We start from the raw sequence: 57,671 nt of genomic DNA on the forward strand, positions 1-57,671 counted from the left end.
ACATTGCAATCGCTGCCGATGAGGCCCCGCGTCGGCCAGCGGGAGACGCAGTGGCAGTTTATGAAACATCCAGGCTAAATGGCCGGATCAGGAGTTCAGCGTGAACTCGGTGAAGTTCGCGCCTTCTTCATCCTTTTTGTCGTTTGCTACATCCTGCGCATTGTTCGCGGAGTCGGGCCCGTTATTGAGCAGCCACAGCAAATTGGTGGCTGAATCGGCATTGGCCAGCGCTTCTTCCTGGGTCACCAAGCCGCTCTTGACCAGCTGGAACAAGGCCGACTCGAACGATTGCGACCCTGGCGACAGACTTTTTTCCATCGCTTCCTTGATCTGGCCAATTTCGCCTTTTTCAATCAAGTCCGACACGTAGCGCGTGTTGACCATGATCTCGACCGCCGCCTGGCGCGTGCCGCCGGCCGCCGAGCGCACCAGGCGCTGCGAGACAATCGCCTTGACCGCCGACGACAAATCCTGCAGCAGCGCGGCGCGGTTTTCGATCGGATAAAAACTGATGATCCGGTTCAGCGCGTTGTAGCTGTTGTTGGCGTGCAGCGTGGCCAGCACCAGGTGGCCCGACTGCGCATACGCCAGCGCGGCCGCCATGGTTTCCTTGTCGCGAATCTCGCCAATCAAAATGCAGTCCGGAGCCTGGCGCATGGAATTGCGCAGCGCGACGTAAAAACTGGCGGTGTCGCTGCCGATCTCGCGCTGGTTGACGATCGATTTCTTATTCTTGAACAGGTACTCGATCGGGTCTTCCAGCGTCAGGATATGCCCTGCGCGCAATTCATTGCGATGGTCGAGCATGGAGGCGATCGTGGTCGACTTGCCCGAACCGGTGGCGCCGACCAGCAACAGCAAACCGCGTTTCTCCATGATCAGTTCGGACAGAATCGGCGGCAAGCCAAGGTCGTCAAGCTGGGGAATCACGGCCGGGACAAAACGGAACACCGCCGAAATGGTGCCGCGCTGGCGAAAAGCCGACAAGCGGAACCGGCCGAGATTGGGCACCGAAATACCCATGTTCAGCTCGTTGTCGCGCATCAGCTCGGCCATCTGCTCTTTCGAGGCAATCTCCCCCAGCAGCGCTTCGATATTTTCCGGGTCCAGCTTTTGCTGATTAATGGGAATCAAATTCCCGTTAATCTTGATCTGCACTGGCGAATTAACAGCGAAGAACATATCCGACGCGTGTTTCTCTTTCATCAGATGAAACAAGCGGTCCATTGCCATGATGATCTCCTCCGTGGATACTCTGTAGTTAGATGCCGCGCAGCAACTCGTTGATGCCCGTCTTGGCGCGCGTTTTGGCATCGACACGCTTGACGATCACTGCGCAATACAAGCTGTACTTGCCATCTTCGGACGGCAGGTTGCCCGACACCACGACCGAACCGCTCGGAACGCGACCGTAAGTGACTTCACCGGTAGCGCGGTCGTAGATCTTGGTCGATTGGCCGATGTACACGCCCATGGAAATGACTGAATTCTCTTCGACAATAACACCTTCCACGATTTCGGAGCGGGCGCCAATGAAACAGTTGTCTTCAATAATGGTCGGGTTCGCCTGCATCGGTTCGAGCACGCCGCCAATGCCGACGCCGCCGGACAGGTGGACGTTCTTGCCGATCTGCGCGCACGAACCGACGGTGGCCCAGGTGTCGACCATGGCACCTTCATCGACGTAGGCGCCGATGTTGACGTAGGACGGCATCAAGACCACGTTCTTGGCGATGAAGCTGCCGCGGCGGGCAACGGCCGGCGGCACCACGCGGAAACCCCCGCGCGCGAAATCTTCGGCTGTATAGCTGGCAAACTTGGTAGGGACCTTGTCGTAAAACTGCATCGTGCCGTCGGACGTCATGACGCTGTTGTTTTCCAACCGGAACGAGAGCAGCACGGCTTTCTTGATCCACTGGTTGACCACCCAGTCGGCGCCGGTCTTTTGCGCCACGCGCAAGGTGCCGTCGTCAAGTCCGGCAATCACGTGGGAAACCGCGTCGCGCAATTCAGCGGCGCCGTTCGATGGGGTGATCTCGGCGCGCTGTTCCCAGGCGGTATCGATGATGTTCTGGAGTTGTTGGGTCATGTAGGCTCTTGGTGGTGTTTCAGGTTTTTTTCAAGGCTGTGCAAAACTGGACGATACGCTGCGCCGCTTCCACGCCTTCATCGACTTCGGCGACCAGCGCCATGCGAATGCGGTTCTGCCCGGGATTGACCCCGTGCGCTTCACGTGCAAGGTAGCTCCCAGGCAACACAGTGACATTATAATCAAGGTACAGGCGGCGGGCGAATTCCGTGTCGGTCAAGCCCGTCCTGCGCACGTCCGCCCACAGGTAAAAGCCGGCGTCGGGCAATTCAACGTCCATGACTTGCTTGAGCATGGGCGTGACTAAGGTGAATTTCTCGCGGTATTTCGCGCGGTTTTCCTGGACGTGGGCTTCGTCGCCCCAGGCCGCGATCGAGGCCGCCTGCACCGGCGGCGACATGGCGCCGCCGCAATAGGTGCGGTACAGCAGGAATTTTTTGATGATCGCCGGGTCGCCCGCGACAAAGCCCGAGCGCATGCCCGGCACGTTCGAGCGTTTCGACAGGCTGGAGAACACGATCAAGTTCGCGTACGGCGACTCGCCCCCGCTGCGGCCCAACTGGTGCGCCGCTTCCAGCGCGCCCAGCGGCGCAAAGCTGCCATGGTAGATCTCGGAATAGCATTCGTCGGCGGCGATCACGAAGCCGTGCTCGTCGGCCAGCGCAAACAGGCGCTCCCAGTCTTCGAGCGCGAGCGTGGCGCCGGTCGGGTTGCCCGGTGAGCACAGATACAGCAGTTGCACGCGCGGCCAGACGTCAGCCAGCACGCTGCTGTAGTCGCACGCAAAATTGCGACCCGGTTCGGAATTGACGAAATACGGTTCGGCGCCAGCCAGATAGGCGGCGCCTTCATAGATTTGATAAAACGGATTCGGGCACATCACCAGCGGTGCTTGTTTGGCGCTGTCGACAACGCAATGGGCGATGCCGAACAGTGCTTCGCGCGAGCCATTGACCGGCAAGACCTGGGTCGCCGCATTCAGTTCGGGAATGCCATAGCGGTGCTGCAGCCAGTTGGCAATCGCGCCGCGCAGCGCATCGCTGCCGATCGTTGTAGGGTAATTGGCCAGTCCCTGCACGCCATGGGCCAGCGCTTTCTGGATGAAAGGTGGCGTGGGATGCTTCGGCTCGCCGATGCCAAGGCTGATGGGGGCGTACTGGGGATTCGGGGTGAGGCCGGCAAACAGTTGGCGCAGCTTTTCGAAAGGGTAGGGGTGCAGCTTGTCGAGATGTGGGTTCACGGCGATACCAGGGCTGATCGAGTCCTCATTATTATAGGCGACATTGGGCGCCTTCGCGCCAGGCGCCGGGATTCACGCCGGCCCACTCCTTGAAGGCGTGCGTGAACGCGCTTTGCTCCTGGTAGCCCAGCAAAAACGCGATGTCCACCAGCGAGAGCGTGTCCTGGCGCAGGTAGTCCGTGGCCAGCGCAAAGCGGGCCTGATCGAGCACTTGCTGGAAGCTGGCGCCCGCTTCATTGAGCTTGCGCTGCAGCGTGCGCGGCGACAGATTGAGTTCGTCGGCGATCGACGACAGGCGCACCCGGTCGTGCGCCAGGTTCTTGATGATGGCCGCATGCACCTGCGCGGCAATGCCCTGGTCGCTGCGGGCGCGCTCCTTGAGCAGCGTTTCAGCGTGCTGCTGCAGCACCGGGTACAGGCCGACGTCGGCATTGGGCACCGGCCAGGCCAGCAACTGGGCGTCGAAGTGGGCCGCGTTGACCGGTTCGTCAAACAGCGGCAGCGCGCCGAAAATACGCTCGTACTCGGCCGCGCCGCCCACCATCGCGTGGGTGAACTGCATCTTGGACGAGGGCAGCGCCATGCCCGCCAGCCAGGTGCTGAACACGCGAATGCCGGCAAATACGCTCTCAACTAAATGACGGCTGGCCGACGGGTAGTTGCTGATCCATTGGTACTGCGCCTGCGCGCCGTCCAGCGCCAGCTTGGATCCGCCCAGGTCATGCGCCAGCTGTTCGTAGCGCATGGTTTGCTGAAAAACCTGGCCGAAGTCCTTGCACGACAACAGGATCAGCCCATACACACTGTAGGTGCCCAGTTTGACGCGCTCGCCCACATGCAGGCCAAAATGGGGATCGTCCGCCAGTTGCGCGCCCACCGCCAGCAGGCGCACGTAATCGTCGGCGGCCAGCGAGTCGGGCAGAGGGCCGAGCGCGTCGGCCGGCATGTTGGCCGCGAGCGCGAGCTGGCGCGCGCTCACGCCACGCGCCTGCGCCGCCTCCAGCAGCGGCTGGAGATAGGAACCCGTGACGCGGCGCGTGTCAGTGCGAACCGCTGGCATGTTTGAACAAGAGTGTTGTCATAAAAGCGCAATACAAAATGGCGGCCCGGCGTTACTCTGCCAGCCATGGAAACTGGCCTAGACAAGTATAACGGGAAAATTCGATGAAACGGTGGAACGGATGGGGCGACGACGCCATTGATTTTGCGCTGGGCGGGGACGCGCTGGCATTTTTACATGAGCGGCTGGGACCGGGTGGCAAGATGACCGATGCCACGCTGCGCCAGGCCTGCGACCAGCTGGCGCCGACGCGCTTGCCGTGGCACCCGCTGGTCGACATTTCGCCGCCGGTGCGCGTGGCGCACGCACTTGGGCAAAGCCTGCCGGACTGGCTGCGCATGCGCCATGGGCGCATCGACACCGCGCCCGACGGCGTGGCTTTTCCGGAGAGCGGCGACCAGGTGCGCGAGCTGCTCGACTTTGCCGCCGCCAACGGCGCCATGGTGATTGCCTGCGGCGGCGCCACCAGCGTGGCCGGCCATATCACGGTACCGGGCGGCGCCATGCCGGTCCTGACCATCAGCATGACGCGCATGCGCGCCATGCTCAATCTCGACATCGAAGCGCAGCTGGCCACGTTCGAGGCGGGCGTGTTCGGTCCGGACCTCGAAGCGCAGCTGCGCGCGCATGGTTTTACGCTCGGCCACTTTCCGCAGTCGTTCGAGTATTCGACGCTGGGCGGCTGGGTTGTCACGCGTTCGTCCGGCCAGCAGTCGCTGCGTTATGGCCGCATCGAGCAGCTGTTTGCGGGCGGGCGCGTCGAGTCGCCGGCCGGGCGGCTGGACCTGCCGACCTTTCCCGCGTCCGCCGCCGGCACCGACCTGCGCGAGATGGTGCTCGGCTCCGAAGGGCGCCTGGGCATCCTGACCGAAGCGGCTGTGCGCATCACCAGGTTGCCCGAGCATGAAGCTTTTCATGCGGTGTTCTTCCCCAGCTGGGAAGCGGCGGCCCTGGCCACGCGCACGATCGCGCAAGCCAGACTGCCACTGTCGATGCTGCGCCTGTCGAACGGCGCGGAGACGACGACCATGCTGACCTTGGCCGGGCACAAGCGCCTGATCGGCGCGCTCGAAACTTACCTGGGTTGGCGCGGCTGCGGCGAAGGCAAGTGCATGCTGATGATCGGCGCCAGCGGCGGCAAAGCTGCGGCCAAGGCGGCACTCAAGGGCGCGCTGGCGCTGGCGCGCAAGCAGGGCGGCGTGCACGTGGGGCGCAAGATGGGCGAGAAGTGGAAGCAGAACCGCTTTCGCAATGTCTACCTGCGCAATACGGCATGGCAGCACGGCTACGCGATCGACACCGTGGAAACCGCCGTCGACTGGCCGGGCGTCACGCCCATGATGCACGCCATCGAAGAGGCGGCGACCGAAGCACTGGCCACGCGCGGGGAACGGGTGCACGCCTACACGCACCTGTCCCACGTATACGCGCAGGGTGCCAGCGTCTACAGCACCTTTGTGTATCGCCTCTCCGGCACGTACGAGGGCGACCTGGCGCGCTGGCGCGCGCTCAAGAGCGCCGTGTCCGAAGCGATCGTTGTTAATGGCGGCACCATCAGCCACCAGCACGGCGTCGGTACCGACCATGCGCCCTATCTGATTGCCGAAAAAGGCGCGCTCGGCATCGGCGCCATGCAGGCGCTGTTTCGCCACTTTGACCCGGAGTGCCGGATGAATCCCGGCAAACTGGTGGCAGCATGAACGCGCCGTGGCAGGCCGGCTGGCGCAGCTCCCTGCCGGCGCTGGCGCTGGCCGAACGCGAGTGGGATTTGCTGATCATCGGCGGTGGCATCACTGGCGCCGGCATCCTGCTCGAAGCGTCGCGCCGCGGCCTGAAGGCGCTGCTGGTCGAGCAGCGCGACTTTGCCTGGGGCACGTCGAGCCGCTCGTCGAAACTGGTGCACGGCGGCCTGCGCTACCTGAAGGAAGGGCGCCTGGGCCTGACGCGCGAATCGGTGCGCGAGCGCGACGCCTTGCTGCGCGAAGCGGGCGGGCTGGTGGAAAGCCAGAGCTTCGCTTTTGGTGACTATGTGGGCGGCAAACCGGGCCGCAAGATGTTCTTGCTGGGCCTGGCCATTTATGACCTGCTGTCGGGCAAGCGCGAGCGCCATTATGTCGACAGCACCGAATTTTTGATGATGGTGCCGAACGTGGGCCGCATCGACCTTGCGGGCGGCATGTGCTACACCGACGCCAAGACCGACGACGCGCGTTTGGTGCTGCGCGTGCTGCAGGAGGCGCAAAGCCACGGCGGCGTGGCCGTCAATTACCTGGCCGCGCAGTCGCTGCTGCGCAGTGCAGGCAAAGTCACCGGTGCCCGCCTGCATGACGCCGTGGGCGGCGGCGAGTGCGATGTCAGCGCGCGCCTGGTGATCAACGCCACCGGCGCCTGGGCCGATGGTCTGCGCGGGCAAACCGGCGCCACACCAAAGATACGCCCGCTGCGCGGCAGCCACCTGGTGCTGCCGGCCTGGCGCTTGCCGCTGGCGCAGGCGGTCAGCCTGATGCATCCGGCCGACGCGCGCCCGGTATTCGCGTTTCCGTGGGAAGGCGTAACGCTGGTGGGCACCACCGATGTCGATCACGCCGCGTCGCTCAATACGGAAGCGGCGATCACGCGCGCCGAAGTCGACTACCTGATGCTGGCGCTGGAGACGCAGTTTCCGCAGCAGGGCTTGAACGAGGCCGATATTCTCGCCACCTACGCCGGCGTACGCCCCGTGATCGACAGCGGCCAGGCCGATCCGTCCAAGGAAGGGCGCGACCATGCTGTTTGGGTCGACGCGGGCCTGCTGACCGTCACCGGCGGCAAGCTGACCACGTTTCGCGTGATCGCCCTCGACGCATTAAAGCATGCAAAGCCGCTGCTGCCAGGCTGGCACGACCAGCTCAAGCCGCTGCCGATTTTTGCAGATCGCGTCCGGCTTGGCATGCGCCTGCGCGGCGCGCAGCGCCAGCGCATTGAAGGACGCTACGGCGCCACCGCCCCTGCGCTGCTGGCGGCGGCAGCGCCCGGCGAACTGGAATTGATCCCCGGCACCCAGACCCTGTGGGCCGAGTTGCGCTGGGCGGCGCGCTGCGAAGCGGTGCTGCGGCTTGAAGACCTGCTGCTGCGCCGCACCCGCCTTGGCCTGCAGCTGCGCGGCGGCGGCGTGGAGCATCTGGCGCGCATTCGCGCAATCTGCCAGCCGGAGCTGGCGTGGACCGACGCGCAATGGGAGACAAGCCAGGCCGCGTATCTGGCATTATGGAACGCTAACTACAGCTTGCCGACATGACCGTTAAAACCATCCTCGCCATCGACAACGGCACGCAGAGCGTGCGCGCGCTGTTGTTCGACCTGAACGGCAATATTGTGGCCAAGTCGCAGGTGCACCTTGAACCGTATTTTTCGCAGCAGCCCGGCTGGGCCGAGCATGACGTCGACGGCTACTGGCAGGCCGTGTGCGAAGCCTGCCAGGGCCTCTGGGCACAGGACGGCGCAGACAAGACCAGCGTGCAGGGCGTGGCCGTGACGGCGCAGCGCGGCACCATGGTCAACCTGGACAAAGACGGCAAGCCGCTGCGCCCGGCCATCACCTGGCTTGACCAGCGCCGCACCGACAGTGTGCCGCCGATCGGCGCATGGTGGGACGCAGCGTTCCGGCTGGCGCGCGTCAAGGCCACGGTGGATTTTTTTCGCGGCGAGGCCGAGATTAACTGGATCAAGGCGCACCAGCCGGACATCTGGGCGCGCACCGACAAGTTCCTGCTGCTGTCGGGCTACCTCAATTACAAGTTGTGCGGGCGCTTTGCCGATTCGATCGGCTCGCAAGTGGCCTATCTGCCGTTCGACTACAAGAAGCAGCGCTGGGCCGCAAAGCGCGACTGGAAGTGGCAGGCGCTGGCCATCACGCCGCAGATGCTGCCCGAGCTGGTGACGCCGGGCACGGTGATTGGCAAGATCGACGCGGCGGCCGCTGCGGCGTGCGGCATTCTGGAGGGCACGCCGCTGCTGGCGGCGGCGGCCGACAAGGCTTGCGAAGTGATTGGCGCCGGCTGCCAGGAGCCGCACATCGGGTGCCTGAGCTACGGCACCACGGCCACCATCAACACCACCACCACGCGCTACGTGGAAGTGACGCCCTTCATTCCGCCGTATCCGGCCGCCATTGCGCACGCGTACAGCACCGAGGTGCAGATTTTTCGCGGCTACTGGATGGTCAACTGGTTCAAGGAGCAGTTCGGGCACCTGGAACGGGCGCGCGCGCTGGAACAAGATATCGCGCCCGAAGCACTGTTCGATGAACTGGTCAATGCGGTGCCGGCCGGGTCGATGGGGCTGATGCTGCAGCCATACTGGACGCCGGGAATCAGGGTGCCGGGACCGGAGGCGAAGGGGGCGATCATCGGCTTTGGCGACGTGCACACGCGCGCGCACGTGTACCGCGCGATCCTGGAAGGGCTGGCGTATGCGCTACGCGAAGGCAAGGAGCGCATTGAAAAGCGCAGCGGCGTGAAAATCACCGAGCTGCGCGTGTCGGGCGGCGGATCGCAGAGCGACGCGGCGATGCAGCTGACCGCCGATATTTTTGGGTTGCCGACGGCCAGGCCGCATTTGTACGAGACGTCCGGACTGGGCGCGGCGATCGATGCGGCGGTGGGACTAGGCTTGTATCCGGACTTTGCCAGTGCGATCAAGGCGATGACCAGGGTGGGGAAGGTGTTCCATCCGATCCCGGAAAACCAGCGGATGTACGACCAGCTGTATCATCGCGTGTACCGCAAGATGTACGCGCGGCTGCAGCCGATGTATGCGCAGATTGCGCAGATTACGGGGTATCCGAAGCAGGTGTAGGGGGAGGGGGCTGTAAAACCGTCCACTGCCGCCCGTCGTCAAAGGCAGCGCTGTTGATCTAACCAGTAACGCATCAACATCGTTCTCGCGAAAGCGGGGACCCATAGTACGGGCGCCAACAGTTTGATTACGAATCAACGCGTTATAGTAATCGGTTCGATTCAAGGTAAACATGACTCGTCGGTTCTATGGGTCCCCGCGTGTGCGAGGACGATGTAGTGCTGCGGCACCGTCGTCCCTTCTGCAACAGCCGCGTGCGCGAGGACGATGTGGTTGCTGTGCTATAGCTGCCGGTCCTGGCGGTCATGCCAACCTTCGCCCTACATCCAATACGACCCCTGCAACGACAAAGCCCGCGGCGCCATCGGCAGATCGTGCGGCAATTGCAGTCCCGGGGCCGGACTCGGCTCACGTACGTCGGCGTTCAGGGCATTGCGAAGCGCCGCCGTAACATCCCATTTCCCCCGTCCACGCTCGCTGTGCAAGGTCAAGTCAAGCGTGGCATAGTCGGCCACCGGCTTGCGCACATCCCCCGGCGCACGCGCTCGTCCTCGCACCACATTGAGCTGCGCGCTGACCAGGTATGCGCGCGCAAACTGCCAGTCGGCGCGCCCGTATGCATGATGGCGCGGCGCATAGCCCGCGTTTTGGCCGGTGGCCTTGTCAATCGAGCGCTGCCAGCTGTAATTGCCCGTCACGCGCAGGTCCTTGCCGACCTTGATCTGCGATTCGAGTTCCATGCCGTTGCCGTCCTGGTCGCCCGTGTTGCGGTACGTGGCGCCCGTGTTGGGCGTTGCGTTGGGCACCGTGCGGATGATATTGCTCATCGCGTAGCGGTAAATGGTCAGGTTCAGCTGGGTGTCGGCGCGCACCTGCCAGGAAATCGCCGCTTCGAGCGTGTGGTTCGTTTCCGGCTTCAGGTTCGGATTGCCGCGAATGACAGGGTTGGCCACGCCGTAGCTTTCAATGAAGGCCGGCGCCCTGAAAGCGCGCCCGTACATCAGCTTGACGGTCAGGTTGTACGACGCGTCCCACACCAGCGCCCCGCGCGGATTGGTGGTGCCGCCAAAGTCGGAGTAGTGATCATGGCGCACGCCGGCGGTAACGGTCCAGTCGGGCGCGAACGTCCATTCATCCTGCACGTAAGCGTAATCGACCTGCCGGCGCTGGGGAAACAGAAAGGGATTGGTGCTGGAAAAGTCGATTGTTTGCGACAGCGGGACCGGCACCCCGCCCGCCGTGTAGTTGAAATTGCGCGTTTCATGCGTGTCGTACAGGTTCAGGTCGTCATGGCCGATGCCACCGCGCACGTTATGCCCGCGCCAGCCGGCGTACGCGGCAAAGGCCGAGGCGCGCAACTGCCTTTCGGAAAAATCCGGGCCGCCCAGCATGCCGTTCGGAAACAATCCGGTGGGAAAGCGCAGGCCGGGCGGGAAAAGCTGGTAGTCGACCGGCGTGGTCTGCTTGTAAGTCATGCCGGCGAGCATGGCGCCTGCGCTCCATCCTTCGCCCAGGTTCGCGTCAGTCCAGGACAGGTCGCCCGTGACGCGTTCGCTTTTCGACTTGCCCACCGGGTCCAGCGCGTTGGCGATGCCGGCGCCGGTGCCGACATTGTCGCGGCCCTTGTAGCCGGCCCGAAAACGCCACTTGTCGACGCTGATGTCAAGGTTGCCGTCGATGGCGTCGTTGCCGACATTGACCGGCCCACCGGCCAGCGAAGCGCGGGTGCCGAAGATGGCGTCGTTGCGGCTCTGGGCGTCGGCGTCGATGATGCTGCGAAAACCGTGGGTGCGCCCGGCGCGCAGGTACACGGCCACGCTCGCAGGGCCGAGCTTGCCGCCGTGCTGGACCCAGGCGTCGCGCGTGGCAAAGCTGCCCACGCGCATGCCCACTTCGGTGCCGCGGGTGTCGGCCGGGCCCTTGGTGATGATATTGATGACGCCGGCAAAGGCGTCCGAGCCGTACAGCGCCGAGCCGGGCCCGCGCAGCACTTCAATGCGCGCGATGTGTTCCACCGGATAGCCGCCCCAGACGTTGCCCTTGTTGTTCAGGTAGGCGGACGTGACGGGAATGCCATTTTGCAGCACCAATACTTGCGACAGGTAGGCGCTGTAGATGCCGCGCACCATATACAGGGGGGAATATTGGTTGGGCGAGCGGCTGATATGGATGCCGGCGATCGTCTCCAGGATATGGTCCAGGTCGGTCGCGCCCATGGCGGCGATGTCTTGCGCGGTGACGACCGAGGCCACGGCCGGCGCGCGCCGCAGCGATTGCTCACTGCCGGTGGCGATGGTGACGTTGCTGGTGTCGCCGTAGACGAGGGCGAGCTCTTCTTCGTCGGTGGCTTGCGCGCTGGCGCTGAAGGCTTGCAGGATCAGCAGCATGGCAAGGCATGGCTGCAACGCGCGGTTCAATCTCACATCGGCTCCTGTTGGTATTGTTTTTGGCAACACTTGAAGTGTGTTGCGCTTTATCAATACAACAGTACTATAACTTGCCGGAAAGTGACAATTATTTCAGTTGCATAATTGCACCTCGATGCACCTCAATCCATCTCGACCGACATCGCCCTCGCGTGCGAGGACGATGTCGGCCCTCCCTTACAGTTGCGCGGCGATCAGCTTGCCCAGCACGGCCACGCCTTCACGGATCCGCTCCGGCGGCACCGTCACGAACGACAGGCGCAGCGTGTTCGTTTCCGGTTCGTTGGCGTAGAAAGGCGCGCCCGGCACGAAGGCCACCTTGGCCGCGATCGCCTGGTCCAGCAGCTTCATGGCGTCGATGTGCTTTGGCAGCGTTACCCAGATGAACATGCCGCCTTCCGGCTTGGTCCAGGTGACGCTGGACGGGAAGCACTCGGTCAGCGCGTCGAGCATGGCCTGGCACTGGTTCGCGTACAGCGTGCGAATTTTTGGAATGTGCTGGTCGAGGAAGCCATCCTTGATCACTTCATACACCACCATCTGGGTCAGCTGCGCGGTGTGCAGGTCGGCGGCCTGCTTGGCCAGCTCCAGACGGCGTACCAGCGGCAGCGGCGCGACCACGTAACCCAGGCGGATGCCCGGCGTGAGCACCTTCGAGAACGAACCCATGTAGATGACGCCGTCCGGATTCATGTTCAGCATCTTGGGGAAAGGCTCGCCCTTGTAGCTTAGCGCGCCGTACGGATCGTCTTCGATCAGCGGAATGCCCAGGCGGGCGCACGTTTCGACCAGCTCCACGCGGCGCTCGATCGACAGGCTGCGCCCGGTCGGGTTCTGGAAGTTCGGCAGCGCGTACAGCATGCGCGCGCCGTCGGCGACCGGGTCGATCGACGACGGCACCAGGCCGTGGTCGTCGGTGGCCACCGATTTGAATTCGGGACGGTAGACCGAAAACGCTTGCAGCGCGCCCAGGTAGCTCGGCGTTTCAACCAGCACGCGGCTGCCTTCGTCGATCAGCACCTTGCCCAGCAGGTCGAGCGCCTGCTGCGAGCCGGACGTCATCAATACCTGTTCCGGCTTGATCTTGCAGCTGTCCGTGGACAGGGAATTGGCAATCCATTCGCGCAGCAGCGGATAACCGTCGGTCGGGCCGTATTGCAGGGCCACTTTGCCGTTTTCGGTCAAGACCTTGTCGAAGGCGGCCTTCATCTGCTCGACCGGGAAGGTGGCAGGCGACGGCAGGCCGCCGGCAAACGAGATGATCTCGGGGCGCTGGGTGATCTTCAGGATTTCGCGGATGAACGAGCTTTGCAGCTGGCTTGCGCGCTCCGAAAAACGCCAGTCGATCGGATTTGGATTTTCAATTTTCATGCTGGTCTCACAGAAGAAAGGGGCCGCGTCGCATACACATATCAGGCCATTATAGAGCACGCTTTGTAAGCGCACGGGAAGGGACTGGCCTGGGTAAGGCCGTCCGGATTCGGAGAAAAAACTACGCTATTTCTACAACCATGTCGATCTCGGCGCAGGCGCCCAGGGGAATTTGCGCCACGCCGAAGGCGGCGCGCGCATGCTTGCCGGCCTCGCCAAAAACCTCGCCAAACAGCGCCGAGGCGCCATTGGTGACCAGGTGATGGTCGGTAAACGCCGACGTCGAATTGACCAGGCTGGTCAGCTTGACGATGCGGGTGACCCGGTTCAGGTCGCCGCCGCAGGCTTCCTGCAAGGTGCCGATCAAGTCGATGGCGATCTGGCGCGTTGCCTGCTGGCCTTGCTCGACGCTGACGTCCTTGCCCAGCTGGCCAACGATGACGGCGCCGTCGGCGGTGCGCGCCAGGTGCCCCGACAAAAACACCAGGTTGCCGGTTTGTACATGCATCACGTAGGCGGCCACCGGTGCCGCAGGCGCTTTCAGGGTGATGTTGAGTGCTTTGAGCTTTTCGTAGACAGACATGGGTTTCTCATCTTGGTGGGTAGGCAAGCCGGTATTGTACGTCGCTCTGCGGGGCATTCCCATCGCAATTGCGACATCAACTATCGTTTAATCAGCGTTTTACCTGCATTTTCCTGCCGGCGGCCACCACCGTGATGACGGCGGCGGCGAACAGGAAATTGGACGGCGCCAGCGGTTCGTCCAAAATCAGCCAGGCGCCGGCCAGCGTGATGAAGGGCTGCACCAGCTGCACCTGGCCGACGCGCGCAATGCCGCCGCGCGCCATGCCGCCATACCAGAAAAAGAAGCCGATATACATTGAAAACGCGGCCACGTAGGCAAATCCCAGCCACGCCTTGGGCCCGGCCTGCGCGATGATGGCGGCATGCGGCCAGCACAGCGCCACCAGCAGCGGGGCGATCAAGGGCGCTGACAACACCAGCGCCCAACTGATCACTTGCGCTCCGCCCATGCTCTGCGACAGGCGCGCGCCTTCGGTGTAACCGATGGCAGCCAGGATCACGGCTGCGAACATCAACAGGTCGGCCCGGTGGAACGTGCCGCCGCTCTGGTGCAGGGCAAAGCCGATGACGAGCGCGGAACCCGCCAGCGCCATTGCCCAGAACCCGGGCGACGGTCGCTCATTGCCGCGCAGGGCCGAGAAAGCGGCCGTTGCCAGCGGCAGGATGCCGACCAGTACCGCGCCGTGCGACGCCGGCAGGGTTTGCAGGGCGATCGAGGTCAGCCACGGAAAGCCGATGATGCAGCCGCCCGCCACGCCGGCCAGCGGCAGCAGCGCGCAGCGCGGCGGGAAGGGCAGGCGCTTGCATAGCAGCCAGATGAGCGCCAGCACGGCCGCAGCGACGGCGCGGCCCAGCGCCACGAATTCCGGCGGCAGTTCGGCCACGGCGAGCCGGGTCGCAGGAAAGGTCAGGCCGAACATGGCCACGCCAACCAGGCCAAGCAGCATGCCGGCCGTTTCATCGGACAGGCCGCCGGTGACGGCGCCAGATAAGCTGCCAGGAGCCGCGCGCATCACGGCCCCTGCAATATCTGGCGGAACAAGTCAGCGTCAACATTGCCGCCCGTGAGCGGCAAGCCCACCTTGCGCCCTTTGATGAGCGCGCTATCCTTGTGCTGCAGGGCCGCTGCCAGCGCTGCGGCGCCCGCGCCTTCGGCCAGGTTGTGGGTGGCGCGGTAGTACAGGCGCATGGCGTGCGCGACTTCATCGTCCGTCACGGCCAGGACGTCGTCGACGTACTCGAAGATGGCGGCAAGTGAGCCTTCGTCAGGCTGACGGCAGGCCAGGCCGTCGGCCACCTTGGTCGTCACGGGCGCGGGAACGGCGCGCCCGGCGCGAAACGACAACTGGTAGGTGGGCGCATGGCTGGAGACGACGCCGACGATGCGCGTCTTGACGCCGAGCGCATTGCGCGCGGCGATTGCTGCGCAGATGCCCGAACCTTGGCCGATGGGAACCAGCAGCACATCGAGGTCGCTCTGGGCCCGGAACAATTCCAGATAGCCGCTGGCAACGCCAGCCACCAGGTCCGGGTGCCAGGATGGCACCATGTGCAGGCCTTCGGTTTCGGCTACGCGCGCAGCGTGTTCGCGGCACGCCTGGAAGTCGTCGCCTACTTCCGTCAACTGCGCGCCGAGCGCGCGCATGGCGGCGTTTTTCTCGACGCTGTTGCCGAACGGGACAAAAATCTTTGCCTGCAAGCCGTGGCGCTGCGCCGCAAAAGCGACCGACTGGCCGTGGTTGCCGCGGGTGGCGGCCAGTACGCCGCGCAGCTCGGGCAGGCGGTCCCTGAGCCGCTCCATGTAGACCAGGCCGCCGCGCGTTTTAAAAGCGCCCAGCGGCGTGTGATTTTCGTGCTTGACCCAGGCTTCTGCCCCCAGCGCCTGGTTCAGTTGCGGCCACGAGTACTGGGGCGTGGCCGGCATGGCGCGATAAACGATGGCGGCGGCAACGTCAAGTTCGGCAAGGGAGGGCTGATACATATTCGGCTTTCGTCAGGTGGGCGATAGGTGTATCCTAGACGAAAAAACAAGTACAGTACCAATACACTTTTCCATATAATTTCATATACTGTAATGGTGCCATGACCAATACAAGTTTTCCTTTGCTAGCGCCCCTTGCGCGCGATGGCGGCGAGTCGCTGATCGACCAGATTGTGCGCGCCGTTGCCGCCCGCATCGACGACAAGCTGCTGCGCAGCGGCGCGCGCATGCCCTCGATCCGCGCGTTCGCCGCCGCGCACGGGGTGTCGGCATTTACCGTGGTGGCCAGTTACGACAAGCTGGTGGCCAAGGGTTATGTGGAATCGCGCCGCGGCGCCGGTTTTTTTGTCCGTGAGCGCTCGCCGCTCAATACGGGCGAACGCTCCGGCCCTGCCGCTGCGGCGGCCGATCCCCGCGAACACGAGGCCAAGCCGCTCGATGTCGTCTGGTTGATCCGAAATATGTTCCGGCAGGCGCCGCTGCAAAAGGTGCCCGGTTCGGGCGTGCTGCCGGTTGAATGGCTTGATGGTCCGCTGATCGCCAATGCGCTGCGCTCGATCACGCGCCAGAGCGCGAACGCCTTGCTCAATTACGGCGCGCCGCAAGGCTTTCTGCCGCTGCGCCAGCAACTGCAGCTGAAACTGGCCGAGTTCGAGATTGAGGCTGCTCCCGAGCAGATCGTCACTACCGTCGGCGTGACGCAGGCGCTGGACCTGGTGGCGCGCGAATTCACGCGCCCCGGGGACACCATCTTTGTCGACGACCCGGCCTGGTTTTTGATGTTCGGGTCTTTTGCCGCGCTGGGCGCGAAAGTGATTGGCATCGCGCGCCTGGCCGATGGGCCTGACATTGCGCAGCTGGCGCGGCTGGCTGCCATTCACAAGCCCAAGCTGTACGTGATCAACTCGGTGCTGCATAACCCGACCTCGACCTCGCTGTCGGCGGCCAAGGCATTCCAGGTGCTGCGCCTGGCCGAGGAGCACGGCTTTACCATCGTCGAGGATGATATCTATTGCGACCTGCATCCGGGGTCCGCCGTGCAGCCGGCCACCAGGCTGGCCGCGCTTGACCAGCTGCAGCGCGTAATTTATCTGGGCGGCTTTTCCAAGTCCTTGGCGGCCAATTTGCGCGTTGGCTTCATCGCCACCTCGCCCGAATGGGCGCAGCGGCTGTGCGACCGCAAGATGCTCGCCACGCTCACCACCAGCGACATCGGCGAGCGCGTGGTGTACAAGATTTTGTCGGAAGGGCTGTACCGCAAGCACGTGGACCGGGTGCGGGGCAAGCTCGACGCGGTACGCGCCAAGACGGTGCGCCAGATGGAGCGCGTGGGCCTGAAGGTCGATGTGGCGCCGCCGGCGGGGATGTTCGTGTGGGTCGATGCCGGCAGGAATACCAATGTGCTGGCCGAGCGAGCGATGGGGGAGGGCCTGTTGCTCGCGCCGGGGAGTTTGTTTTCGCCGAGCCAGTTGCCTAGTCACCGGATGCGCCTAAATGTGGCGACTATGCAGGAGCCGGATGCGTGGGCGTTTCTGGAGCGTGAACTGGCGAAATGATTTACTGTTCGCGGTAGCAGCGGGGCACAGGGCTGGCGATGTGCCTATGGGACTTGCGGCCGTTAATCTGGAGCCGGTGCTATCGGCGCAAAACGCCGCCGGCCCCGCGCATATTCCAGCGCATCCTCCAGCCGGTCATTACCCCAAAACATTTCATCGCCAACAAAAAAAGTCGGCGCGCCAAAGATGCCGCGCGCCGCCGCTTTGGTCGATTGCGCCCGCAACGCAGCCTTGGTCGCATCCTCCTGCGCCAGGGTAATCCATGCATCGGGCGCGAGCTGCAGCGCTGCCAGCACCTCGGTCACCGTCGCCGCGTCATCAATCTCGCGGTCGTCGACAAAGTTGGCATGCATGATCCGCCTGCAAAATTGGCCGAGCCACGGTTGGCCCTCAGCGGCGATCGCCACGCGCATCGGCAGCAGCGCGCGGCGTGGGAACACGCTCGGCTTGTTCCAGGGCAGGCCGTATTTTGCGCACTGGCGTTCCATGTCGCGCCACGTGTACGCGCCCTTTTTGGCCTGCAGAACAAAGGGTGAGCTTTCCCATCCAAACGACTTGAAGATCGGGCCGAGCAAGAAGGGCTTGAGCACCACGCGAACATCGCGCTGCGCGGCGAGCGCCTCCACGCGCAGCATGGCAAGGTAGCTGTAGTTGCTGCCGAAGTCGAACCAGAATTCAAGCGTGCGATGGGCGTCCATGTCGCCGATGGTACCTGATTTAATCCTGTACCGCCTCGCTCAGAGCGCCATCATGACGAACATTGACAGGACAGCGAGCGCCATGATCGCGGTGGCGCTCCAGCCCAACCCTCTGAGCCGTCCTCTGACCACGAATTGCCCCATGATCGCGCTGCGGCCGGCCATGAGCATCATCACGGCCATGATCGGCACCGAGATGACGCCATTGATGACGGCGCTCCAGTACAGCGCCTTGATCGGATCGAGCCCCGTAAAACCGAGTGCGATACCCACCAAGGTCGACACGGCAATGATGCCGTAGAAGCGCTTGGCTTGGGATGCCTTTTTCCCTAGTCCTTTGCGCCAGCCAAAGGCGCCCGCCATGGCATACGCGGCCGAGCCGGCCAGTACCGGCACCGCCAGCAGTCCGGTGCCAATAATGCCGGCGCTGAACATGGCAAACGCAAACTCGCCAGCGAGCGGGCGCAGCGCCGCCGCTGCCTGGGCCGAGGTGTCGATCGTGTCGATGCCGTGCATATGCAAGGTGACCGCGGCAGTGAGGATGATGCAAAAGGCGACCAGGTTGGAAAACCCCATGCCGATGACCGTGTCGACCTTGATCCGGTGAAAGTGCGCCTGTGCCTGGTGTGGCGCCTCGCGCAAGGGGGCGCTGAGCGGGCAGGCTTGCTGCTCCTCGACTTCCTGCGATGCTTGCCAGAAAAACAGATAGGGGCTGATGGTCGTGCCGAAGACGGCGACCATCGTCGTGATGTAGGCAGGCGTCCATTCAATGTGCGGCATGAACGTGGCGCCTGCCACGGCAAACCAGGGCACGTTGACGGTGAAAACCGTAGCAACATAAGCGAGCAGCGCGAGCGTGAGCCACTTCAGGATGCGCACATAGCTGTGATATGGAATGAACACCTGCAGCAGCAGGGAAATGGTGCCAAACAGCGCCGCGTACCAGCGCGACGAGCCGCCCACGATGAGGGTGGCCGCCTCGCCCATCGCTGATACGTCGGCGGCGATGTTGACGGTGTTGGCCACGAGCAGCAGCGACACGACGGCATACACCAGCGCCGGCGAAAAATGCTCGCGAATGTTGCCGGCCAAGCCTTTTCCGCTGACGCGGCCGATCTGGGCACTGACTAGCTGAATGCCTACCATCAAGGGATAGGTGAACAGGACGGTCCACAGCATCGTGAGGCCGAACTGCGCGCCCGCCTGCGAATAGGTGGCAATGCCGCTCGGGTCGTCGTCGGCGGCGCCGGTGATCAGGCCAGGGCCGAGTTTGTCAAGCCAGGATGCGCCAGCTGCGCTTGCCGTTGTGGTGGGGGTGATCACATCGTTCATCGTCATTCTCCAACAGGGACGCGCGCGGCATCGTGCGGGCGCGCCTGCCGGCGCCTGGACGCACATGGCGCAAGCGGGCAAAGCGGCCGCCTTGCGGCGCGGTGTAAAAAACGTGGGGAAGTAGACGAACCGAGGTTCGGTTCCACTTGCCATCATCTGCCGGAAGCAAGACGACGACAGTAAACTGCGTTATCTTGCCGAGGCGGGGCCAGACAGGCTCTGGCTGCAACTATCACTCGAACAAGTACCCATGTTGGGCTCCGAAAATGGAAAACGAGTGCAAGGTACCGGGAAATGCTGAAAACGTCAACCGTACTTTGCAAATTGACTCTTGAAATCGCCGAAAGGCGCCGCATATCCGTTTAATCCGTTCAACCCGTCTCAAACGAGGACTAAAAATGGCTGTCGCCGAAAAAGAAACCCTTGGATTTCAAGCTGAAGTAAAGCAGTTGCTGCAACTGATGATTCACTCCCTGTACTCGAACAAGGAGATTTTCCTGCGCGAGCTCATTTCGAACGCGTCCGACGCGGCCGACAAGCTGCGCTTCGAGGCGATCAACAATGACGCCCTGTACGGAAGCGACCATGAACTGAAAATCAAGGTCACCTTCGACAAGGAAGCCAAAACCGTCACCATTTCCGACAATGGCATCGGCATGAGCCGGGACGACGTCATTTCGCACCTGGGCACGATCGCCAAGTCCGGCACCAAGGAGTTTTTCGGCAAACTGTCGGGCGACCAGCAGGCTGACGCAGCGCTGATCGGCCAGTTCGGCGTGGGCTTTTATTCCGGCTTTATCGTGGCCGACAAGATCACGGTCGAAACGCGCCGCGCCGGCGTAGAAGCGGCCGAAGGCGTGCGTTGGGAGTCGGCCGGCGAGGGCGACTACAGCGTCGAAGCGATCGAGAAGGTCGGCCGCGGCACCGACGTGATTTTGCACCTGCGTGCGGGCGAAGAGGAACTGCTCTCCGGCTGGAAGCTCAAATCGGTCATCCGCAAGTATTCCGACCATATCTCGCTGCCGATCCTGATGCAAAAGGACGAGTGGGACGCCGAGAAAAACGAATCGGTCCTGAAGGATGAATTCGAAACGGTGAACCAGGCCAGCGCGCTGTGGGCCCGCAACAAGGCTGACATCACGCCCGAGCAGTACGACGAGTTCTACAAGCACGTCTCGCACGACTTCCAGGCCCCGCTGACGCTCACGCACAACCGCGTTGAAGGGCGCAGCGAATACACGCAGCTGCTGTACGTGCCTGCGCACGCGCCGTTCGACCTATGGGACCGCAACAAGCGCGGCGGCATCAAGCTGTACGTCAAGCGCGTCTTCATCATGGACGACGCCGAGCAGTTGATGCCGGCCTACCTGCGCTTCATCAAGGGCGTGATCGACTCGAACGACCTGCCGCTGAACGTTTCGCGCGAAATCTTGCAGGAGTCGCGCGACGTCAAGGTGATCCGCGAGGGTTCCACCAAGCGCGTGCTGGGCATGCTCGAAGAATTGGCCAACGCCGACGAGCAGGAAAAGAAGGACAAATACAGCACGTTCTGGAAGGAATTCGGCCAGGTCCTCAAAGAAGGCATTGGCGAGGACGCCGGCAACAAGGACCGCATCGCCAAGCTGCTGCGTTTTGCTTCCACGGCCAACGAAAGCGACGAGCAGAATACATCGCTGACCGACTACATCGCGCGCATGAAAGAAGGCCAGGAGAAGGTGTATTACGCGGCCGGCGACAGTTATACGGCGGCCAAGAACAGCCCGCACCTCGAGATCTTCCGCAAGAAGGGCGTCGAAGTGCTGTTGATGACGGACCGCGTGGACGAATGGATGCTGTCGTTCCTGACCGAGTTCGAAGGCAAGGAGCTGGTGTCGGTGGCCAAGGGCGGCCTGGATCTGGGCGGCCTGGAAGACGAAGCCGAGAAAAAGGAGCACGAGGAAACCGAAGGCGCGTACAAGGACCTGGTCGAGCGCATGAAGGCGGCGCTGGGCGAGAAGGCCAAGGACGTGCGCGTGACGTTCCGCCTGACCGATTCGCCGGCGTGCCTGGTGGCGGACGAAAACGAGCTGTCGGGGAACCTGCTGCGCATGCTCAAGGCTGCGGGTCAGAATGCACCGGAGTCCAAGCCGATTTTGGAGATCAATCCAAATCACCCGCTGGTGACGCGCCTGAAGTATGAAGGCGCCGAGAGCACGCAGTTTGCCGACTGGGCGCATATCCTGTTCGACCAGGCGCTGCTGGCCGAGGGCGGTTCGCTGAGCGATCCGGCCACGTTCGTGAAGCGCTTGAATGAGATGCTGCTGGCGTCGACAACCAAGTAAGCACTGCGTCAAGCAAAAAGCCGTTCAGTGAAAGCTGAACGGCTTTTTTTCGCCTACATTTTGCGGAAACCCTCATCGTCCTCGCGCACGTAGCTTTCGCAGTAGGGGTAACGCTCGTCACGAGCGTAGTGCGTAGGTCGGATAAGCGTAAGCGCAATCCGACCTACCGCCCGATCCGTTGTCAAGGCTTTCGAGTGGCCAAATGCGATTTCGCGATGCCAGAAGAGCTAACTGGTCCTGGATCGACTATTTCCCCAAGTCCCTACAAAACTCTTCCAGCAGCGTTTCCCCCTGCGGCCACTCCCCATACCCCGCATCGCCATTCACATGCCTTGCCGGCCCAATCTCGACAAACCTGCTCCCCCACGCCTGGGCAAACGAGTGCGCCCGTTCAATCTGGAGAAACGGATCATCGCTACTGGCCAGCACCACGCTGGGAAACGGCAGCCTGTCCATCGGCACCGGCGCAAAGCCGTTCGCCTCGACCGGATACGACGGCGCCTCAACATCGCTGGGCGCCACCAGGAACGCCCCCGCGATCTTCAGTTCGGAACCGGACCGCGCCCACTGTGCCACCAGCATCGTCCCCAGGCTGTGCGCCACCAGCAGCGGCGGCCCGTCACAGGCGGCAATCGCTGCGTCCAGTTCGGCCACCCACTCATGGCAATCGGGACTATTCCAGTCGCGGTGCGCCACGCGCACCCACTCCGGATGCTTGTGTTCCCACAGCGTCTGCCAATGATGCGGTCCCGAATTCCACAGGCCCGCCAGCGTCAACACGTTGCAATCCATTGCGTCTCCCGGCTGGTGTAATTGGCTTCATTCTAAAGCCAAAGTTCGCCAGCCTACTTTTGCTTGCGGAACGGAAACATCAACTGCCTGAGGAAACCATCGGGCATGTAGTCGCCCTGCACGCCGTACTTTTCGGGAAAGCCGGTCTGGCCCTTGATCGCGGTGCCGAACAGGTGATCGATAAAGGCGAAGTGGGCGGCGTAATTGCGGTCGATCGCGACATCGTCCGACGAGTGGTGCCAGTGGTGAAAATCGGGCGTGACGATGACGTACTTGACTGGCCCCCACGGCAAATGCACGTTGGCGTGGTTGAACACGGCCTGGAAGCCGACCACCACGATATACATGTCCATTACATGCTTTTCAAAGCCCAGCACATACAAAATTCCCAGCACGCCCACGCGCGTGACGATCAGTTCGAGCAAATGCTGGCGCGAGCCGGCCAGCCAGTCCATGGTCTTGGCCGAATGGTGCACCGCGTGGAAGCGCCACAAGAAAGGAATCTCGTGATACGAGCGGTGCGTCCAGTACTGCACCAAGTCGGCAGCGAGGATGGCCAGCAGCAGCTGCGGCACAAAGTGCAGCGACTGCACCGCCGCGCGCACGCTATCGTTGGCAAGCCAGCCAAACAGCCGGTGGATCGCAAAATTCACCGTCAGCAGCGCCAGGCCCACAATGAAGTGGTTCACCGCAAAGTGGACCAGGTCGGTCTGCCATTCCTTGCGAAACAGCATCTGGCCTTTGTACAGAGGGAACATCTTTTCAATGGCCGCGAAAATCACGGTGGAGCCGAGCAGGTCGAGAATGAACCAGTCCAGGCCGATGTACGGGGTATTGTCCGGAAAGTCCGCCACCGGCACGTGCGAGCCGCCCAGCGCCAGGCAGGCAACCACGAATAGGAGGGCAATCGCGTTCAGGCCGCGGTGGCGCCGGAACAGGACGTTGAGCAGGCTGATCGAACCGGCGATGACGAGGGCGGCGAACATGATGTGGCGAATGATGTCCGGATTGTAGTTGCGCCGCAGCTCGGGCGTGGTCAGGTACTGCGGGAAGTGAAACGCCAGTACGCCCATCAGGCACAACATGCCCAGGCTGAGGGCGACCACGCCGCTGACCAGCCCCATCCCCCGTTTGAGTTCGCCGTCCTGCTTGAGCAGGTCGGACGCGTCATTGACCGCACCCCCGACAGTGACAATGACGGCCTTGGCCGGTTCTACGAAACGTTTCATGGGGACTCTTTGCACGGGCAGGATGGGAAACAAAACAGGATTTTACCCCTATCTGGCCGTTAAAATTTCTTTTTGATTAATATTTCATGGCCGCCGTGTTGTGAAGGAGATACTAAAAGATCCTATTAAAGCGCCGTGCGCAGCGAGAACAGTTCGGGAAACAGCACCACATCGAGCATTTTGCGCAAATAGCTCACCCCCGCGGTACCACCGGTTCCCGTTTTAAAGCCGATAATGCGCTCGACCGTCGTCACGTGTCGGAAGCGCCAGAACCGGAATGCCGTCTCCAGGTCGACCAGTTTTTCGGCCAGCTCATAGAGCGCCCAGTGCCGGGAAGGGTCCTGGTACACGTCCAGCCACGCCGCCTTGACGCTGTCGTCATGCGCGGTGGGCAGCGTCCAGTCGGCATTGAGCCGCTCGGGCGCGATGTGAAAGCCGCTGCGCGCGAGCAGCAGCACCGCTTCGTCGTACACCGACGGCGCATGCAGTTCGCGCGCGAGGATCGCATGTGCGTCGGGCGCCGTGTCGAGCACGGACAGCAGCGACGCATTCTTGTTCCCCAAGATGAATTCGAGTTCGCGGTACTGGTACGACTGAAAGCCCGACGAAGCGCCCAGGAACGGGCGAATGGCCGTGTATTCGGGCGGCGTCATCGTCGCCAGCACATCCCATGCATGCACCAGCTGGTCCATGATGCGCGCCACGCGCGCGAGCATCTTGAACGCCGGCGCCAGTTCGTTCGCGCGCAAGTTGGTGCGCACGGCCTGCATTTCGTGCAGCATCAGCTTGAGCCACAACTCGCTGGTCTGGTGCTGGATGATGAACAGCATTTCATTGTGATTGGGCGAGCGCGGATGCTGGGCATTGAGGATCTGTTCGAGCCCCAGGTAGTCGCCATAGCTCATCGCTTCGCTGAAATCCATCTTGGCGCCGTGCCAGCTGGCGCCGGCGGGGCATTTGCCTTCTTCATTGGACATATCGGTTCCTTAGGTAACCGCGCCGCGGCGGGCGGCGACATCGTAATCTTGAGCGTCGAGGATCTGGCTGAGGATGTCGACTGCATCCCAGACATCGGCGAAGCTGGTATACAGTGGCGTGAAGCCGAAGCGCATGATGGCCGGCTCGCGGTAGTCGCCAATCACGCCGCGCGCGATCAGTGCCTGCATCACTGCGTAGCCATGCGGGTGGGCGAAGCTGACCTGGCTGCCGCGGCGCGCATGCTCGCGCGGGGACTCCAGGACCAAAGGGTGGGCGGCGCAGCGCTGTTCCACCAGCGCGATGAACAGATCGGTCAGCGCCAGCGACTTGGCGCGAATGGCCTGCATGCCGGTCCGCTCGAACACGTCGAGGCCGCATTCGACCATGCTCAGCGAGACGATCGGCTGGGTGCCGCACAGCGCGCGCCCGATGCCGTCAACCGGCTCGAACTGGGGCGACATCGCAAACGGACTGGCGTGACCCCACCAACCCGAGAGCGGCTGGGCAAAGGCTGCCTGGTGATGCTGCGGCACCCAGATAAAGGCTGGCGCGCCGGGGCCGCCATTCAAGTACTTGTAGGTGCAGCCCACCGCCAGGTCAGCGCCGTCCGCGTGCAAGTCGAGCGGCACCGCGCCGGCGGAATGGGCCAGGTCCCACACGATCAGCGCGCCCATGGCGTGGGCATGCGCCGACAAGGCGGCCATGTCGTGCTGGTAGCCGGTGCGGTAGTTGACGTGGGTGAGCATCACGACGGCGGTATCGGCGTCGATGGCGGCCGATAGTTCGTCCACCGAATCGACCAGCCGGACCTCGTAGCCGCGATCGAGCCAGCTGGTCAGGCCCTGCGCCATATAGATATCGGTCGGGAAGTTGCTGCGCTCGGTGACCAATACGCGCCGCGCGGCGTGGGGGCCGCCGGCCTGCATCCGGAGCGCGGCGGCCAGCGCCTTGAACAGGTTGAGCGAGGTGGTGTCGTTGACTACCACTTCGCCGGCGCGCGCGCCAATCAGCGGCGCCAGGCGGTCGCCCAGGCGTTTGGGCAGGTCGAACCAGCCGGCCGTGTTCCAGCTGCCGATCAAGTCCATGCCCCATTCGCGCGCGATGACGTCCTGCGCGCGGGCGAGAGCGGCTTTGGGCCGGGCGCCCAGCGAGTTGCCATCGAGGTAGATGACGCCCTCGGGCAGGGCGAACAGTTCGCGCAGCGGCGCGAGGGCGTCCCCGGCGTCGAGGGCCAGGCAGTCGTTACGGATCATTCGGGCACCTTGAAAGTACTTTAAGCCTCAAACATTTGAGGTGAGGACAGCAGTTTAACAAGAATCGTGAAGCGGCCGATAAAGACTTCGGTGGTTTTTATGCTAATATTGCGCTAGTTTTGGCGTGGCATGGCTTTCTTGAAAATTATTTAAAGTATTTTCGAAAAAATCCTCAAGTTCCGGAAAGTGACGCCGTTACCGAGTCAGACAGGCAGAAATGGGTTGCGGAAAAAAATTCAAAAAAAGCCTAAAGTTTTCAAAAAGTTTGACGTTACCGGTACAAGACGACATGAATAGTGTCGCCAAGTTGTAGCAAGTTCTACAGTAAATCACCTCTCATTGCCCCCTGTTACCATAGGGGCGCGACAATGATCCGGCAGGGTTTGTAAGACAAACTCTTACGGGTCTATCTCGTCATTCTCCGACGCAAAATACAGCCGCTGACCTATTCCTGAATAGTTTCCGCACAGTCAGAATGTATCTCATCGGCAATACGTACCGGCGCCGAACTAACGCAACGAGTTAACGCAATACAAGGAGATGGACATGACAGCGAACGACATGATGGCTGAAATTCGTGATGCAAACCTGAGCTACCTGATGCTCGCTCAGCAGATGATTCGTGCTGATAAGGTGACCGCGATTTTTCGCCTCGGCATCGCCGCCGACATTGCCGACCTGATCGAGAGTATGAGCAACGCCCAGATCCTGAAACTGGCCGGCGGCAACATGATGCTCGCGCGCTTCCGCTTTGACGATAGTGCTATTCTTTCCATGCTGACCAATTACAACAAAGACCGTGTACTGGCCCAGTCGCACGCCGCCATCCTGATGGCGGGCCAGGCAGTCGAAGAGATTGCGTAAGCAAGGATTGCTGGAGCCGCAGACATGAGCAAGAAAAGCGTTGTCACCGAGGCGCACGAAATCCAGCTTGCAATCGAACTGATCCAGCTTGGCGCCCGGCTCCAGTTGCTCGAAACGGAAGTATCGCTGTCGCGCGAGCGCTTGCTCAAGCTGTACAAGGAACTCAAGGGCGTCTCGCCGCCCAAGGGCATGCTGCCGTTTTCAACCGACTGGTTCCTGACCTGGCAGCCAAATATTCATTCTTCGCTGTTCATCAACATTCACAAGTTCCTGGTCGACCATGCCGGTGCGACGGGGATTGAAGCGGTGATGAAGGCCTACAAACTGTACCTCGAACAAATGCCGCCGGAGCCGGGCGAAGAGCCCTTGCTCTCGCTCACGCGCGCCTGGACGCTGGTGCGTTTTTTTCACAGCAAAATGCTGGCCATGGCGCCATGCAAAAAATGCCATGGCAAGTTCGTGGTCAATTGCATGGACTTGAACCAGGATTATCTGTGCGGGCTGTGCCACATGCCTTCGCGCGCGGGCAAGACCAAAAAATCCAGGGACGCTGCCGCTGCGGCGGCGCTTGATAATTCGTGATTGGCGGTTCGGCCGCGTCACACCGCCATTTCGAGGGCCGGGTGTGAGCCTTGCCCTGGGCCGCGTCTGGCGCGCCCCCGCCGTGCAGGCGCTGGTGCTGCAATGCGCCGCATTTCCCCTCACGCTGGTCTGCGTCTACTTTTTTGCGCGCGCCGGCCTGGCCCCCGGTTACGCCGCCGTCGCCCTGATCCAGGGTGTGTTCGCCAGCCTGCTCACCTGGTGGCGCAAACTCGCCCCCTGGTGGCTCGCCATCGAACTGCTGTTTCCCCTCGCGCTGCTGCAAGGGCAGTTGCTGGCCATTTCGCCACGCGTGTTCCTGGCCGGCTTCCTGTTTTTGCTCGCCCTGTACTGGTCCACCTTTCGCACCCAGGTCCCGTATTACCCGTCCGGCCGGCGCGTGTGGGACGAGGTCGCGCGCCTGCTGCCGCTTGAGCGTCCGCTGCGCGTGATCGACATCGGCAGTGGCCTGGGCGGCCTGGTGCTTGAGCTTGCGAAGCGCCGCCCGCATGCGCAATGCGAGGGCATTGAACTTGCGCCATTGCCGTGGCTGGTGAGCCGCCTGCGCGCAAAAATGGCCAACAGCGGCGCGCGTTTTTTGCGCGGCGATTATGAACAACTCAACTTTGCCCACTACGACGCTGTCTTCGCTTACCTGTCGCCGGCGGCCATGAGCGCGCTCTACAAAAAGGCGGCGCGCGAGATGCGTTCCGGCGCGATTTTGCTGAGCTATGAATTCTTGATAACGGAAAGAGCACCCGATCTTGACATTGTGCCCACAGGGCGCGGACCGTCGCTTTATGTCTGGCACTTTTAGGCGACAAACAGGGCGTTTTCCCTTGCTCGGCAAGCATTTGCAGGCTATTGTAGTTCCGTATGTAAATTAAATATGCAGCATGCGTGTGATGTTCTTGCCTTGACGTTACGCATGCTTTTTCGACCATGGGAGCCAGCACGCTTTGTTAGTCATTATCGGATACATCATCGTGTGCGCCTCGGTGTTTGGCGGCTTTGCCGCCAGCGGCGGTCACCTGGCGTCGCTGTTCCAGCCGCTCGAACTGGTGATGATCGGCGGCGCCGCGCTGGGCGCTTTTTTTGTCGGCAATAACGGCAAATCGATCAAGGCGACCATGAAGGCGATTCCGTCATTGTTCAAGGGTTCGCGCCATACCAAAGATTTGTACATGGAGATGATGTCGCTGCTGTTCGACGTCCTGTCCAAGGTGCGCAAGGAAGGCTTGATGTCGATCGAAGGCGATATCGACAAGCCCGAAGAAAGCCCGCTGTTTTCCAAGTATCCGGGCGTGCTGTCGGACCATCATATCGTCGAATTCATGACCGATTATCTGCGCCTGATGGTGTCCGGGAACATGGACGCGTTCCAGATCGAAAACCTGATGGACAACGAAATCGAGACCCACCACCACGAAGGCGCGGTACCGGGCCACGTGATCGCCAAGCTCGGTGACGGCTTGCCGGCGTTCGGCATTGTGGCGGCCGTGATGGGCGTGGTGCACACGATGGAGTCGGTGGGCATTCCGCCGGCCGAACTGGGCATCCTGATCGCCAAGGCGCTGGTGGGCACCTTCCTAGGTATTTTGCTGGCCTACGGTTTTGTGGGTCCGCTGGCCAGCCTGCTCGAACAAAAGCTCGAAGAGTCGACCAAGATGTTCCAGTGCGTGAAAGTGACGCTGCTGGCCAGCCTGAATGGCTACGCGCCCGCGCTGGCGGTGGAATTTGGCCGCAAGGTGCTGTACTCGACCGAGCGCCCGACGTTTTCGGAACTGGAAGAGCACATCAAGAAGTCGAAGACCAAGTAAACGCATGATGCACCCGCTTTTTAAACGCACGATGCTTACCTGCCGGAGCACCTATGGCCGATGACGGCTTGCGACCGATAATCGTCAAACGCATCAAGAAAACCGCCGGCGGCCACCATGGCGGCGCGTGGAAAATTGCGTACGCGGACTTCGTGACCGCCATGATGGCCTTCTTCCTGCTGATGTGGCTGCTGGGCTCGACCAGCAAGGGCGACCTGAACGGCATTTCCGAATACTTCGGCACCCCGCTCAAGGTGGCCATGGCGGGCGGCTCGGGCAGCGGCGACAGTTCGTCGGTGATCAAGGGCGGCGGCACGGACTTGACGCGCCAGAACGGCCAGGTAAAAAAAGGCGAGACGGCGCCTGAGAAAAAAACCTATGACCTGAAAGCGGCCAAGGCGGTGCTGGTGGCCGAAGAATCGAAGCGCCTCAAGTCGCTCAAGGCCAAGATTGAGGCCACCATCGAAGCGAACCCGCTGCTGAAAAAGTACCAGAAGCAGCTGCTGCTCGACATCACCAGCGAAGGCTTGCGGATCCAGATCGTCGACGAGCAAAATCGTCCGATGTTCGCGCTGGCCAGCGCGCGCGTGCAGCCTTACACGGCCGAGATCTTGCATGTGATCGGCATGGTGCTCAATGAAGTGCCGAACCGGATCGGCCTGTCGGGCCACACCGATTCAACGCCCTACATGAGCGACACCGGCTACAGCAACTGGGAACTGTCGTCTGACCGCGCCAACGCCTCGCGCCGCGAACTGGTGTTGGGCGGCATGAGCGACGCCAAGATCTTGCGCGTGGTGGGCCTGGCCTCGGCCGCCCACCTGGACGCGAAAGACCCTTTTAATGCGATCAACCGGCGCATCAGCATCATCGTCATGAACAAGAGGACCGAAGAAGCGGTGATGCGCGACGGCGCCTCGTCGATCGAGGTACCCGAGCCGGAGGTGGTTTCCAAGCCTGAAGCGGCAGCCACGCTGGCGCCGCCGATTACGGCAGCAAAGACACCCGCGCATTAATGCGCGGTCTGGACACTGGAGAAGTTGAATGGCAAGAAAAAAGATCTTGGGTTCGCATGTCAAGCGCCTGCTTACCGGCGTTTCCGACCACGGCAGACGGCACTTGACCGAAGTCGAGACGGACCTGATCCAGACCGGCCTGCTGCTCGAGGAAGCGATCGACAAGCTGACCGGCAGCTTCATGGCGATCCACAACGCGGTCGGTTCGCGCCAGGACACGATTGACCTGCTGCTGGCGGGCGGCACGCCAAGCGCCGACGAAAGCGCGCGCCTTGGCGGCATGTCGGGCGAGGTTGGCGAGCACGTCAACATGGCAATCACCAGCATGCAGTTCCAGGACATGACCAGCCAGCTGATCGAGCGCACCATCAAGCGCGTGGGCGGCCTGCGCGATTTTCTCGGTACGCTGGGCGCGCATGGCGCGGTGGTGGCGCCCGAGAGCGGCAGCGAAGAAATCGTCGAACTGCTTGGCAAAGTGAGCATGGCCCTGGCGATCCAGTCGCTCGAGCTGCGCAGCGTGTTAAGAAAAGCAGTCAATCAGCAGCACTTGGAAAGTGGCGACATCGAACTGTTCTAGCGCCTCGGCACCTGGCAGCTTCGGTCTACTCTCAACGACAACAAGGGCATGTGCCCGGATTTACACAGCAGGAGCAAAGATGGCTAAAACAATACTCGCAGTCGACGATTCCAGTTCATTGCGCCAGATGGTGGCCTTCAGCCTGAAGGCGGCCGGCTACCTGGTGGTGGAAGCGGTCGACGGCCAGGATGGCCTGGAAAAGGCAAAGCTGCAAAGCGTGGACCTGGTGCTGACCGACCAGAACATGCCGCGCATGGACGGCCTGACCCTGATCAAACTGCTGCGCGGCCTGCCGACGTACGAAAAGACGCCGATCCTGATGCTCACCACCGAGTCTTCCGACGAGATGAAGCAAAAGGGCAGGGCGGCGGGCGCCAACGGCTGGCTGGTCAAGCCGTTCGACCCGCAGCGCTTGATCGAAGTGGTCAAGAAAGTGATCGGCTGACCGGCCACAGGCCCGCGTTGGGAGTACCGCAATGATGTACCGCGAAACGGATGGAGCTTCACCATGACGATCGACATAAGCCAGTTTTTCCAGGTCTTTTTTGACGAGGCCGAAGAACTGCTGGCTGAAATGGAGCGCCTGCTGCTGGCTGTCGACATTGCCGCGCCGGACGCCGAAGACTTGAACGCCATTTTCCGCACGGCCCATTCGGTCAAGGGCGGCTCGTCCACGTTCGGTCTGAACGACATGACCGAGGTGACCCACATCCTCGAGTCGCTGCTCGACCGCATTCGCAAAGGCGAAATGGCGCTCACGTCCGAACACGTGGACGCCTTTTTGGCGGCCAAGGATATCCTCAAGATGCAGCTCGACGGCCACCGCCTGCATACGCCGGTTGACCAGGATGCGGTGGCCAACGTGCGCATGATGCTGCAAGAGCTCTCGCAAGATGCGCCACCGCTGGCCGCGCCGAGCGCGCCTTCCTTCGCGCGGGCCGAGACCAAGATCAAGGCCGGCCCGGGCGGGCGGCGCTTTCGCATCGAGCTGCCCGTGGTGCCGCAGCGCGACGTGGATGCGCTGGCGGCCGAACTGGGTTTGCTGGGCAGCGTATCGGTGGTGCCGCTGGGCGGGGAGCGTTACGCGCTCGTTGTGACCACCCACGAGTCGCTCGACGACATCGTGGCGATCTGTTCGTTCGTGCTCGATCCGGATGACCTGAAAATGTTCGAGGCGCCGGCCTTGACGAGCGAGCAGCGCGCCATTGAAGACAAGGCGCGCGCCAAGGTCGAAAACGCGCAGGGCTACGGTTTTTTCGACCCGGTCGACGAAGCGGCGCCGCAGACGGCCCTGGCCCAGACCGACGAAGAGCGCGGCTATGGCTTTTTCCAGCCGATTGAGATGATCCGCGCCGCGGCCGGCATCACCGACACGCCCGTGGCGGCGCGCAAGGCCGCGCCGCAGGCCGCGCGCATCGAAGCGCTGGAAGTGACGGAGTCGCTTGAGAAAAAAGGTGGCAAAAAAGATGACAAAGCCGCCGCCGAATCGTCCTCGATCCGGGTCTCGATTGAAAAGGTCGACCAGTTGATCAACTTGATCGGCGAACTGGTGATCACCCAGGCCATGATCGAGCAGCGCAGCGAAAACCTCGATCCCATGGTCCACGAGCGCTTGCTCGGCAGCGTCTCCCAGCTCACGCGCAACACGCGCGACCTGCAGGAAGCGGTCATGTCGATCAGGATGATGCCGATGGACTTTGTGTTCTCGCGCTTTCCGCGCATGGTGCGCGACCTGGCCGCCAAGCTGGGCAAGAAGGTGGACTTCATCACCCACGGCGCGGCCACCGAACTTGACAAGGGGCTGATCGAGCGCATCGTCGATCCGCTCACCCACCTGGTGCGCAACAGTATCGATCACGGCATTGAAATGCCGGAAGCGCGCATGGCCGCCGGCAAGACCGAAGCGGGGCGTCTGTTCCTGTCGGCCGGCCACCAGGGCGGCAACATCGTCATCGAAGTGTCGGACGACGGCGGCGGCTTGAATCGCGACCGGATCTTGCAAAAGGCGCTGGAAAGCGGCCTGCCGGTAAGCGAGAGCATGACCGACAGCGAAGTATGGCAGCTCATTTTCGCGCCCGGCTTTTCCACCGCCGAAGCGGTCACCGACGTCTCGGGACGCGGCGTGGGCATGGATGTCGTCAAGCGCAACATCACCGCCATGGGCGGCACGGTCGATATCCGTTCGGCCAAGGGTTTCGGCACCACGATCTCGATTTCGCTGCCGCTCACGCTCGCCATTTTGGATGGCATGTCGATTCGCTGCGGCGAAGAAGTCTACATCCTGCCGCTTGGCTTCGTGGTCGAGTCGCTGCAGCCGGCCCCGGAAGACGTCAAGGAAATCTCCGGCAGCGGGCGCGTGATCAAGGTGCGCGGCGACTACCTGCCCTTGATCCCGCTGCACCAGATGTTCGACATCGTGCCCCGATTTACCGATCCGTGCGAAGGCATTGTCGTGATCCTGGAGGCGGACGGGCGCAAGGCCGGGCTGTTCGTCGACGACCTGGTCGGCCAGCAGCAGGTCGTGGTCAAGAATCTCGAATCGAACTACCGCAAGGTGACGGGCATTTCCGGCGCCACCATCCTGGGCGACGGCGGCGTATCGCTGATCCTCGATGTGTCGGCCCTGATGCGCTCGTCGCGCCAGCTGGCCGACGACACCATTTTTTCATAGCGAACACGCGCTTTTCACCATTATTTTCACCATTAGGATTCCATCATGTCCATCTCTTCATCCATGTCCAAGCCGAGCGACGGCAAGGACGGCGCAGGCAGCGAATTTCTGGCCTTTACACTCGGCTCCGAGGAATACGGCATCGACATCTTGAAGGTGCAGGAAATTCGCGGCTATGAAGCCGTCACCCGGATTGCCAATGCGCCCGAATTTATCAAGGGCGTGATCAACCTGCGCGGCATCATCATCCCCGTGGTCGACATGCGCATCAAGTTCAAGCTCGGCACGCCCGTGTATGACCAGTTCACCGTGGTCATCATCCTCAATATCGGCGGGCGCATCATGGGCATGGTGGTTGACAGCGTCTCGGACGTGACCACGCTCACGCCCGACCAGATCAAGCCGGCGCCGGAAATGGGAACGGCGTTCAATTCAGACTACCTGGTGGGACTGGGAACGGTCGATGAGCGTATGCTGATCCTGATCGACATCGACAAGCTGATGTCCTCGGGCGAAATGGGCCTGATCGACAAAATCGCCGCCTGAAGCTAAAAAAAGCCGCACCCCGAGGAGACCGACATGAATTTGCGCGACTTTAAGATTGGTACCCGCCTGTCTGTTGGATTTGGCAGCATCCTGCTGGTTTTGGTGGCGATGGTGGTGCTGACGAACGTCCTTAACGCCGGCAACAAGGCCGCGCTGATGGATGGGCTGGCGGCGGCCAATGCCAAAAGCGTGCAGGTCGCAACCATGAAAAGCGCGATGCTCGAGACGGGTATCGCAATGCGCAACATCGGCCTGCAGTCCGATGTCCCCTTGATGCAAAAAGAGCAGGAAAAGGTCAAGGCGCAGAGCAAGCGCTATGACGACGCGCGCGCCCGGCTGCAAGGTTCGAACCTGGACGAGGGCGAGAAAAAAATCATCGCCGACATCGCCGCCGCCGACAAGGAACTGGAAGCAGCTTTCAAGGAAGCCATCGGCCAGGTGCTCGCCTTTAACAGCGAAGGCGCGGCCAAGGTGATCGCGGCGCGCATCGACCCGCTCAACGGCCAGACGCTCACGCTACTCAACAAGTTAGTCGAGATGCAGCAGGCCGCCGCCAAGGTCATGCTCGACAAGTCGGTTGGCGACGACACCCGATTGAAAACCATGCTGTACGTGATCGGCGCGGCCACGCTGGCGCTGGGCGCGCTGCTGGCGCTGTTCATCACGCGCAGCATTGTGGCGCCCCTGCATGGCGCCGTGTCGATCGCCAAAAAGGTCGCCGCTGGCGAACTGACCGTGCGCGTGAAGGTCGAAGGCCAGGATGAAACGAGCGAACTGCTGCAGGCACTGCATGACATGATCGACAGCTTGTCGCGCACCGTGGGCGAGGTCCGCTCCGGGACCGAGACCATCACCGTCGCCTCGCAACAAATCGCGGCCGGCAACGCCGATCTGTCCGCGCGCACCGAGTCGCAGGCGAGCTCGCTGGAAGAAACCGCCAGTTCGATGGAAGAGCTGACCAGCACCGTCAAGCAAAACGCCGACAATGCGCGCCAGGCCAACCAATTGGCGGTGTCGGCATCGTCGGTCGCGCTGACGGGCGGCTCGGTGGTGGCGCAAGTGGTCGACACCATGGGCTCGATCAAGGACAGCTCGCGCAAGATCGTCGACATCATCGGCGTCATCGACGGCATCGCCTTCCAGACCAACATCCTGGCGCTGAACGCGGCGGTCGAAGCGGCGCGCGCGGGCGAACAAGGGCGCGGTTTTGCGGTGGTGGCCGCTGAAGTGCGCAACCTGGCCCAGCGCTCGGCCGGAGCGGCCAAGGAAATCAAGTCGCTGATCGGCGACTCGGTCGACAAGGTCGACGCCGGCAGCAAACTGGTCGACCAGGCCGGCCAGACCATGGAATTGATCGTCACCTCGATCAAGCAGGTGGCCGACATCATGGGTGAAATCACCGCCGCCACCCAGGAGCAGAGCAACGGCATCGAAGAAGTGAACCAGGCGATCACCCAGATGGACGAAATGACGCAGCAAAATGCGGCGCTGGTCGAACAAGCGGCAGCGGCGGCCGAGAGCATGCAGGAGCAGGCGCAACAACTGGCCGCGGCGGTTGGCATCTTCAAGCTCGGTGGCGACAGCCAGACGGCGCCGGCTGGCGCGCGCGCACCGCGCAGGGTCAGTGCGACTGCGACTGCGAGTGCGACTGGGACTGCGATTGAGACTGGAACTGCGGCCCCGCGCGCGCGTCCCGCCGTGCAGGCGCATGTGCCCCCGCCGGCCGCCAAGCCCAAAAAAATCGCCGCTGCCACCACTGAGGATTGGGAAGAATTTTGAAGTCGGATACGGTCAAAGAATTCAATTTTACGGGCGCTGATTTCGAGCGTGTGCGCACGCTCATTTACCAGCGCGCCGGCATCTCGCTGGCCGACAGCAAGCAGGAAATGGTGTACAGCCGCCTGGCGCGGCGCCTGCGCGCCACCGGCATTGTCTCGTTTGGCCGCTACCTCGACGACCTGGAAGCGGGCCGCCTGGGCGAGGAGTGGGAGTCGTTCACCAATGCCTTGACGACCAACCTGACCTCGTTCTTTCGCGAGGCGCACCACTTTCCACTGCTGGCCGAACACTTGCTCAAGCTGCGCGAGCAGCCCATCACGATCTGGTGCTCGGCCGCCTCCACCGGGGAGGAACCATATTCGATCGCGATGACCGCCTGCGAGGCGTTCAATACGCTCACGCCGCCTGTCCAGATTATCGCCACCGACATCGACACCAACGTGCTGGCGACGGGCGCGAACGGCGTGTACGGGATCGACCGCATCGACAAGATGGCAGGCGAGCGCGCCAAGCGTTTTTTCCAGCGCGGCAAAGGGGAGCAGGAAGGCATGGTGCGGGTGCGCTCGGAACTGCGCCAGCTGATCAGCTTCAAGCAGCTCAATCTGCTGTCGGACAAGTGGCCGCTCTCGGGCCAGTTCGACGTCATCTTTTGCCGCAACGTGATGATTTATTTTGACAAAGCCACCCAGCGCAAGATCCTGGCGCGCTTTGTGCCGCTGATGAAACCGAACGGCTTGCTGTTCGCCGGCCACTCCGAGAATTTTTTGTACGTGTCCGAGTCGCTCAAACTGCGCGGCAAGACTGTCTATGAACTCGATGAACGCCGTGCGGCGAAATGAGCAGCGCGCAGCGCAGTACTATGAGAACCAACCATGGCCAACGATAACAGAGAACAATTCGCGACCAACGTCTATTACGACCGGACGTTCGGCTGCGACGCCGCCAAGATTTTACCGGGCGAGTACTACTACACGCCCAAGGACATGCTGATCGTGACGGTGCTCGGCTCCTGCGTGGCCGCCTGCATCCGCGACCGCGTCACCGGCCTTGGCGGCATGAACCACTTCATGCTGCCCGACGGCGGCGGCAGCGACGCCAACAGCCCGGTGTCGGCCTCGATGCGTTACGGGACCTACGCCATGGAAGTGCTGATCAACGACCTGCTGAAAGCCGGTGCGCGGCGCGAAAACATGGAAGCGAAAGTGTTCGGCGGCGGCGCCGTGCTGCGCGGCTTCACGGCCATCAATGTGGGCGAGCGCAACGCCGCCTTTGTCATGAACTACTTGAAGACCGAGAAAATCCGCGTCATGGCCGAAGACTTGAACGACGTCTATCCGCGCAAGGTGTATTTTTTTCCCCGCACGGGCAAGGTGCTGGTCAAAAAGCTGATGCAAACCCATAACGACACACTGGCGCGGCGCGAGCTCGATTACGCCAGCCGGCTCAAGGTGCAGCCCGTGGGCGGCGAGATCGACCTGTTTTGACTGAAAGAGTGCAATGAAGAAAATCCGGGTAGTGATTGTCGACGATTCTGCGCTGATCCGCAGCGTCATGAGCGAGATCATCTCGAGCCAGAGCGATATGGAAGTGGTGGGCGTGGCGCCCGATCCGCTGGTGGCGCGCGAACTGATCAAGCAGACCAACCCCGACGTGCTCACGCTCGACGTCGAAATGCCCAAGATGGACGGGCTGGACTTCCTTGAAAAGCTGATGCGGCTGCGCCCGATGCCGGTGGTGATGGTCTCTTCGCTCACCGAGCGCGGCTCCGAAATCACGATGCGCGCCTTGGAACTGGGCGCGGTCGACTTTGTCACCAAGCCCAAGATTTCGATCCAGAGCGGGATGCGCGAATATACCGAGCTCATAGCGGACAAGATCCGCGCTGCCGCCAAGGCCCGCATCAAGCCGCGCGTGCTGGGCGCCGCCGCGCCGCCGCCGGCCCTGCCGGCGCTGCGCAACCCGCTCACGTCGTCGGAAAAGCTGATCATCATCGGCGCCTCGACCGGCGGCACGGAAGCGATCCGCGAATTTTTGATGCAGATGCCGTCGGACTGTCCGGGCATCCTGATCGCCCAGCACATGCCCGAAGGGTTCACCACCTCGTTCGCGCGCCGGCTCGATTCGCTGTGCAAAATCAGCGTGCGCGAGGCGCTCGGCGACGAGCGCATCCTGCCCGGCCACGCCTTTATCGCGCCCGGCCATTCGCACCTGCTGCTGGCGCGCTCGGGCGCCAACTACGTGACCAAAATTGAACAGAGCGCGCCGGTCAACCGGCACCGGCCTTCGGTCGACGTGCTGTTTCGCTCGGCGGCCCTGGCAGCGGGCAAAAACGCGGTCGGCGTGATCCTGACCGGCATGGGCAAAGATGGCGCGGCCGGCATGCTGGAAATGAAAACGGCAGGCGCCTACAACTTTGCCCAGGACGAGGCGTCGTGCGTAGTGTTTGGCATGCCGCGCGAAGCCATTGCGCTTGGCGGGGCTCACGAAGTGGGCGCGCTGACCGACTTGCCCGGCATGGTGCTTGGCTATCTGGCAACGCAAGGCAGCCGGGCGTTGCGCGTTTGACTGTATTCCTGCGTTTCGCTGGAGTTTGGTCGCTTTAGGGCAACAATAAATGCTATCCTTAAGACTGCTTCCATCGAGCGGCAGTCTGTTAATAACCACAGTAAGAGAATCAACGGAGTAATTCATGGCTGATCCAAAGATGCGTTTTTTAGTTGTTGACGATTTCTCGACGATGCGCCGCATTGTCCGCAATCTGTTGAAAGAATTGGGTTATGCCAACGTCGATGAAGCCGAAGACGGCGTCATGGCCCTGGCCAAGCTGCGCAGCGAGACGTTCGACTTCGTCGTCTCGGACTGGAATATGCCCAATATGGACGGCTTGACCATGTTGCAGAACATTCGCGCCGATCCCGCGCTAGCCAAGTTGCCGGTGCTGATGGTTACGGCCGAAGCGAAAAAAGAGAACATCATCGCCGCGGCCCAGGCAGGCGCGAACGGTTACGTCGTCAAGCCGTTCACGGCGGCGACGCTGGACGAAAAGCTCAACAAAATTTTCGAGAAACTCGAAAAAATCGGAGCCTGAGGTGGGCTTGATCGCACCCGGCCACTCCTTGCGGCAGGAGGGCCAGCCGGTCGGCATGGATACCCATGACGAGTTCCTGAGCCGCGTCGGGCACATGACGCGCGCGCTGCACGAAAGCTTGCGCGGGCTCGGGCTCGACAAGCTGATTGAAAAGGCGGCCAGCGAGATTCCCGACGCGCGCGACCGGCTCGACTATGTGGCCCGGCTGTCGGAGCAGGCCGCGCAAAAGGTGCTCAACGCAACCGACGCCGCCGGACCGCTGCAAGACAGTATCGAGAGCAGTGCGGGCGCGTTGACGGCATCGTGGAAGGCCCTGCTCGACGATCCGCAGGCGGGCGAGGCCGACTGGCGCGTTCTGGCGGCGCACAGCGTGGCGGCGATGGAAAAATCGCGCAGCGACGCGGTCCAGACCAAGGCCTACCTGATGGACATCATGATGGCCCAGGATTTCCAGGACTTGACCGGACAGGTGATCACCAAGGTGACCACGATCGCCCAGAACCTGGAGCAGCAACTGGTGCAGATGCTGGTCGATTTCGCGCCGGCCGAAGTGAAGCGCGACTTCGGCAACGGCTTGATGAACGGACCGCAGATCCATGCCACCGGCAACGCCGACGTGGTATCGAACCAGGGCCAGGTGGACGACCTGCTCGACAGTTTGGGCTTCTGATTTTTCCGGCGTGGGCGCCTTGCGGGCCACGCCGGCAGCGACGCAGCAAGCGACTTTACCCAACGACTTTATCAAGCGACTTTACTAAGACTTCTTACAATGCACGAAACAAATTTCATCACTCGCGAACCGCTGCTCGATCCGAAACAACGCGTGATCGGCTACGAACTGTCGTGGCAGCAGGTGGAGAACCACACGCCGACCGACGCCGACCTCGAAGCGCTGATTGGCTTTGTCGCCGAAAACGTCAACGATGAAGAAACCGGCTGGCTGCTGAAAGACAAAGTGCTGTTTCTCGACGCGGTTCCCAACATGCTTTCGACCGACGCGCTGTTCGCCATGCCGCCCGAGCGCACCGTGCTGACCATGAAGGCGTCCGACCTGGCCGACCCGGACACGCTGTCGGCGGTACAGGGCTTGCGCGCGGGCGGCGTGGGCATTTCGATTCGCGACGGCGACCTGGCCCACCTGGGCAGCAACCTGGCCATGAGCGCCTCCTACATTGAAGTACGCTTCGCCGGCGCCGACGTCGCCGCGCAGGCACGCACGCACGCCGCGGCCAAGCAGTCGGGCGTGCGCATGGTGGGCCGTCCGGTAGCGACCTGGGAAGATTTTGATGCCTGCGCCGCGCTCGGCCTGGACGCCTTTGTCGGCAAGCTGCACCTGACGCCGCGCCCGGGCGCGCCGGTCAAAGGCATGAACCCGGCCCAGACCATCATCTTGCAGCTGATGCAGATGGTGCAAAAGAACGCCGACATCCCGCAGATCGAAAGCGTCTTGAAGCGCGACCCGGCGCTGTCGTACAAGATGCTGCGCTTTATTAACTCGGCCGGTTTTGGCGCCACGCGCGAGATCCAGTCGCTGCGCCAGGCCATCGCGATGATGGGTTACGCGCCGATGTACCGCTGGCTGACGCTGCTACTGGCCACGGCCAGCACCAGCGGTTACTCGCCGGTGCTGATGGAAACGGCCGTGGTGCGCGGTCGCCTGACCGAGCTGCTGGGCGTGAAAGCGCTGCCGCGCGGCGAAGGCGAGAACCTGTTCGTGGCCGGGATGTTTTCGCTGCTCGACCGCCTGTTTGGGCTGCCGATGAAGGAAGTGCTCGACACCATCCAGCTGCCTGACGAAGTAGTGAGCGCACTGCTCACGCGCGGCGGCATGTACGGGCCGTATCTGGCGCTGGCCGAGGCGTGCGAACTCAATTCCAACCTGGTCGTTTCGCTGGCCAAGAGCGTCAACATCAACCCGGTCGACGTCAACAAGGCGCACCTGTCGGCCCTGGCCTGGGCCCAGAACGTCACCACCTGACAAGCTGACGGCCAAAAAAAGCGCCAGTCACAAAATCTCCACCCCGCTGGAGATTTGTCCGTTTGTCTGGTGTTGTTATTGGTCGGCGGGATAGTGGACGCCGATCTGGGTGCGGATCGTGTCCATCAAGCCCATCAGGGCCAGCGTGTCGTCGTGCAGCATGTGGGGACTTTCGGTCAGTCCCGCGCGCAGGCAGCGTCCTGCTTCGATCGCTTCGTGGACGTAGCCGTTGCCCAGGTAGGGCGTCTCGATCACGCGTTTGATGCCGTCGCCAAGCGTGAGCGTGATGCGCTCGGCCAGGTGGAACATGGCGTCCATGCGCACGCTGCCCAGCGTTCCCGATACCGTCAACTCGCACGGCGTGCGCGCGCGCAGCGAGCAGCTGCAGATCGACATTGCGCCGCTGGCGTGCTTCATCGACCAGCCGGTTGTCAGGTCGATGCCGCCGTCGCTTAATACCGCCTGCGCCTGCACGGATACGACAGGCCCGAGCAGCGCGTGCGAAATCGAGAGTGGATAAATGCCCAGGTCGAGCAACGCGCCGCCGCCCAGTTCACGCTTGTTGATCCGGTGCTCGGGGTCGCACGTGCCAGCAAAGCCAAAGTCGGCATGCACCTGGCTGATCACGCCCAGCAAGCCTGAATCGATGATGCGTTTTACTTCCGCCAGGGCAGGCATGAAGCGGGTCCACATCGCTTCCATCAGGAACAGCTTGCGTGCGCGCGCGCTCGCTACAACCTGCCTGGCTTCGCGCAGGTTCATGGTAAACGGTTTTTCGCACAGCACTGCCTTGCCGCCTTCGAGCGCCATCAGCGCATTGCGCGCGTGCAGCGGATGGGGCGTGCCGATGTAGATGATGTCGATGTCAGGGGCGGCGCACAAGGCTTCATACGAGCCGAAACTTTGCGGCGCGCCGAACTCCATGCCAAAGGCGCGCGCGCTGTCGATGCTGCGCGAGCCGACCGCGGCCAGCACAGCGTGCGGCGTGTCCTGCAGCGCGGTGGCGAACGCGCGCGCAATGCCGCCGGTGCCCAGGATGCCCCAGCGGATCGGCCTCACAGTTCGCCCCGGATTTTCAGGTACGACTTGAGCGCGGCCACCACCAGCGCGTGGTCTTGCGGCCCCGGCAAGCCCGACACGGTGATGGTGCCGACCGCACCCGCACCTTTGACCGTGAGCGGGAATGCGCCGCCGTGCGCCGCATACTCGCGCGGATCGAGCGTGGCAATGGCGTCGATGTCGCCGCCCTTGTTTTTGACGTCGGCGTGAACATACATCGAGCTGTGACCGGTGCGGTTGACCAGGTTGCTCTTGCGCCGGATCCAGTCCTGATGGTCGGCCGAGGTTCCGTCCATGCCGTGGTAGAAGAGCAGCGTGCCGTTGCGCGTGATGTTGACCGCGACCGACTGCTTTTTTTTGCGCGCCATGGCAATGATCTCAAGGCCGATCGCCAGCGCGGTGCGGTTGTCAAAGGCGTCGAACTGCAAGGCTTGTTCCTGGCGCGCGATGGCGGCCAGTGCTGCATCGGGTTGTTCCATGGTGGTTCCGGTAAGTTGGTCGAGCGCCGCGGTGACGTACACCAGCGGCGCGTTCCAGTTGATGGCGATCTCGTTGCTGGCGTAGCTGCACACATTATCCAGGTACGACAGCGCCGCCAGCGCGCTCGGGTAGGCGGTGCTGCACTCGGCCTTGTCCTGCTGACCGTTCTGCGGCCCGCCCGTCAGCATGCCTGGCACGGGAGCGGCCACCTGGTCCGCCTGCGACGGCCGGTGATGCGGATGCAGCGGCGCCCTTGCGCCAAAGCCGGTCACGAATGAGGTGCCGGTTGCGTTGCGCCCCAAAACATAGTCGAGCCCCGCCTGCGCCGCCTTCAGGTTCTCGCCATTGCCGCTTAGCCGGTAGGCCTGCAGCAGCATCATCGACTGGTTCAGCACCACCGCATTGCTGCCCCAGACGAAGTCCGCTTCCTGCATGGCGACGTGGTAGGCCGACGTCTGCCACTGGGCGCGCAAAGTGGCTGCCAGCGACTCGATGCGGGTGGCGATTAGCGCCTGGTCGGCGGCGCCGGTCAGATGCGCGCGGTGGTGCGCGAGCGAGATCCAGGCCAGGGACCGCACGTCGTCCCAGGCCGGCACGGTGGCCTGCACCGAGGGCGCCTGCATGGCGCTGTAGTAGCTGTCCTCGCCACTGGTGATGTACAGTTCGGCCGCCGCCCAGGCGCGTTCGTCGGCCACGTTGGTGTCGCCGTATTCGCCGGTGACAACGCCCGCCGGATTGGTGAAGTAGTGATCGGGATGCGCCTGCGCCCAGGTCCATGCCGCTTGCGCCGCCGCCAGCATGCGGGCCGCCAGTTGCCCCTGGTACGGCTTGAATACGCGGCTGGCCACGGCCATGGTCGCGGCAAAGTCGAGCGTGGCGGCGGTGCTCTTGGCCACCACGTAGCGCGGTTCTTTCATCGTTTGCGCGGGCATGACCATGGCGTCAAAGCGCAGGTTGGTCAGCTTGTGGTACACGCCGCCGTCGGCCGGGTCCTGCATCGAGAGCATCCATTCCAGGTTCCACAGCGCTTCGTCGAGAATGTCGGGCAGCGCATTGCCCGATTCTGGAATGTCGATGTCGTGCCCGGCGAAGTAGGCGGGGAAGTGTTCAAAGGCGGCCAACAGCGTGTAGGTGGCGATGCCCGAACTGGCAATGTACTTGTTGTAGTCGCCGGCGTCGTACCAGCCCTTGCCGCTGGCGATGATGGTGCCTTCGGGACGGCTGGCGTTCGCTGCCGATGCATGCACCAGTACCTGCTCGTCGCGGTGCCCCTCGGCACGCGCGTACACCCCTGCGTGGCGCCGCTCCAGCTGGACGCCGGAGCGGTTGAAGTAATAGCTTTTCAGCGCAGCGCTGTTCAGGGCGCGATAGGCACCTTCGCCGATCGAAAACGGGTCCGACGGCGCCGTACCGGGCAGCTTGACGCGGTAGCGCCCCGGCGTGCCAAAGGCGGAGAAGTCGGCCAGCACGACGCGTTCCATGGATGGCTTCCACAGCTGTGGCGCGCCCAGTTTGCCGCCAAACACGCGCTTGCCGCTGGCCGCGTCGACCAGTTCAAAGGTGCTGGCCTGGCTAGCTGGCGCGACCACCTCCTTGGCAGCTTGCGTGGGAAAACCCACCTGGTTGACCTTGATGGCGCCCGTTTGCGCGCTCGCCGCGCCGCATGCCAGCGACAGTATCAGGGCCTTCATGCCGACACTTCCTGCGCCGGGGCGATTGCCTGAGCATGGTGGAAGGGCGCAAACCAGGCGGCCAGGAAGGAGGGGATGGTTGCCAGCATGACGAAGACAAAATAGCTGACGTAGCCGAGCGACTCTTGCAGGTAGCCGCTGATGACGCCGGTGACCAGGCCGCACAGACCCATGATGCCGGTGCCGAAGGCATAATGCGTGGTGGAGTATTTGCCGGGCGCGAGCTGCTGCATCAGGTAGATCATGAAGCCGACCGCGCCAAAGCCGAAGAAGAATTTTTCCACCACCACGCCCAGGGCGATCAGCAGCAGGTTGGTCGGCAGGTAAATGCTCATTAGGAGGAAGGTGATATTCGGGATGTTGACGGCGCAGCACAGCACGAAGAGCGTCGCTTGCAGCCCGCGCCGCGCCACGTACAGGCCGCCCAGCAAAGAGCCAAGCAGCACCGCAGCCAGGCCATAGGTGCCGTAGATGATGCCGAGCAGTTCATTCGACATGCCCAGCCCGCCCTTGGCAACCGGATCGACCATGAAAAAAGGACCGATCTTTTCAAGAAAGCCGATACTAAGGCGGAACAGGAAGGCAAAGGCGATCATGCGCCAGATGCCGCGCTTGGCAAACAGTGTGACAAAGGCGTCGAGCAGGATGCGCCCGCCCTCGGCCACGCTGGCTGGCGTATTGTGTGCGCGCGCGCCGTCAGGCATGACGCGCGCGTGCCAGGCAGCCATGGCCAGCGTCAGGCCGCCGGCCAGAAAGAAGATGATGCGCCAGGCGTCGATCCACGCGGGGCCGAACACGTTGGCGTCATGGTGGAACAGGTCGGTGTGCAGGCGACCGCTCAGGTACACCATGCCGCCGGCGGCAAAGATCGGACCGATATTCCACGACAAGCTTTGCACGCCGCAGTACAGCGACTGCGCGCGCGCGTCGAGCGAGGTGACATACACGCCGTCACTGGCGATATCCTGGGTCGCGCCCACGAACGAGAGGGCGAAAAAGCCCACCATCAGATAGGCCATGTAGTTCGGCAGCGCCATGGCCAGCGCCACGCCGATGAAACCGAGGCCGATCAGCACCTGCGCGCACAGGACAAAGAACTTTTTGGTGCGGTACATTTCGACAAAGGGCGCAAACAGCGGCTTGACGGTGTAGGCCAGGATCAGCATGCTGGAGTACTGCGCCGCCTTGCCGTTGTCCATGCCCAGGTTTTTGAACATGATGGCGGTCACGCTGGTCAGCATCACATAGCCGAGCGCCATCGTAAAGTAGCCGGTCGGTACCCACAGCAGCGGGGAGGTGGCGGGCGATGCGGTTGGCGAAGTGGTCAACTTAGTGGTCAACTCAGTGGTCAACTCAGTGGCTTGCATGGTCGCTCTCCAATAGGGTGGCTGCGGGCGGAGCGGCGTGCGCCGCGTAGACAGGGCTGGCACCCAGATGCTGCGCCAGCGCGGCCGCGGCGCCCGCCAGCGCCGGATAGGGCGCGGTGATCAGCAGCGTTGGAATACCGGCGGTAAAGGCGCTGAAACGCCCCTTGCTTTCAAACCGCGCCCGAAACGGCGAGGCGGCGAAATAGTCGCCCAGGCGCGGCACCACGCCCCCCCCAATATACACGCCGCCGGTCGCGCCCAGCGTGACGGCCAGGTTGGCCGCCACGGTGCCGAGCATGCCGCAAAAGCAGTCCAGTGTTTCGCGGCACAGCGCGTCGCTGCCGGCCAGGGCGCGCTCGACGATGGCGCCGGTAGGCAGCGACAAGTCGGCCGCCTCGCCGCGGCTGGCGGCCAGCGCCTCGCGGATCAGGGCAATGCCGGGGCCGGACACCATGCGCTCGGCCGAGACGTGATCGTAACGCCGCCACAGATATTCAAGCACCGCCACCTCGCGCGGATCGGACGGCGAAAAGGCCACGTGCCCGCCTTCGCTCTCGAGCGCCACCCACTGCCCGCCCGCCGGCACCAGGCCGGACACGCCCAGACCGGTGCCGGCGCCAACCAGGCCGATGACGCCGCCCGCGCGGGCCGCACCGCCGCCAATTTTCAGCAGTTGCGACGCCGTGAGCGTGGGCAGCGACATGGCCAGCGCGGTGAAGTCGTTCACCACCAGCAGCGTGTCGAGCCTCAGCTCGACCCTGGCGGCGGCGATCGAAAAGGCCCAGTCATGATTGGTCATCCGGATCGCGTCGCCGTTGACCGGGTTGGCGATGGCGACAACCGCATGGCGCACCAGGCCCCCGTAGCCGTCCAGGTAGGCGAGCGCGGCGTCTTCAAAGCGCGGGTAATCGGCGCAGGCCAGCGTTTGCATGGCCGCCACGCGCCCTGGGGCGTATTCAAGGGCGAAACGGGCGTTGGTGCCGCCGATATCGGCCAGCAGGCGTGGTCCGTCGGGATAGGAGCCGGGCATCATGGGTGTCCTTATGGGCGGGAGGAGAGAAAATCACGGTACCAGATGGCGCTGTCCTTGAGGGTGCGCTGCTGGGTGGCGTAATCGACGTGGACGATGCCGAAGCGCTTGGCGTAGCCCGAGTTCCATTCGAAGTTGTCCAGCAGGCTCCAGAGGAAATAGCCGCGCACATCGACGCCCTGGTCCATGGCCGCGCGCAGCGCCTGCAGATGACCTTGCACGAACATGATGCGCGCGTGGTCCGGTACTTCATTGGCGACGACTTGGTCCGGGTTGGCCATGCCGTTTTCCGTGATGTAGATCGGCGGCAGCGCGTACTCGGCGTTCAGTTTGAGCAGCAGTTCGGTCAAGCCCTGCGGGTGGATTTCCCAGCCCATGTCGGTAAAGCCGTCCTTGCCGGGCGCCGGCAGCGGCGGCTCGGCGGCGCTGCACCAGGCGCGAAAGTAGTAATTGCAGCCCAAAAAATCGATGGGCTGGCAGATGACGCCCATGTCGCTGTCGTGCACCTGTGGCGCATTGGCGCCATGGGCGCGCAGCGCCAGTTCCGGGTAGTGTCCCTTGAAGATCGGGTCCATGAACCATTGCACGGAGCGCGCGTATTCGAGTTCGGCCAGGGCATGGTCGGCGCGCGAATCGGTGGCCGGGTCGGCCGTCCACTGATTGAGCACGATGCCCAGCCTGGCCGCGCTGCCGACGGCGCGCATGGCCGTCATGGCCAGGCCATGCGAGAGCAGCAGGTGATGCGAGACCTGGATCGCCTGCCTGGCATCGGCCACGCCGGGTGCGAACTGCGCGTTGCCGTAGCCGAGGTTGGCGGTGCACCACGGCTCATTGTGGGTGGCGATGGCTTCGATGCGGTTGCCGAAGCGGCGCGCCACCTCGGCGGCATAGTCGGCAAAGCGGCGCGCGGTGTCGCGATTGAGCCAGCCGCCGTCGTCCTGCAATGCCTGCGGCAGGTCCCAGTGATATAGCGTGACGTGGGCCTTGACGCCGTGCGCGGCCAGTTCGGCCAGCAGGGAATCGTAAAAGTCGAAGCCGGCCTCGTTCCAGGCGCCTTTGCCCAGCGGCTGCACGCGCGACCAGGACATGGAAAAGCGGTAATGGCCGACGCCGAGCGAGGCGATCAGCGCGACGTCTTCCTTGTAGCGATAGTAGTGGTCGCACGCGACGGTGCCGTCGCTGTGGTCCTTGATGTTGCCAGGCTGGCTGCAGAAGGTATCCCAGATCGACGCACCCTTGCCGTCGGCCGCTGCGGCACCTTCGATCTGGAAGGCGCTGGTGGCGACGCCCCACGTGAAGTCGGCGGGAAATTGGTTGGATTGGTTCATGTGAGGCTCGTTGATGCGACGGTGGTGGAATTTGATGAAAGGTGATGAACAGACGATCGGAAGAGGAGCTGCAGGGGAGGCGACTGCCCTGCAGCTTCATGTTTGCGGCTACTTAAAAATCGTAGCCGGCATTCAGACCGGCCGTGCGCGGCGGCTTGTACTGCGACAGCCACGGTCCAAAGCCGTTAAAGGCACTGGTCTTGACCTTCTCGTCAGAGACATTGCGTACGAAAGCATCGATCCACCAGCCTTTGCTCGACTGATAGCGCAGGCCCAGATCGGCGGTGGTGTAGGCCTTCTGGCGGTCTTCCGGTCCCAGGTTAAAGACCGACAGTTCGGCCTCGGTTTCATAGTGCGCCGTGATGCGCGGCACCAGCGTGCCATCGGCCAGGTTGAAGGTATGCTGGTATTGAACCGTGGTCGAAAACTTCGGTGCGTGCGGCATGTTGTGGCCGCTCACATCCAGGCAAGTGGCAATGCGGGTGTCGACCGTGCAAGGCGGCAGCGCATAGTCATTCGAGCCGGCCACTAGGGCGCCCAGCTTGGCCTTGAGTACGGCCAGCGTGACGGAAATGCGGTCCGCCGGCGTCAGGCGCGCCGAAATCTCCGACTCGAAACCGTAGACTTTGGCGCCTTCGGCGTTGGTGATCGACAGGCCGCGGCTGCCGTCGGAGAAATTCACCGGCGAATTGAACTGGAAGTCCGTAAAGTCGGAGTAGAACAAGGCGTTGTTGACCTTTAACTTGCCGCCCATGAAAGAACTCTTCGAGCCAAGTTCGTAATTGATCAGCGACTCAGGCGCATACGTCAAGCCGCGATCTTGCACGCCACCCGATTTGTAGCCCGTGGCGGCGCTGGCGTAGAGCATATTGCTGGCATTGACGTCGTAATTGACGCGCAACAGACCGGTCACTTTACTACCATGAAAGACGCCATCGTTGCCTGGTACGTCGGCGGCAAAGCCCTGGCCCGGCACGCGCGGATCCATCGATGGATTGAGGGGCAGCTGCGGCACGGTGGCGTCATAGCGCCAGGTGTAAGCGCGCCCGCCCGCGTTTTCACGGCGGTCCTTGGTGTAGCGCAGGCCGCCGGTCAGATGCAGTGCGCTGCTTGGATTCCAGGTGGCCTGGCCGAACACGGCGCTCGAGGCCACCGTTTCCTTGGGCTGGATGAAAGAACCCTGCCAGCCGACTGTGCCTTCCTGGGTGCCGTTGAAGATCGGGATATCGAAGCGGATGTCGTTCTTTTCGGCCGCATAATAAGCGCCGAGCTGCCAGTCGATGTCCTTGCTGCCAAGCGACTGCAGTTCGAGTTCGTGGCTGTGGCTGCGGTAGTGCGAGTCGGTGGTGGTGTGTTCCTGCCAGGTGGCGCCGGAACGCACGCTGGTCGGCACGCGCGAGCCGCCGTCCTGGTCGAAGCGCATCGAGCCCTCGTACTTGGAGAAGCCGGCGATGTAATGCAGCGCCATGTCATCGTTGATTTTGTACTCGAGGCGACTGCGGATGTTTTGGCTGTCGCGGTTGGTCCACGGTGCGCTGTCGGACAGCATCGACCAGAATTTTTCGCCGGCGCGCGGCTGCTGCATCAGGTTGGCGTTGGGCGTGCCGCGGTCCGCAAACTTTTCGTACGATACGTTCCACTTCAGTTGTGGCGTCAGGTGCCACAGCAGGCTGGCGCGAAAGGCGGTCTGGTTTTGCGCGCTGTATTTTTGGTTCCCGACGGCGAACTGGTTGCCGTTGATCGGACGGAAGGCGGCAGGAGCGCCGCCGGCAGCGGCGAATGCGGCCTGCTGGCTGGCCAGCGAGGGCGCAACAAAGCGCTGGTAGTCGACATAGCCGTCGTGCTGTTCGTGCACCGCGCCGATGCGCAGGGCGGCCGTTTCGCCGAGCGGCATGTTGAACGCGGCGCGCACGCCGTAGCGGTTGTAGTCGCCGACGCCACCTTCGACCGAACCGGAACGGCTGTTCAATTCGGGCTTCACGGTCTGGATGTTGACCGCGCCGACGGTGGAGTTGCGGCCCCACAGCGTGCCTTGCGGGCCGCGCAGCACTTCGATCGCTTCGATGTCGAACATCAGCGCGGTGGCGCCTTCGGCGCGCGGCGAGTAGACGTTGTCGACGAAAGAGGCCACTTCAGGATCGGCGTACTGGGTCTTGGCGCTGTCGTTGCCGATGCCGCGCAAGGTCATGGTGGTCACGCCATGGTCGCCCTGGGCGGTCGCCTCGAAGCCCGGCACCAGGGCCGTCACGTCGAGCATGGTCTGCACGTGGTTGTCCTGCAGCGTGGCGGCGTTGAGCGAGGTGATGGCGATCGGGGTGCGCTGCAAACTGGTGGCGCGCTTGGTGGCGGTGACGACGACTTCGGGAATGACGTCGTTGGAAGCCACAGGTTTGTCCTTCGGGGTGGTCTGGGCCTGGGCGGCGCTGATGCCGGCCAACAGCGTCAGGATAGCCAGTTGGATCGGGGCGCCCGGACGTCGGAAGGCCTGTGGTGCGGAAGTTTTCATGCTGTCTCCAGAGAGGATGGTTAAGAGCTTGCTTTATTGTTTTCGCTTGAAATCGATTTCACGGCTTGTGAAAACGTTTTCATGGTATATTTCATTCAGACAGAAAGTCAAACAAAATATTCATGCGTTGTAAAAATAATCAAAAAAGGCGATTTTCATGAAAACTTTTCATAGCGTCCTGATCGTCGGCGGCGGCACTGCGGGCTGGCTCACTGCCTGCTTCCTGGCCAAGACGCTGGGCGCGGATGGCGCTGCAGAGGGAGTGGGCATTACGCTGGTCGAGTCGCCCGAGATCGGTATCATCGGCGTGGGCGAAGGCACCTTTCCCTCGATCCGAGGCACGCTGGCCGCCATTGGCATATCCGAAGCGCTCTTTGTCCGCGAGTGCCACGCCACGTTCAAGCAGGGCATCCGCTTCGACAACTGGGTCAGGCCCAAAGGGGCGAGTGGCGCCGACCACTATTTTCATCCGTTCAGCCATCCCAGCCAGCGCCCGGGCGGCCCGGAACTGCTGCCTTACTGGCTGCGCAAGCTGGCCGGCGAAGGCGTGCCATTCGCCGAAGCGGTGACGATGCAAAAACGGATTGCCGACGCTGCGCGCGGGCCCAAGCGCTTTGGCGACGCCGACTTCATGGGACCGATGAATTACGCTTACCATTTTGACACCGCGCGTTTTGCCGCCCTGCTGGCCGAACATGGGCGCGCGCTTGGCGTGCGCCATGTGCTGGGGACAGTGGAGCGCGTGGCGCTGGACGCTCAAGGCGCGATTGAGAGCGTGCACACGCGCGAACATGGCGCCATGCGCGCCGACCTGTACATCGACTGCACCGGCTTTCGGGCGACGCTGATCGGCGAGGCGCTCGGTTCACCCTTTCGCAAGGTCGACGACGTGCTGTTCGTGGACCGTGCGCTGGCCATGCAGGTGCCGTATCCGGATCCCGAGACACCGATCGCCTCGTACACCATTTCGACCGCGCATGAAGCCGGGTGGACCTGGGACATCGGCCTGCAGCAGCGGCGCGGCATCGGGTACGCGTATTCGAGCCGGCACAGCAGCGCCGAACGCGCCGAGCAGGTGCTGCGCGCGTACATCGGGCCGGCGAGCGATGGCGTCGCTGCGCGCGCCATCACGCTCAACGTCGGCTACCGCGAGCTGCAATGGGTGAAAAACTGCGTGGCGGTGGGGCTCTCGGGCGGGTTCCTGGAGCCGCTTGAGGCGTCCGGCATCGGCCTGATCGAAACGGCCGCCTACCTGATCGGCTTTCTGTTTCCCTTCAATGGCCAGACCGAACCGGTGGCGGCCACGTTCAACCAGATGATGCGCGCCCGCTATGAGCGCGTGGTCGACTTCATCAAGCTGCATTACTGCCTCACGCAGCGCACCGATTCGGCGTTCTGGCGCGAGAATGCGGATCCGTGCTCGATACCGCAATCGCTGCGCGACAAGCTGGAGATGTGGAGCGCGCGCGCGCCGCACCGGCTCGATTTTGTCAGCGACCTGGAGATGTATCCGAGCACCAGCTGGCAGTATATTTTGTACGGGATGGAGTTCGAGACCGCGCTGCACGCCGGCGCCACCGATCCGGCGCGCCATGACGAGGCGCGCGCGGAATTTGCGGCGATTGCGCAGATGGCCGCGCGGGCCGAGGCGGACTTGCCGTCGCACCGCTCGCTGGTCGCGCATTTCTGCGCCCGCGCGGCAGGGCGGTGATATAGTGAGCGCCACCTCAAAACGCCGGACCTCCATGAAGAACGAGAGCAGCACCACCACCTTGCAGGAAGTCGCCGATGCAGCCGGCGTCTCGCCGGCGACGGTCTCGCGTTTTTTGAACGGCACCGCCAAGGTCGCCGACGACAAGCGCAAGATCATCGAGCGCATCATCGACGAGATGAACTACAAGCCGAACCGGCTCGCGCAAGGCTTGAAGATGGGCAGCAGCCGGACCATCGGCGTGCTGACGCAGTCGCTCGAGAGCGGCTACTTCAACAAGACCATGACCGGCATCGAAGATGTGATGAAGGCGGCCGGCTATGTGCTGCTGATCATGAGCGGCCACTGGCATGCCGATGAAGAGGCCGAGCGGGTCGAGCTGTTGATCGGGCGGCGCGTCGATGGCGTGGTGATCCTGACGGGGAACATGACGGACGCGCAGATCCTGAAGTTTTCCAAGCGGGTGCCGATCGTCGCGTTCGGACGCAAGCTCGAAGGCGAACGGGCGATCGGCTTTTGCCTGGACAATTACGGCGCGGCCTGCGAAGCGGTGGAATTGCTGGTCGAGCAGGGGCACCGGCGCATCGCCTTTATTGCCGGGCCCAACGACCAGGAAGACGCGCGCGCGCGCCTGGCCGGCTACCGCGACACCCTGGCCCGGCACAAGATCGCGCTCGACCCGCACCTGGTGGTGGCGGGCGACTTCCAGGAGTCGGGCGGCTTGCTGGCGGTGGACCAGTTGCTCGCGTCAAACCAACGCTTTACCGCCATTTTTGCCAGCAACGACTTGACGGCCTATGGCGCGCGGCTGGCGCTGTACCGGCGCAGCATCCGGGTGCCGGACGACATTTCGATCATCGGCTTTGACGACCTGCACAGCTCGATGTACACGACCCCGCCGCTGACGACCGTGCGCCAGCCGCTGTACGACGTGGGCACCTGCATTGCCAACATGCTGCTGCCGATGATCGGCCAGCCGGGCGGGACGATCGACGTTCCCACGCTCAGCCTGGTGGTGCGCGAATCGGTGCGCCGCATCACCTGACTTATTTCCTGTACACCAGGGTCAGACCACTTTTGCTGGTTTGCAAAAGTGGTCTGACCCTTGGTTGTAGTTGATGATTTGCAAAAGTGGTCTGACCCTGGTTAGGGGGGAATTTTTTAGATTTCGAGGTTGTCGATGAGGCGCGTTGTGCCGAGCTTGGCGGCGGCGAGCACGACCAGCGGTGCACCCTGGGCCAGGTCGCCGGCGCTCGGCGGCTGCAAGTCCATTTGCTTGCGGATCGAGATGTAGTCGGGCTTCCAGCCGCGCGCCGCCAGGCTTTCCATCGCTTTGTGTTCGAGCTGGAATACGTCCAGGTGGCCAGAACGCACTTCGTCGGCGACCTGGTTCAAGGCATGGTACAGCCGCGGCGCTTCGGCCCGCTCCGTCTCGCTCAGGTACATATTGCGCGACGACAGCGCCAGCCCGTCGTCTGCCCGGTACGTTTCGGCGGCGATGATCTGCGTGGGCAAGGCGAACTGGCGGCTCATGTTGCGAATCATCATCAACTGCTGGTAATCTTTCTTGCCGAAGACGGCAACTTTCGGCTGCACGCAGGCGAACAACTTCAAGACAATGGTCGTGACGCCCGTAAAAAAGCCGGGACGAAATTCGCCTTCCAGCGTATTGCCCAGGTCGTCTGGCGGGCGCACGCGAAACTCTTGCGGCTCGGGGTACAAGTCTTTTTCGGTCGGCGCGAAGAGCACATAGACGCCTTCCTTTTCCAGCTTTTCGACGTCGGCCTGGAAGGTGCGCGGGTATTTGTCGAAGTCTTCGTTGGGGCCGAACTGCATGCGGTTGACGAAGATCGAAGCGACAACCGGGTCGCCGTGCTTGCGCGCCAGGCGCATCAGCGACAAGTGGCCTTCGTGCAGGTTGCCCATGGTCGGCACGAAGGCGGTGCGCAATTGACCGCTGAGCTGGTCGCGCAATTCTTCGACGGAGGAAATGATTTTCATGCTGGTCCTGTCAGTTTTTATTAAGCCGGGGAGTAGGCCAGGCGCACGTAGATCGGCGCAAACGGTTCGGCCTGGGTAATTTCAATCAGTGTTTCCTTGGCCAGCTCGAGCATGGCAACGAAGTGCACGACAACGATCGGCACGCCGCCCTGGCCCTGGAACAGGTCGGAAAATTCGACGAAGCGCGACGTTTGCAACTGGCGCAAAATGGCAGTCATGTGCTCGCGCACCGACAATTCCTGGCGGCTGATGCGGTGGTGCTGGGTCAGCGTGGCGCGCTTGATGACGTCAAGCCAGGCGCGCTGCAGGTCGCCCGCGTCCACCTCGGGCCAGGTGGGAATATTGCTTTGCTCGACGAACAGTTGGGGGCGCACGAAGTCGCGGTCCAGCTGCGGCACGGCGTTCAAGTCGTAGGCGGCCAGCTTTATCTGCTCGTAGTCGAGCAGACGGCGCACCAGCTCGGCACGCGGATCGCCCGCTTCCTCATCATCGCTCTTGCGCTGCGGGAGCAGCATGCGCGACTTGATTTCAATGAGCATGGCGGCCATCAGCAAATATTCTGCGGCCAGTTCCAGGTTGTGGATGCGGATCTGGTCGACGTACTTCAGGTATTGCAGGGTAACCTGCGCCATCGGGATGTCGAGGATATTGAAATGCTGCTTGCGGATCAGGTAGAGCAGCAAGTCGAGCGGGCCTTCGAACGCTTCGAGGAAGATTTCCAGCGCGTCGGGCGGAATGTACAGGTCGGTGGGCATGCGCAGCAGCGGCTCGCCATACAGGCGGGCAATGGCTATCGCGTCGGCTGCAGGCGGCGGTGGGTTCGCCGCCGCGCTCTCTGCAACCTTCAAGAGCGCACTTGCCTCGTCGGCGGGCAGATCTGTCGCCGCGGGCAACATGGTCTTGCCTGGTTCAGAGTTTGTTCTGGTACACGTAGGCTTGCTGCTTGACGCGCGATTCGGCCGTGCGGTCCTGCTCCGTCAGCGTCGTCGGGGCTTTGTCCCACAGCAGGGCGCGCCCTTCGCGCTGGCCTTCTTCGATGCCGGGGTTCTTGGCCTTGAGTTCGGCGATGAACTTGGTGTGATCGGATTCGTACATCGCATGCTGTTTCGAGAATTTCATGATGGGAGATAGTGAGGCAAGAAAAATGCTATTTTACATGAGTGGCCGGAACGCCCCCGCAGGGGCGCCGCGCAGCCCCGCAGGCAGGGCGGTGCGTGGTGCTCAGTCCGGATGCAGGGCGTTGAGCTTTTTGGCGATGATGTCGTGGTTGAGCCACAGGACCGGGCCGATCTGTTCGGCCGCGCCATGGAACATCAGCGGTCCGGCGCCTTCGAGCACCAGCGCGCTCAGGTGATCGGTGATCAGCGCTTTCTTGTCCTTGTGCAGCTTGGTGATGTCGTCGGAGGTGCCGATCATGACGTCGGCCAGCGCCGGCGTATTGTCCATTGGCCAGTCTTCGAAGTTGCGGAAGCTCACGCTGGTGGCGTCACCGTTGTAGCTGGCGATCATGTCGATGACGGTTTGCAAGCTGACGTCGTCTTCGAGCAGCGCCTGGCAAGCATCCCATTGCTGCTGGGCCCACTTGCCGCCGCCTTCGCGTTTCAAGGCTTGCAGCAGCGGGAACAGCGACAGTTCCACGCCGACAAATATGTCCGAGGAATTAGTACGGATTTCAGGGCAATTGAACACGGTGGCGTGCACGCCTTGGGCCCAGGCGGCCGAGGCCACGCTCTCCAGGCGCATCTTGGCGTAACCCTGGGTGTAATTGGTGTAGGTTTGCCACTGGTATTGGCCGTCGATCAGGATTTCGCAGCCATGGTAGCCGTAGGCGGTGTAGCGCACGCTGCCGCCGGTGGCTTGCATGCGCGCGCGGATTGCCGCGCTCGACGTGATCAGGTGGCCCAGCGTGTTGGCCGTCACTTCGTCGAAATTCATCAAGCTGACCTTGCCCAGGTCGCTGTCGAGCAGGGCGCGCGAAGACATGAAGCGCTCGCCGCGGCCTTTGTAAATGCGGTTGGCAATGGCCAGGAAGACCTTGACGCGTGGAATGCCGCCCGCCATCGTGTGGGCGAAAAACACATTGCTGCCGTCGGGAATGAGCTTGTCGATCTCGGCCATGGCGCTGGCGGCGGCCTCGGTGAAGCGGCGTACGCCGGCTTGGCGGCACGCTTCCACCTTGGCCCAGTCGAGCTGGTCTTCCTGCCACGTCTTGAGGTTCAGGACGGACAGCATTTCAGTCACGTTCTTTTCGCCTTCGGGTGCATCCAGATCGAAGCCGGCCATCAGCGGCACATTGATGATACGCCCGCCCAGCTTGGCTTCGGCTTCGGCCAGTTCTTCTTCGTCCAAGGCACGTAATGCATTGTTGTCATCGCGCCGACCCACGGTGATGCCCAGGATCGTCATGCCGGCGGCGCGTGCCTGATCAATCAGGCCGTTCGCATAGCCGCGGCCGAACAGTTCGCCGAACAGGACGAAGACGTCGCCCTTGCGAAACATCGTCGATTCCGGGATGTGCCTCAGAGAATTGAATTTTGTCATTGTGTGCCACTCAAAAAGGGTGAAGGGCGGGCTCATAGCCCGTGTTGTTGTTCTAGGTTGTGTGATCAAACGCGCACATTATAGCGCTGCCGGGGGGCCGAATTGACAACTTTGACACCAGTCAGTCATGCAGGTAGCGGCGCATGACCCGCGGCGCTGGTTCAGCCGGGTTGCGATGCGAGAACTCGAGCTCTTCGGCCAGTTCGAACTCGAAGGCGGCGTAGAAGTCCAGCAGCTTGGGCTGGTCGGTGCGCACCGCCAGGCGCAGTTCCTGGGCGTTGCAGGCCAGGCCGTGGTGAATCACCGCTTCCAGCAAGTGCTGCGACATATTGCTGCCGCGGAAGTTCGGCAGTACGCCCATGCGCAGGATTTCCCAGATGTCCGGGTCTTCATCGTGCGGTGCGTAGCGTACCGAACCAACCGGTTCGCCGTCCACCATCAAGATAAAGCCGCCGCCGCTGCGCAGGTGTTCGCTCACCCGCAACGCCGTTTCGCGGTGGCCGCTGGAGGTGACCGTGACCTTGCCGGCCCAGGCGGCGCGGGTGAGCTCGGCGATCAGGGGAGCGTCTTCCGGCGTTGCTTCACGAACTACAATTCTCATCGCTTGCCCTTAGCGGATGCGCATGCCAGGCTGCGCGCCCGGCCATGGCTCGAGCACGTACAAGCCGGGATTTGCCTTTTCATCGGCGGCCGAGGCGCACAAGACCATGCCTTCGGAGACGCCAAACTTCATCTTGCGCGGCGCCAGGTTGGCCACCAGCACGGTCAGCTTGCCGACTAATTGCTGGGGCGTATAGGCTGATTTAATACCGGAAAACACGTTGCGCAGCCGGCCTTCGCCCACGTCCAGCGTCAGGCGCAACAGCTTGTCGGAACCCTCGACCTGTTCGCAATTGACGATTTTTGCAATGCGCAAGTCGATTTTGGTGAAGTCGTCAATCTTGATTTCCGGTGCCAGTTCCTCGATGCCGGTCGCAGCGCTCGCTTGCGCGTCGTCGGCCACCGGCACCGCAATCGACGCCACCGGCGGCTTGTCGAACAAGTCGTCGACCATCTTGGCGTCCACCCGCGTCATCAGGTGATTATAGGCGCCGATGGTACGGCCCAGCATGGTTTCGTAGACAGCGCCGCCGCTGGTGTCGCGCCACGACAGGCCTTCGTCGCCCAGCATCTCGGCCACGCGCGCGGCCACTTGCGGCAGCACGGGCGCGAGCAAAATGGTCAATTGGCGGAACAGGATCAGCGCGGTCGTGCACACGTCGTGCAGTTCGGCATTTTTTTCCGGGTCCTTG

Annotated in this window: 50 protein-coding genes (1 of these 50 running past the window's edge); 23 read left to right on the forward strand and 27 right to left on the reverse strand. The window is 62.6% G+C overall.

What is annotated here, in order from left to right; all coding sequences use genetic code 11:
- Positions 1–87: 87 nt before the first annotated feature.
- From ACP7BV_RS22635 to ACP7BV_RS22650, 4 genes are read right to left on the reverse strand one after another with little or no spacing between them, the layout of a single operon-like run.
- On the reverse strand, positions 88–1,233 hold the full coding sequence (locus ACP7BV_RS22635; RefSeq protein WP_426106999.1) for a PilT/PilU family type 4a pilus ATPase: 1,146 nt from the start codon (positions 1,231–1,233) through the stop codon (positions 88–90).
- A 28-nt stretch (positions 1,234–1,261) separates the two neighbouring features.
- The gene (gene dapD, locus ACP7BV_RS22640; RefSeq protein WP_426107001.1) at positions 1,262–2,089 is read right to left on the reverse strand and encodes a 2,3,4,5-tetrahydropyridine-2,6-dicarboxylate N-succinyltransferase; all 828 of its coding nucleotides are present in this window, start codon (positions 2,087–2,089) and stop codon (positions 1,262–1,264) included.
- Positions 2,090–2,108: 19 nt separating this feature from the next.
- Positions 2,109–3,329 (reverse strand): succinyldiaminopimelate transaminase, encoded by a 1,221-nt coding sequence (gene dapC, locus ACP7BV_RS22645; protein ID WP_426107002.1) that lies wholly within the window; start codon positions 3,327–3,329, stop codon positions 2,109–2,111.
- Positions 3,330–3,360: 31 nt separating this feature from the next.
- On the reverse strand, positions 3,361–4,389 hold the full coding sequence (locus ACP7BV_RS22650; RefSeq protein WP_426107003.1) for an AraC family transcriptional regulator: 1,029 nt from the start codon (positions 4,387–4,389) through the stop codon (positions 3,361–3,363).
- A gap of 104 nt (positions 4,390–4,493) precedes the next feature.
- Here ACP7BV_RS22650 and ACP7BV_RS22655 point away from each other — a divergent pair, with 104 nt between their 5' ends.
- Genes ACP7BV_RS22655 through ACP7BV_RS22665 form a run of 3 tightly spaced genes read left to right on the forward strand, consistent with a single transcriptional unit; the run spans position 4,494 to position 9,225 of the window.
- Entirely contained in the window at positions 4,494–6,089 is a 1,596-nt protein-coding gene (locus ACP7BV_RS22655; protein ID WP_426107005.1) for an FAD-binding oxidoreductase, read from the forward strand.
- Positions 6,086–7,666, forward strand: coding sequence for a glycerol-3-phosphate dehydrogenase/oxidase (locus tag ACP7BV_RS22660; protein WP_426107006.1), 1,581 nt, complete (start codon positions 6,086–6,088; stop codon positions 7,664–7,666). The genes ACP7BV_RS22655 and ACP7BV_RS22660 overlap by 4 nt, the downstream gene beginning before the upstream one ends.
- The gene (locus tag ACP7BV_RS22665) at positions 7,663–9,225 is read left to right on the forward strand and encodes an FGGY-family carbohydrate kinase (RefSeq protein ID WP_426107007.1); all 1,563 of its coding nucleotides are present in this window, start codon (positions 7,663–7,665) and stop codon (positions 9,223–9,225) included. The genes ACP7BV_RS22660 and ACP7BV_RS22665 overlap by 4 nt, the downstream gene beginning before the upstream one ends.
- 320 nt (positions 9,226–9,545) lie before the next feature.
- On the opposite strand, the gene ACP7BV_RS22670 is transcribed toward ACP7BV_RS22665, so the two are convergent.
- From ACP7BV_RS22670 to ACP7BV_RS22690, 5 genes are all read right to left on the reverse strand, one after another.
- Positions 9,546–11,648, reverse strand: a complete 2,103-nt coding sequence (locus tag ACP7BV_RS22670; RefSeq protein ID WP_426107009.1) for a TonB-dependent receptor plug domain-containing protein — start codon at positions 11,646–11,648, stop codon at positions 9,546–9,548.
- 180 nt (positions 11,649–11,828) lie between these two features.
- Positions 11,829–13,022, reverse strand: a complete 1,194-nt coding sequence (locus ACP7BV_RS22675; protein WP_426107010.1) for a PLP-dependent aminotransferase family protein — start codon at positions 13,020–13,022, stop codon at positions 11,829–11,831.
- 121 nt (positions 13,023–13,143) lie between these two features.
- A complete protein-coding gene (locus ACP7BV_RS22680; protein WP_426107011.1) occupies positions 13,144–13,605 on the reverse strand; it encodes a RidA family protein in 462 nt (153 codons plus the stop codon).
- Positions 13,606–13,696: 91 nt separating this feature from the next.
- The gene (locus tag ACP7BV_RS22685; protein ID WP_426107013.1) at positions 13,697–14,620 is read right to left on the reverse strand and encodes a DMT family transporter; all 924 of its coding nucleotides are present in this window, start codon (positions 14,618–14,620) and stop codon (positions 13,697–13,699) included.
- Positions 14,620–15,588 (reverse strand): threonine dehydratase, encoded by a 969-nt coding sequence (locus tag ACP7BV_RS22690; RefSeq protein ID WP_426107014.1) that lies wholly within the window; start codon positions 15,586–15,588, stop codon positions 14,620–14,622. The genes ACP7BV_RS22685 and ACP7BV_RS22690 overlap by 1 nt, the downstream gene beginning before the upstream one ends.
- 101 nt (positions 15,589–15,689) lie before the next feature.
- Here ACP7BV_RS22690 and ACP7BV_RS22695 point away from each other — a divergent pair, with 101 nt between their 5' ends.
- Positions 15,690–17,144 (forward strand): PLP-dependent aminotransferase family protein, encoded by a 1,455-nt coding sequence (locus ACP7BV_RS22695; protein ID WP_426107015.1) that lies wholly within the window; start codon positions 15,690–15,692, stop codon positions 17,142–17,144.
- Positions 17,145–17,206: 62 nt separating this feature from the next.
- Here the strand turns inward: ACP7BV_RS22695 and ACP7BV_RS22700 are convergent, their stop codons facing one another.
- A complete protein-coding gene (locus ACP7BV_RS22700; protein WP_426107016.1) occupies positions 17,207–17,842 on the reverse strand; it encodes a 2-hydroxychromene-2-carboxylate isomerase in 636 nt (211 codons plus the stop codon).
- Between the two features lie 39 nt (positions 17,843–17,881).
- Positions 17,882–19,174 carry an NRAMP family divalent metal transporter gene (locus tag ACP7BV_RS22705; protein ID WP_426107017.1) on the reverse strand — a complete coding sequence of 431 codons (1,293 nt, stop codon included), beginning with the start codon at positions 19,172–19,174 and terminating at the stop codon, positions 17,882–17,884.
- 398 nt (positions 19,175–19,572) lie between these two features.
- Here ACP7BV_RS22705 and htpG point away from each other — a divergent pair, with 398 nt between their 5' ends.
- Positions 19,573–21,495, forward strand: a complete 1,923-nt coding sequence (gene htpG, locus ACP7BV_RS22710) for a molecular chaperone HtpG (protein WP_426107018.1) — start codon at positions 19,573–19,575, stop codon at positions 21,493–21,495.
- A 246-nt stretch (positions 21,496–21,741) separates the two neighbouring features.
- On the opposite strand, the gene ACP7BV_RS22715 is transcribed toward htpG, so the two are convergent.
- From ACP7BV_RS22715 to kynU, 4 genes are all read right to left on the reverse strand, one after another.
- Positions 21,742–22,287, reverse strand: a complete 546-nt coding sequence (locus ACP7BV_RS22715; protein ID WP_426107020.1) for an RBBP9/YdeN family alpha/beta hydrolase — start codon at positions 22,285–22,287, stop codon at positions 21,742–21,744.
- Positions 22,288–22,340: 53 nt separating this feature from the next.
- Entirely contained in the window at positions 22,341–23,516 is a 1,176-nt protein-coding gene (locus tag ACP7BV_RS22720; RefSeq protein WP_426107021.1) for a sterol desaturase family protein, read from the reverse strand.
- A 125-nt stretch (positions 23,517–23,641) separates the two neighbouring features.
- Positions 23,642–24,493 (reverse strand): tryptophan 2,3-dioxygenase, encoded by an 852-nt coding sequence (kynA, locus tag ACP7BV_RS22725; protein WP_426107022.1) that lies wholly within the window; start codon positions 24,491–24,493, stop codon positions 23,642–23,644.
- A 9-nt stretch (positions 24,494–24,502) separates the two neighbouring features.
- Positions 24,503–25,747: a kynureninase gene (gene kynU, locus ACP7BV_RS22730; protein WP_426107023.1), complete on the reverse strand. Its 1,245-nt coding sequence runs from the start codon at positions 25,745–25,747 to the stop codon at positions 24,503–24,505.
- A 546-nt stretch (positions 25,748–26,293) separates the two neighbouring features.
- Here kynU and flhD point away from each other — a divergent pair.
- The 16 genes from flhD to ACP7BV_RS22810 all read left to right on the forward strand — a co-directional run bounded on the left by flhD (position 26,294) and on the right by ACP7BV_RS22810 (position 40,665).
- On the forward strand, positions 26,294–26,611 hold the full coding sequence (gene flhD, locus ACP7BV_RS22735; protein WP_426107024.1) for a flagellar transcriptional regulator FlhD: 318 nt from the start codon (positions 26,294–26,296) through the stop codon (positions 26,609–26,611).
- A gap of 24 nt (positions 26,612–26,635) precedes the next feature.
- Positions 26,636–27,193: a flagellar transcriptional regulator FlhC gene (gene flhC / locus ACP7BV_RS22740; protein ID WP_426107025.1), complete on the forward strand. Its 558-nt coding sequence runs from the start codon at positions 26,636–26,638 to the stop codon at positions 27,191–27,193.
- A 43-nt stretch (positions 27,194–27,236) separates the two neighbouring features.
- A complete protein-coding gene (locus tag ACP7BV_RS22745; protein WP_426107026.1) occupies positions 27,237–28,007 on the forward strand; it encodes an SAM-dependent methyltransferase in 771 nt (256 codons plus the stop codon).
- Positions 28,008–28,149: 142 nt separating this feature from the next.
- The gene (gene motA / locus ACP7BV_RS22750; protein WP_426107027.1) at positions 28,150–29,010 is read left to right on the forward strand and encodes a flagellar motor stator protein MotA; all 861 of its coding nucleotides are present in this window, start codon (positions 28,150–28,152) and stop codon (positions 29,008–29,010) included.
- Positions 29,011–29,063: 53 nt separating this feature from the next.
- On the forward strand, positions 29,064–30,026 hold the full coding sequence (gene motB / locus ACP7BV_RS22755; protein ID WP_426107028.1) for a flagellar motor protein MotB: 963 nt from the start codon (positions 29,064–29,066) through the stop codon (positions 30,024–30,026).
- 28 nt (positions 30,027–30,054) lie between these two features.
- Positions 30,055–30,603 (forward strand): chemotaxis protein, encoded by a 549-nt coding sequence (locus ACP7BV_RS22760; RefSeq protein WP_426107029.1) that lies wholly within the window; start codon positions 30,055–30,057, stop codon positions 30,601–30,603.
- Positions 30,604–30,682: 79 nt separating this feature from the next.
- Complete coding sequence (locus ACP7BV_RS22765) at positions 30,683–31,048, forward strand: response regulator (RefSeq protein WP_426107030.1); 366 nt, start codon at positions 30,683–30,685, stop codon at positions 31,046–31,048.
- A 63-nt stretch (positions 31,049–31,111) separates the two neighbouring features.
- On the forward strand, positions 31,112–33,274 hold the full coding sequence (cheA, locus tag ACP7BV_RS22770) for a chemotaxis protein CheA (RefSeq protein WP_426107031.1): 2,163 nt from the start codon (positions 31,112–31,114) through the stop codon (positions 33,272–33,274).
- Positions 33,275–33,319: 45 nt separating this feature from the next.
- Positions 33,320–33,820 (forward strand): chemotaxis protein CheW, encoded by a 501-nt coding sequence (locus tag ACP7BV_RS22775; protein WP_426107032.1) that lies wholly within the window; start codon positions 33,320–33,322, stop codon positions 33,818–33,820.
- Between the two features lie 33 nt (positions 33,821–33,853).
- On the forward strand, positions 33,854–35,599 hold the full coding sequence (locus ACP7BV_RS22780) for a methyl-accepting chemotaxis protein (RefSeq protein WP_426107033.1): 1,746 nt from the start codon (positions 33,854–33,856) through the stop codon (positions 35,597–35,599).
- The gene (locus ACP7BV_RS22785) at positions 35,596–36,438 is read left to right on the forward strand and encodes a CheR family methyltransferase (RefSeq protein WP_426107035.1); all 843 of its coding nucleotides are present in this window, start codon (positions 35,596–35,598) and stop codon (positions 36,436–36,438) included. The genes ACP7BV_RS22780 and ACP7BV_RS22785 overlap by 4 nt, the downstream gene beginning before the upstream one ends.
- A 33-nt stretch (positions 36,439–36,471) precedes the next feature.
- Positions 36,472–37,083, forward strand: a complete 612-nt coding sequence (gene cheD / locus ACP7BV_RS22790; RefSeq protein ID WP_426107036.1) for a chemoreceptor glutamine deamidase CheD — start codon at positions 36,472–36,474, stop codon at positions 37,081–37,083.
- Between the two features lie 13 nt (positions 37,084–37,096).
- Entirely contained in the window at positions 37,097–38,164 is a 1,068-nt protein-coding gene (locus tag ACP7BV_RS22795) for a protein-glutamate methylesterase/protein-glutamine glutaminase (RefSeq protein WP_426107037.1), read from the forward strand.
- 124 nt (positions 38,165–38,288) lie between these two features.
- Positions 38,289–38,687 carry a chemotaxis response regulator CheY gene (cheY, locus tag ACP7BV_RS22800; protein ID WP_426107039.1) on the forward strand — a complete coding sequence of 133 codons (399 nt, stop codon included), beginning with the start codon at positions 38,289–38,291 and terminating at the stop codon, positions 38,685–38,687.
- A gap of 55 nt (positions 38,688–38,742) precedes the next feature.
- Positions 38,743–39,357, forward strand: a complete 615-nt coding sequence (gene cheZ / locus ACP7BV_RS22805) for a protein phosphatase CheZ (protein ID WP_426107063.1) — start codon at positions 38,743–38,745, stop codon at positions 39,355–39,357.
- Between the two features lie 99 nt (positions 39,358–39,456).
- Positions 39,457–40,665: an EAL and HDOD domain-containing protein gene (locus tag ACP7BV_RS22810; RefSeq protein ID WP_426107041.1), complete on the forward strand. Its 1,209-nt coding sequence runs from the start codon at positions 39,457–39,459 to the stop codon at positions 40,663–40,665.
- A 75-nt stretch (positions 40,666–40,740) separates the two neighbouring features.
- On the opposite strand, the gene ACP7BV_RS22815 is transcribed toward ACP7BV_RS22810, so the two are convergent.
- The 6 genes from ACP7BV_RS22815 to ACP7BV_RS22840 form a co-directional block, all read right to left on the reverse strand.
- Positions 40,741–41,724 (reverse strand): Gfo/Idh/MocA family protein, encoded by a 984-nt coding sequence (locus tag ACP7BV_RS22815; RefSeq protein ID WP_426107042.1) that lies wholly within the window; start codon positions 41,722–41,724, stop codon positions 40,741–40,743.
- A complete protein-coding gene (locus tag ACP7BV_RS22820; protein ID WP_426107044.1) occupies positions 41,721–43,895 on the reverse strand; it encodes a heme-degrading domain-containing protein in 2,175 nt (724 codons plus the stop codon). The genes ACP7BV_RS22815 and ACP7BV_RS22820 overlap by 4 nt, the downstream gene beginning before the upstream one ends.
- Complete coding sequence (locus ACP7BV_RS22825) at positions 43,892–45,154, reverse strand: MFS transporter (RefSeq protein WP_426107064.1); 1,263 nt, start codon at positions 45,152–45,154, stop codon at positions 43,892–43,894. The genes ACP7BV_RS22820 and ACP7BV_RS22825 overlap by 4 nt, the downstream gene beginning before the upstream one ends.
- A gap of 94 nt (positions 45,155–45,248) precedes the next feature.
- A complete protein-coding gene (locus ACP7BV_RS22830) occupies positions 45,249–46,292 on the reverse strand; it encodes a glucokinase (RefSeq protein WP_426107065.1) in 1,044 nt (347 codons plus the stop codon).
- Positions 46,293–46,303: 11 nt separating this feature from the next.
- Positions 46,304–47,620 carry a GH1 family beta-glucosidase gene (locus tag ACP7BV_RS22835; RefSeq protein ID WP_426107045.1) on the reverse strand — a complete coding sequence of 439 codons (1,317 nt, stop codon included), beginning with the start codon at positions 47,618–47,620 and terminating at the stop codon, positions 46,304–46,306.
- A 112-nt stretch (positions 47,621–47,732) separates the two neighbouring features.
- Positions 47,733–50,126, reverse strand: coding sequence for a TonB-dependent receptor (locus tag ACP7BV_RS22840; RefSeq protein WP_426107046.1), 2,394 nt, complete (start codon positions 50,124–50,126; stop codon positions 47,733–47,735).
- A 157-nt stretch (positions 50,127–50,283) separates the two neighbouring features.
- Between ACP7BV_RS22840 and ACP7BV_RS22845 the strand changes: the two genes are divergently transcribed.
- Entirely contained in the window at positions 50,284–51,837 is a 1,554-nt protein-coding gene (locus ACP7BV_RS22845) for a tryptophan halogenase family protein (RefSeq protein ID WP_426107048.1), read from the forward strand.
- A gap of 34 nt (positions 51,838–51,871) precedes the next feature.
- Positions 51,872–52,882 carry a LacI family DNA-binding transcriptional regulator gene (locus ACP7BV_RS22850; RefSeq protein WP_426107050.1) on the forward strand — a complete coding sequence of 337 codons (1,011 nt, stop codon included), beginning with the start codon at positions 51,872–51,874 and terminating at the stop codon, positions 52,880–52,882.
- Positions 52,883–52,998: 116 nt separating this feature from the next.
- Here ACP7BV_RS22850 and panC read toward each other — a convergent pair whose 3' ends face one another.
- The 6 genes from panC to metG form a co-directional block, all read right to left on the reverse strand.
- Complete coding sequence (panC, locus tag ACP7BV_RS22855; RefSeq protein WP_426107051.1) at positions 52,999–53,838, reverse strand: pantoate--beta-alanine ligase; 840 nt, start codon at positions 53,836–53,838, stop codon at positions 52,999–53,001.
- A gap of 20 nt (positions 53,839–53,858) precedes the next feature.
- Entirely contained in the window at positions 53,859–54,734 is an 876-nt protein-coding gene (locus tag ACP7BV_RS22860) for a segregation and condensation protein A (protein WP_426107053.1), read from the reverse strand.
- Between the two features lie 13 nt (positions 54,735–54,747).
- Positions 54,748–54,957 (reverse strand): DUF3460 family protein, encoded by a 210-nt coding sequence (locus ACP7BV_RS22865; protein ID WP_426107055.1) that lies wholly within the window; start codon positions 54,955–54,957, stop codon positions 54,748–54,750.
- A 102-nt stretch (positions 54,958–55,059) separates the two neighbouring features.
- Entirely contained in the window at positions 55,060–56,415 is a 1,356-nt protein-coding gene (locus tag ACP7BV_RS22870; RefSeq protein WP_426107056.1) for an enoyl ACP reductase FabMG family protein, read from the reverse strand.
- Positions 56,416–56,500: 85 nt separating this feature from the next.
- A complete protein-coding gene (locus ACP7BV_RS22875) occupies positions 56,501–56,980 on the reverse strand; it encodes a GNAT family N-acetyltransferase (protein ID WP_426107057.1) in 480 nt (159 codons plus the stop codon).
- Positions 56,981–56,989: 9 nt separating this feature from the next.
- On the reverse strand, positions 56,990–57,671 hold the 3' portion of the coding sequence (gene metG, locus ACP7BV_RS22880) for a methionine--tRNA ligase (protein WP_426107059.1). 1,439 nt of this gene lie beyond the right edge of the window; the window shows 682 of its 2,121 coding nt (coding positions 1,440–2,121); the start codon falls outside the window, past its right edge; its stop codon occupies positions 56,990–56,992.

Source organism: Massilia sp. TSP1-1-2 (genome assembly GCF_049896185.1).
Classification (GTDB): domain Bacteria; phylum Pseudomonadota; class Gammaproteobacteria; order Burkholderiales; family Burkholderiaceae_D; genus Telluria_A.

Excerpts from the sequence above, each read along its gene's own strand:
- ACP7BV_RS22660 (WP_426107006.1), top strand. The coding sequence starts at position 6,086 with ATGAACGCGCCGTGGCAGGCCGGCTGGCGCAGCTCCCTGCCGGCGCTG.
- ACP7BV_RS22865 (WP_426107055.1), bottom strand. The coding sequence starts at position 54,957 with ATGAAATTCTCGAAACAGCATGCGATGTACGAATCCGATCACACCAAG.
- motB (WP_426107028.1), top strand. The coding sequence starts at position 29,064 with ATGGCCGATGACGGCTTGCGACCGATAATCGTCAAACGCATCAAGAAA.
- ACP7BV_RS22850 (WP_426107050.1), top strand. The coding sequence starts at position 51,872 with ATGAAGAACGAGAGCAGCACCACCACCTTGCAGGAAGTCGCCGATGCA.
- ACP7BV_RS22680 (WP_426107011.1), bottom strand. The coding sequence starts at position 13,605 with ATGTCTGTCTACGAAAAGCTCAAAGCACTCAACATCACCCTGAAAGCG.
- ACP7BV_RS22835 (WP_426107045.1), bottom strand. The coding sequence starts at position 47,620 with ATGAACCAATCCAACCAATTTCCCGCCGACTTCACGTGGGGCGTCGCC.
- panC (WP_426107051.1), bottom strand. The coding sequence starts at position 53,838 with ATGAAAATCATTTCCTCCGTCGAAGAATTGCGCGACCAGCTCAGCGGT.
- ACP7BV_RS22635 (WP_426106999.1), bottom strand. The coding sequence starts at position 1,233 with ATGGCAATGGACCGCTTGTTTCATCTGATGAAAGAGAAACACGCGTCG.
- cheY (WP_426107039.1), top strand. The coding sequence starts at position 38,289 with ATGGCTGATCCAAAGATGCGTTTTTTAGTTGTTGACGATTTCTCGACG.
- ACP7BV_RS22760 (WP_426107029.1), top strand. The coding sequence starts at position 30,055 with ATGGCAAGAAAAAAGATCTTGGGTTCGCATGTCAAGCGCCTGCTTACC.
- kynU (WP_426107023.1), bottom strand. The coding sequence starts at position 25,747 with ATGATCCGTAACGACTGCCTGGCCCTCGACGCCGGGGACGCCCTCGCG.
- ACP7BV_RS22820 (WP_426107044.1), bottom strand. The coding sequence starts at position 43,895 with ATGAAGGCCCTGATACTGTCGCTGGCATGCGGCGCGGCGAGCGCGCAA.
- ACP7BV_RS22665 (WP_426107007.1), top strand. The coding sequence starts at position 7,663 with ATGACCGTTAAAACCATCCTCGCCATCGACAACGGCACGCAGAGCGTG.
- ACP7BV_RS22825 (WP_426107064.1), bottom strand. The coding sequence starts at position 45,154 with ATGGCGCTCGGCTATGTGATGCTGACCAGCGTGACCGCCATCATGTTC.
- ACP7BV_RS22720 (WP_426107021.1), bottom strand. The coding sequence starts at position 23,516 with ATGAAACGTTTCGTAGAACCGGCCAAGGCCGTCATTGTCACTGTCGGG.
- flhD (WP_426107024.1), top strand. The coding sequence starts at position 26,294 with ATGACAGCGAACGACATGATGGCTGAAATTCGTGATGCAAACCTGAGC.
- ACP7BV_RS22840 (WP_426107046.1), bottom strand. The coding sequence starts at position 50,126 with ATGAAAACTTCCGCACCACAGGCCTTCCGACGTCCGGGCGCCCCGATC.
- ACP7BV_RS22795 (WP_426107037.1), top strand. The coding sequence starts at position 37,097 with ATGAAGAAAATCCGGGTAGTGATTGTCGACGATTCTGCGCTGATCCGC.
- ACP7BV_RS22650 (WP_426107003.1), bottom strand. The coding sequence starts at position 4,389 with ATGCCAGCGGTTCGCACTGACACGCGCCGCGTCACGGGTTCCTATCTC.
- ACP7BV_RS22775 (WP_426107032.1), top strand. The coding sequence starts at position 33,320 with ATGTCCATCTCTTCATCCATGTCCAAGCCGAGCGACGGCAAGGACGGC.
- ACP7BV_RS22810 (WP_426107041.1), top strand. The coding sequence starts at position 39,457 with ATGCACGAAACAAATTTCATCACTCGCGAACCGCTGCTCGATCCGAAA.
- ACP7BV_RS22830 (WP_426107065.1), bottom strand. The coding sequence starts at position 46,292 with ATGCCCGGCTCCTATCCCGACGGACCACGCCTGCTGGCCGATATCGGC.
- cheA (WP_426107031.1), top strand. The coding sequence starts at position 31,112 with ATGACGATCGACATAAGCCAGTTTTTCCAGGTCTTTTTTGACGAGGCC.
- dapD (WP_426107001.1), bottom strand. The coding sequence starts at position 2,089 with ATGACCCAACAACTCCAGAACATCATCGATACCGCCTGGGAACAGCGC.
- ACP7BV_RS22780 (WP_426107033.1), top strand. The coding sequence starts at position 33,854 with ATGAATTTGCGCGACTTTAAGATTGGTACCCGCCTGTCTGTTGGATTT.
- cheZ (WP_426107063.1), top strand. The coding sequence starts at position 38,743 with ATGGATACCCATGACGAGTTCCTGAGCCGCGTCGGGCACATGACGCGC.
- ACP7BV_RS22655 (WP_426107005.1), top strand. The coding sequence starts at position 4,494 with ATGAAACGGTGGAACGGATGGGGCGACGACGCCATTGATTTTGCGCTG.
- ACP7BV_RS22845 (WP_426107048.1), top strand. The coding sequence starts at position 50,284 with ATGAAAACTTTTCATAGCGTCCTGATCGTCGGCGGCGGCACTGCGGGC.
- ACP7BV_RS22685 (WP_426107013.1), bottom strand. The coding sequence starts at position 14,620 with ATGCGCGCGGCTCCTGGCAGCTTATCTGGCGCCGTCACCGGCGGCCTG.
- htpG (WP_426107018.1), top strand. The coding sequence starts at position 19,573 with ATGGCTGTCGCCGAAAAAGAAACCCTTGGATTTCAAGCTGAAGTAAAG.
- ACP7BV_RS22695 (WP_426107015.1), top strand. The coding sequence starts at position 15,690 with ATGACCAATACAAGTTTTCCTTTGCTAGCGCCCCTTGCGCGCGATGGC.
- ACP7BV_RS22675 (WP_426107010.1), bottom strand. The coding sequence starts at position 13,022 with ATGAAAATTGAAAATCCAAATCCGATCGACTGGCGTTTTTCGGAGCGC.
- ACP7BV_RS22705 (WP_426107017.1), bottom strand. The coding sequence starts at position 19,174 with ATGAACGATGTGATCACCCCCACCACAACGGCAAGCGCAGCTGGCGCA.
- ACP7BV_RS22765 (WP_426107030.1), top strand. The coding sequence starts at position 30,683 with ATGGCTAAAACAATACTCGCAGTCGACGATTCCAGTTCATTGCGCCAG.
- ACP7BV_RS22870 (WP_426107056.1), bottom strand. The coding sequence starts at position 56,415 with ATGAGCCCGCCCTTCACCCTTTTTGAGTGGCACACAATGACAAAATTC.
- cheD (WP_426107036.1), top strand. The coding sequence starts at position 36,472 with ATGGCCAACGATAACAGAGAACAATTCGCGACCAACGTCTATTACGAC.
- ACP7BV_RS22715 (WP_426107020.1), bottom strand. The coding sequence starts at position 22,287 with ATGGATTGCAACGTGTTGACGCTGGCGGGCCTGTGGAATTCGGGACCG.
- kynA (WP_426107022.1), bottom strand. The coding sequence starts at position 24,493 with ATGTCCAATGAAGAAGGCAAATGCCCCGCCGGCGCCAGCTGGCACGGC.
- flhC (WP_426107025.1), top strand. The coding sequence starts at position 26,636 with ATGAGCAAGAAAAGCGTTGTCACCGAGGCGCACGAAATCCAGCTTGCA.
- ACP7BV_RS22875 (WP_426107057.1), bottom strand. The coding sequence starts at position 56,980 with ATGAGAATTGTAGTTCGTGAAGCAACGCCGGAAGACGCTCCCCTGATC.
- ACP7BV_RS22690 (WP_426107014.1), bottom strand. The coding sequence starts at position 15,588 with ATGTATCAGCCCTCCCTTGCCGAACTTGACGTTGCCGCCGCCATCGTT.
- ACP7BV_RS22860 (WP_426107053.1), bottom strand. The coding sequence starts at position 54,734 with ATGTTGCCCGCGGCGACAGATCTGCCCGCCGACGAGGCAAGTGCGCTC.
- ACP7BV_RS22700 (WP_426107016.1), bottom strand. The coding sequence starts at position 17,842 with ATGGACGCCCATCGCACGCTTGAATTCTGGTTCGACTTCGGCAGCAAC.